This is a genomic window from Streptomyces sp. JL2001 (genome assembly GCF_050917515.1).
Taxonomy (GTDB): Bacteria; Actinomycetota; Actinomycetes; order Streptomycetales; family Streptomycetaceae; genus Streptomyces.
Genome location: NZ_CP169421.1, coordinates 2,898,183 through 2,954,160 on the forward strand (window position 1 = coordinate 2,898,183; position 55,978 = coordinate 2,954,160).

The 55,978-nt window shown below is 71.7% G+C and carries 52 protein-coding genes and 1 pseudogene (2 of these 53 only partly in view); 26 read left to right on the forward strand and 27 right to left on the reverse strand.

Features of this window, described 5'->3' with window-relative positions; all coding sequences use genetic code 11:
* Positions 1-858, reverse strand: the 5' portion of a protein-coding gene (locus tag ACE1OA_RS12605) for a DUF4190 domain-containing protein (protein WP_432752784.1). The gene continues 366 nt to the left of window position 1, outside the view; the window shows 858 of its 1,224 coding nt (coding positions 1-858); it begins with the start codon at positions 856-858; its stop codon lies beyond the left edge, outside the window.
* 150 nt (positions 859-1,008) lie between these two features.
* Entirely contained in the window at positions 1,009-2,583 is a 1,575-nt protein-coding gene (locus ACE1OA_RS12610; RefSeq protein ID WP_356606825.1) for a S8 family peptidase, read from the reverse strand.
* 192 nt (positions 2,584-2,775) lie between these two features.
* On the opposite strand from ACE1OA_RS12610, the gene ACE1OA_RS12615 reads away from it, so the two are divergent.
* Positions 2,776-3,972 (forward strand): threonine synthase, encoded by a 1,197-nt coding sequence (locus ACE1OA_RS12615; protein WP_432752785.1) that lies wholly within the window; start codon positions 2,776-2,778, stop codon positions 3,970-3,972.
* A gap of 44 nt (positions 3,973-4,016) precedes the next feature.
* Here ACE1OA_RS12615 and ACE1OA_RS12620 read toward each other — a convergent pair whose 3' ends face one another.
* Positions 4,017-4,499: a cupin domain-containing protein gene (locus ACE1OA_RS12620; RefSeq protein WP_356779035.1), complete on the reverse strand. Its 483-nt coding sequence runs from the start codon at positions 4,497-4,499 to the stop codon at positions 4,017-4,019.
* A 143-nt stretch (positions 4,500-4,642) separates the two neighbouring features.
* Here ACE1OA_RS12620 and ACE1OA_RS12625 point away from each other — a divergent pair, with 143 nt between their 5' ends.
* Positions 4,643-5,077, forward strand: coding sequence for an ester cyclase (locus ACE1OA_RS12625; protein WP_356606819.1), 435 nt, complete (start codon positions 4,643-4,645; stop codon positions 5,075-5,077).
* A gap of 148 nt (positions 5,078-5,225) precedes the next feature.
* Here ACE1OA_RS12625 and ACE1OA_RS12630 read toward each other — a convergent pair.
* A pseudogene (locus ACE1OA_RS12630) lies at positions 5,226-5,599 on the reverse strand (helicase-related protein); the annotation flags it as partial.
* Positions 5,600-5,688: 89 nt separating this feature from the next.
* Here ACE1OA_RS12630 and ACE1OA_RS12635 point away from each other — a divergent pair.
* Positions 5,689-6,270, forward strand: a complete 582-nt coding sequence (locus ACE1OA_RS12635; protein ID WP_432752786.1) for a Uma2 family endonuclease — start codon at positions 5,689-5,691, stop codon at positions 6,268-6,270.
* A gap of 112 nt (positions 6,271-6,382) precedes the next feature.
* Here ACE1OA_RS12635 and ACE1OA_RS12640 read toward each other — a convergent pair whose 3' ends face one another.
* Positions 6,383-6,586, reverse strand: coding sequence for a hypothetical protein (locus ACE1OA_RS12640; RefSeq protein ID WP_386541168.1), 204 nt, complete (start codon positions 6,584-6,586; stop codon positions 6,383-6,385).
* 253 nt (positions 6,587-6,839) lie between these two features.
* Positions 6,840-9,020 carry a DEAD/DEAH box helicase gene (locus tag ACE1OA_RS12645; protein ID WP_432752787.1) on the reverse strand — a complete coding sequence of 727 codons (2,181 nt, stop codon included), beginning with the start codon at positions 9,018-9,020 and terminating at the stop codon, positions 6,840-6,842.
* A gap of 146 nt (positions 9,021-9,166) precedes the next feature.
* Between ACE1OA_RS12645 and ACE1OA_RS12650 the strand changes: the two genes are divergently transcribed.
* Both ACE1OA_RS12650 and ACE1OA_RS12655 read left to right on the forward strand, forming a co-directional pair.
* Entirely contained in the window at positions 9,167-9,418 is a 252-nt protein-coding gene (locus ACE1OA_RS12650; RefSeq protein WP_018845686.1) for a hypothetical protein, read from the forward strand.
* Positions 9,418-9,810, forward strand: coding sequence for a DNA-binding protein (locus ACE1OA_RS12655; protein ID WP_386541172.1), 393 nt, complete (start codon positions 9,418-9,420; stop codon positions 9,808-9,810). Before ACE1OA_RS12650 ends, ACE1OA_RS12655 begins: the two co-directional genes overlap by 1 nt.
* Positions 9,811-9,937: 127 nt before the next feature.
* Here ACE1OA_RS12655 and ychF read toward each other — a convergent pair whose 3' ends face one another.
* Positions 9,938-11,026, reverse strand: coding sequence for a redox-regulated ATPase YchF (gene ychF / locus ACE1OA_RS12660; RefSeq protein WP_147981009.1), 1,089 nt, complete (start codon positions 11,024-11,026; stop codon positions 9,938-9,940).
* A 330-nt stretch (positions 11,027-11,356) separates the two neighbouring features.
* On the opposite strand from ychF, the gene ACE1OA_RS12665 reads away from it, so the two are divergent.
* The gene (locus ACE1OA_RS12665) at positions 11,357-11,923 is read left to right on the forward strand and encodes a DUF6542 domain-containing protein (RefSeq protein ID WP_432754059.1); all 567 of its coding nucleotides are present in this window, start codon (positions 11,357-11,359) and stop codon (positions 11,921-11,923) included.
* A gap of 72 nt (positions 11,924-11,995) precedes the next feature.
* On the opposite strand, the gene ppgK is transcribed toward ACE1OA_RS12665, so the two are convergent.
* Entirely contained in the window at positions 11,996-12,736 is a 741-nt protein-coding gene (gene ppgK, locus ACE1OA_RS12670; RefSeq protein WP_356606812.1) for a polyphosphate--glucose phosphotransferase, read from the reverse strand.
* Positions 12,737-12,934: 198 nt separating this feature from the next.
* A complete protein-coding gene (locus tag ACE1OA_RS12675; RefSeq protein ID WP_356606810.1) occupies positions 12,935-13,954 on the reverse strand; it encodes a 4-hydroxy-3-methylbut-2-enyl diphosphate reductase in 1,020 nt (339 codons plus the stop codon).
* Between the two features lie 140 nt (positions 13,955-14,094).
* Here ACE1OA_RS12675 and ACE1OA_RS12680 point away from each other — a divergent pair, with 140 nt between their 5' ends.
* From ACE1OA_RS12680 to ACE1OA_RS12695, 4 genes are all read left to right on the forward strand, one after another.
* Complete coding sequence (locus ACE1OA_RS12680) at positions 14,095-15,438, forward strand: APC family permease (RefSeq protein WP_432752788.1); 1,344 nt, start codon at positions 14,095-14,097, stop codon at positions 15,436-15,438.
* A gap of 152 nt (positions 15,439-15,590) precedes the next feature.
* Positions 15,591-16,805 carry an exodeoxyribonuclease VII large subunit gene (gene xseA / locus ACE1OA_RS12685; protein WP_356606807.1) on the forward strand — a complete coding sequence of 405 codons (1,215 nt, stop codon included), beginning with the start codon at positions 15,591-15,593 and terminating at the stop codon, positions 16,803-16,805.
* A 219-nt stretch (positions 16,806-17,024) separates the two neighbouring features.
* The gene (locus ACE1OA_RS12690) at positions 17,025-17,258 is read left to right on the forward strand and encodes an exodeoxyribonuclease VII small subunit (protein ID WP_356606805.1); all 234 of its coding nucleotides are present in this window, start codon (positions 17,025-17,027) and stop codon (positions 17,256-17,258) included.
* 168 nt (positions 17,259-17,426) lie between these two features.
* Positions 17,427-18,017 (forward strand): malonic semialdehyde reductase, encoded by a 591-nt coding sequence (locus ACE1OA_RS12695; RefSeq protein WP_147981003.1) that lies wholly within the window; start codon positions 17,427-17,429, stop codon positions 18,015-18,017.
* 157 nt (positions 18,018-18,174) lie between these two features.
* Here the strand turns inward: ACE1OA_RS12695 and ACE1OA_RS12700 are convergent, their stop codons facing one another.
* Positions 18,175-18,708: a DUF4245 domain-containing protein gene (locus tag ACE1OA_RS12700; protein ID WP_356606802.1), complete on the reverse strand. Its 534-nt coding sequence runs from the start codon at positions 18,706-18,708 to the stop codon at positions 18,175-18,177.
* 118 nt (positions 18,709-18,826) lie between these two features.
* Between ACE1OA_RS12700 and glpX the strand changes: the two genes are divergently transcribed.
* Positions 18,827-19,858, forward strand: a complete 1,032-nt coding sequence (gene glpX / locus ACE1OA_RS12705) for a class II fructose-bisphosphatase (RefSeq protein ID WP_147981001.1) — start codon at positions 18,827-18,829, stop codon at positions 19,856-19,858.
* A 107-nt stretch (positions 19,859-19,965) separates the two neighbouring features.
* Here the strand turns inward: glpX and ACE1OA_RS12710 are convergent, their stop codons facing one another.
* Entirely contained in the window at positions 19,966-20,334 is a 369-nt protein-coding gene (locus tag ACE1OA_RS12710) for a WhiB family transcriptional regulator (RefSeq protein ID WP_356606800.1), read from the reverse strand.
* Between the two features lie 246 nt (positions 20,335-20,580).
* Positions 20,581-21,276 carry a DUF1707 SHOCT-like domain-containing protein gene (locus ACE1OA_RS12715; RefSeq protein WP_432752789.1) on the reverse strand — a complete coding sequence of 232 codons (696 nt, stop codon included), beginning with the start codon at positions 21,274-21,276 and terminating at the stop codon, positions 20,581-20,583.
* 129 nt (positions 21,277-21,405) lie between these two features.
* Here ACE1OA_RS12715 and ACE1OA_RS12720 point away from each other — a divergent pair, with 129 nt between their 5' ends.
* The 4 genes from ACE1OA_RS12720 to ACE1OA_RS12735 all read left to right on the forward strand — a co-directional run bounded on the left by ACE1OA_RS12720 (position 21,406) and on the right by ACE1OA_RS12735 (position 24,764).
* Complete coding sequence (locus tag ACE1OA_RS12720; protein ID WP_356779043.1) at positions 21,406-21,768, forward strand: DUF1304 domain-containing protein; 363 nt, start codon at positions 21,406-21,408, stop codon at positions 21,766-21,768.
* Positions 21,765-22,331 carry a TetR/AcrR family transcriptional regulator gene (locus tag ACE1OA_RS12725; RefSeq protein ID WP_356606794.1) on the forward strand — a complete coding sequence of 189 codons (567 nt, stop codon included), beginning with the start codon at positions 21,765-21,767 and terminating at the stop codon, positions 22,329-22,331. Before ACE1OA_RS12720 ends, ACE1OA_RS12725 begins: the two co-directional genes overlap by 4 nt.
* A gap of 136 nt (positions 22,332-22,467) precedes the next feature.
* On the forward strand, positions 22,468-24,135 hold the full coding sequence (locus ACE1OA_RS12730; protein ID WP_356606792.1) for a fumarate hydratase: 1,668 nt from the start codon (positions 22,468-22,470) through the stop codon (positions 24,133-24,135).
* 5 nt (positions 24,136-24,140) lie between these two features.
* Positions 24,141-24,764 (forward strand): lipoprotein, encoded by a 624-nt coding sequence (locus tag ACE1OA_RS12735; protein ID WP_384870690.1) that lies wholly within the window; start codon positions 24,141-24,143, stop codon positions 24,762-24,764.
* An 86-nt stretch (positions 24,765-24,850) separates the two neighbouring features.
* On the opposite strand, the gene ACE1OA_RS12740 is transcribed toward ACE1OA_RS12735, so the two are convergent.
* The gene (locus tag ACE1OA_RS12740) at positions 24,851-26,383 is read right to left on the reverse strand and encodes a ricin-type beta-trefoil lectin domain protein (protein ID WP_432752790.1); all 1,533 of its coding nucleotides are present in this window, start codon (positions 26,381-26,383) and stop codon (positions 24,851-24,853) included.
* 105 nt (positions 26,384-26,488) lie between these two features.
* Here ACE1OA_RS12740 and ACE1OA_RS12745 point away from each other — a divergent pair, with 105 nt between their 5' ends.
* The 3 genes from ACE1OA_RS12745 (at position 26,489) to ACE1OA_RS12755 (ending at position 30,962) form a co-directional block, all read left to right on the forward strand.
* Positions 26,489-27,889: a class II fumarate hydratase gene (locus tag ACE1OA_RS12745; protein ID WP_432752791.1), complete on the forward strand. Its 1,401-nt coding sequence runs from the start codon at positions 26,489-26,491 to the stop codon at positions 27,887-27,889.
* 108 nt (positions 27,890-27,997) lie between these two features.
* Positions 27,998-28,663 (forward strand): cytidylyl-2-hydroxypropylphosphonate hydrolase, encoded by a 666-nt coding sequence (gene fomD / locus ACE1OA_RS12750; RefSeq protein ID WP_356606784.1) that lies wholly within the window; start codon positions 27,998-28,000, stop codon positions 28,661-28,663.
* Positions 28,664-28,952: 289 nt separating this feature from the next.
* Positions 28,953-30,962 (forward strand): SpoIIE family protein phosphatase, encoded by a 2,010-nt coding sequence (locus ACE1OA_RS12755; protein WP_432752792.1) that lies wholly within the window; start codon positions 28,953-28,955, stop codon positions 30,960-30,962.
* A 117-nt stretch (positions 30,963-31,079) separates the two neighbouring features.
* On the opposite strand, the gene ACE1OA_RS12760 is transcribed toward ACE1OA_RS12755, so the two are convergent.
* Entirely contained in the window at positions 31,080-33,269 is a 2,190-nt protein-coding gene (locus ACE1OA_RS12760) for a transglycosylase domain-containing protein (RefSeq protein WP_384870699.1), read from the reverse strand.
* 250 nt (positions 33,270-33,519) lie between these two features.
* Here ACE1OA_RS12760 and ACE1OA_RS12765 point away from each other — a divergent pair, with 250 nt between their 5' ends.
* From ACE1OA_RS12765 to ACE1OA_RS12775, 3 genes are read left to right on the forward strand one after another with little or no spacing between them, the layout of a single operon-like run.
* Positions 33,520-34,044, forward strand: a complete 525-nt coding sequence (locus ACE1OA_RS12765; protein WP_147980990.1) for a PadR family transcriptional regulator — start codon at positions 33,520-33,522, stop codon at positions 34,042-34,044.
* A complete protein-coding gene (locus tag ACE1OA_RS12770; RefSeq protein ID WP_432752793.1) occupies positions 34,041-34,724 on the forward strand; it encodes an ABC transporter ATP-binding protein in 684 nt (227 codons plus the stop codon). Before ACE1OA_RS12765 ends, ACE1OA_RS12770 begins: the two co-directional genes overlap by 4 nt.
* On the forward strand, positions 34,721-37,072 hold the full coding sequence (locus tag ACE1OA_RS12775; RefSeq protein WP_432752794.1) for an FtsX-like permease family protein: 2,352 nt from the start codon (positions 34,721-34,723) through the stop codon (positions 37,070-37,072). The genes ACE1OA_RS12770 and ACE1OA_RS12775 overlap by 4 nt, the downstream gene beginning before the upstream one ends.
* Positions 37,073-37,314: 242 nt before the next feature.
* Here the strand turns inward: ACE1OA_RS12775 and ACE1OA_RS12780 are convergent, their stop codons facing one another.
* Entirely contained in the window at positions 37,315-38,277 is a 963-nt protein-coding gene (locus tag ACE1OA_RS12780) for a LysR substrate-binding domain-containing protein (RefSeq protein ID WP_384870707.1), read from the reverse strand.
* Positions 38,278-38,410: 133 nt separating this feature from the next.
* Between ACE1OA_RS12780 and ACE1OA_RS12785 the strand changes: the two genes are divergently transcribed.
* Positions 38,411-38,965, forward strand: coding sequence for a peroxiredoxin (locus ACE1OA_RS12785; RefSeq protein WP_147980986.1), 555 nt, complete (start codon positions 38,411-38,413; stop codon positions 38,963-38,965).
* Positions 38,966-38,971: 6 nt separating this feature from the next.
* On the forward strand, positions 38,972-39,505 hold the full coding sequence (locus tag ACE1OA_RS12790) for an alkyl hydroperoxide reductase (protein WP_147980985.1): 534 nt from the start codon (positions 38,972-38,974) through the stop codon (positions 39,503-39,505).
* A gap of 86 nt (positions 39,506-39,591) precedes the next feature.
* On the opposite strand, the gene ACE1OA_RS12795 is transcribed toward ACE1OA_RS12790, so the two are convergent.
* The 5 genes from ACE1OA_RS12795 to ACE1OA_RS12815 all read right to left on the reverse strand — a co-directional run bounded on the left by ACE1OA_RS12795 (position 39,592) and on the right by ACE1OA_RS12815 (position 45,519).
* Entirely contained in the window at positions 39,592-40,290 is a 699-nt protein-coding gene (locus ACE1OA_RS12795) for a hypothetical protein (protein WP_356606771.1), read from the reverse strand.
* Positions 40,287-41,939 (reverse strand): AI-2E family transporter, encoded by a 1,653-nt coding sequence (locus tag ACE1OA_RS12800; RefSeq protein WP_386544834.1) that lies wholly within the window; start codon positions 41,937-41,939, stop codon positions 40,287-40,289. The genes ACE1OA_RS12795 and ACE1OA_RS12800 overlap by 4 nt, the downstream gene beginning before the upstream one ends.
* 115 nt (positions 41,940-42,054) lie before the next feature.
* Positions 42,055-42,744, reverse strand: a complete 690-nt coding sequence (locus ACE1OA_RS12805; protein ID WP_384870714.1) for a transglycosylase SLT domain-containing protein — start codon at positions 42,742-42,744, stop codon at positions 42,055-42,057.
* A gap of 384 nt (positions 42,745-43,128) precedes the next feature.
* Entirely contained in the window at positions 43,129-44,451 is a 1,323-nt protein-coding gene (locus ACE1OA_RS12810) for a PhoH family protein (protein WP_356606765.1), read from the reverse strand.
* 306 nt (positions 44,452-44,757) lie between these two features.
* The gene (locus ACE1OA_RS12815; RefSeq protein ID WP_356606763.1) at positions 44,758-45,519 is read right to left on the reverse strand and encodes an isoprenyl transferase; all 762 of its coding nucleotides are present in this window, start codon (positions 45,517-45,519) and stop codon (positions 44,758-44,760) included.
* Positions 45,520-45,629: 110 nt separating this feature from the next.
* Here ACE1OA_RS12815 and mgrA point away from each other — a divergent pair, with 110 nt between their 5' ends.
* Complete coding sequence (gene mgrA / locus ACE1OA_RS12820) at positions 45,630-46,667, forward strand: L-glyceraldehyde 3-phosphate reductase (protein WP_384870718.1); 1,038 nt, start codon at positions 45,630-45,632, stop codon at positions 46,665-46,667.
* A 365-nt stretch (positions 46,668-47,032) separates the two neighbouring features.
* On the opposite strand, the gene ACE1OA_RS12825 is transcribed toward mgrA, so the two are convergent.
* Together ACE1OA_RS12825 and ACE1OA_RS12830 are read right to left on the reverse strand one after the other, a co-directional pair.
* Positions 47,033-48,610 carry a DUF2079 domain-containing protein gene (locus ACE1OA_RS12825; protein WP_432752795.1) on the reverse strand — a complete coding sequence of 526 codons (1,578 nt, stop codon included), beginning with the start codon at positions 48,608-48,610 and terminating at the stop codon, positions 47,033-47,035.
* Positions 48,611-48,689: 79 nt separating this feature from the next.
* Positions 48,690-49,529, reverse strand: coding sequence for a prepilin peptidase (locus ACE1OA_RS12830; RefSeq protein ID WP_432752796.1), 840 nt, complete (start codon positions 49,527-49,529; stop codon positions 48,690-48,692).
* Positions 49,530-49,569: 40 nt separating this feature from the next.
* On the opposite strand from ACE1OA_RS12830, the gene ACE1OA_RS12835 reads away from it, so the two are divergent.
* Positions 49,570-49,938: a DUF192 domain-containing protein gene (locus tag ACE1OA_RS12835; RefSeq protein WP_356779054.1), complete on the forward strand. Its 369-nt coding sequence runs from the start codon at positions 49,570-49,572 to the stop codon at positions 49,936-49,938.
* Here ACE1OA_RS12835 and ACE1OA_RS12840 read toward each other — a convergent pair.
* Together ACE1OA_RS12840 and ACE1OA_RS12845 are read right to left on the reverse strand one after the other, a co-directional pair.
* A complete protein-coding gene (locus ACE1OA_RS12840; protein WP_384870724.1) occupies positions 49,910-51,034 on the reverse strand; it encodes a mannosyltransferase family protein in 1,125 nt (374 codons plus the stop codon). The genes ACE1OA_RS12835 and ACE1OA_RS12840 overlap by 29 nt on opposite strands.
* Before the next feature lie 157 nt (positions 51,035-51,191).
* Entirely contained in the window at positions 51,192-51,557 is a 366-nt protein-coding gene (locus ACE1OA_RS12845; RefSeq protein ID WP_356606751.1) for a hypothetical protein, read from the reverse strand.
* A 119-nt stretch (positions 51,558-51,676) separates the two neighbouring features.
* Here ACE1OA_RS12845 and ACE1OA_RS12850 point away from each other — a divergent pair, with 119 nt between their 5' ends.
* Positions 51,677-52,672, forward strand: a complete 996-nt coding sequence (locus ACE1OA_RS12850) for an endonuclease domain-containing protein (protein ID WP_432752797.1) — start codon at positions 51,677-51,679, stop codon at positions 52,670-52,672.
* 726 nt (positions 52,673-53,398) lie between these two features.
* On the opposite strand, the gene ACE1OA_RS12855 is transcribed toward ACE1OA_RS12850, so the two are convergent.
* The 3 genes from ACE1OA_RS12855 to ACE1OA_RS12865 all read right to left on the reverse strand — a co-directional run.
* Positions 53,399-53,746, reverse strand: coding sequence for a DoxX family protein (locus tag ACE1OA_RS12855; RefSeq protein WP_432752798.1), 348 nt, complete (start codon positions 53,744-53,746; stop codon positions 53,399-53,401).
* A gap of 501 nt (positions 53,747-54,247) precedes the next feature.
* Positions 54,248-55,489, reverse strand: a complete 1,242-nt coding sequence (locus tag ACE1OA_RS12860) for a hypothetical protein (RefSeq protein ID WP_386545913.1) — start codon at positions 55,487-55,489, stop codon at positions 54,248-54,250.
* A protein-coding gene (locus ACE1OA_RS12865) for an OmpA family protein (RefSeq protein ID WP_384870733.1) crosses the window boundary here: on the reverse strand, positions 55,490-55,978 show its 3' portion. The gene runs 129 nt beyond the window's last position; 489 of the gene's 618 nt are visible here — the last part of the coding sequence; its start codon lies off the right edge, out of view — the gene reads right to left on this strand; it ends in the stop codon at positions 55,490-55,492.

Below are 55,978 nucleotides of genomic sequence, written 5' to 3' on the forward strand. Positions count from 1 at the left end.
CACCTGGTCGGCGCCGAGCGTGGTCTCGTCCCGGCGCACCGACCCCTTCATCGGCTCGCCCCCGTCGACGATGAACGAGCAGGTCACCACGCGGTCGCCGGTACGCCAACTCGCCTTGCTCGGGTAGTAGTAGAAGGTCCACACGTCGTCCGGGATCGCCTGGTAGTCCAGCGCGTAGGAGTAGCTGATGTCCTCGCAGCGGTCCTCGGCGATCCCGTCGATCTTCGCCTCGCCCGGCCAGGTGGTGCCGGTGAGCTCGAAGCTGCCGGTGACCTCGCCCTCGTGCTCGCGCGCGCAGTCGACGATCCGGACGTCCGACGTGAGTGCCTCCACCTCGCCGTCGACGTCGTAGCACTGGCCCTTGCGCAGCTCGAAGGTGGACTGGGAGCGGGCGGCCTCGTCCATGCCCTTGCGGAAGCCGTCCCACGCCTCGCGGAAGCCGCCGCTGACGAGGCCGGAGACGATCAGCAGGCAGCTGACCGCGGAGAGGACGATGCCGGTGACGGCGAGGCCCTTGCCCGCCTGGTCCTTCCTCCTGATCTGGGGCAGCGCGACCAGACCGAGGATCAGGCCGAGGGGCGGGAGGCAGCACACGATGCCCGCGACGAGCGAGGCGACGGCCATGCCGTTCGTGGAGCGCGCCGGAGCGCCGTAGGGTCCTGGACCGCCCGGCCCCCCGGGGCCGTACGGGCCGAAGGGGGCGTACGGGCCGGGGGCGTAGGGGCCGGGGCCGTACGGGCCGGGGGCGGTGTGCGGTGTCCCAGCGCCGGGTGCGGCCCCCATCGGGTTCGACGGCTCCGGGGCAGGCCAGCCCTGCTGGGGCGGCTGGGAATCCTGCGGCGGCTGGGAGGGCTCCACGACGACGGTGCTCCTGTGAGGGCGAGGGTACGAACAGGCGATCGGGCGCGCATCGTACGTGGTGGGGGCACGGAGCCGGTACGCCGGGGCGGTGCACGACGAAGGGGCGGCCGCCCATCGGCGACCGCCCCTCGATTCGACCGCTACCGGTCAGAACTGCAGACCCCAGGAGTCGATCTTCCCGGTGTCGTAGTTCGCGTTGTCGCTGACCCGCAGCTTCCACGTCCCGTTCGCGACCTCCGAGGAGGCGTTCACGGTGTACGTGGTGTTGATGTTGTCGGCGCTGCCGCCGGTGCCGTAGGCCTTCAGCGTGTACACCGTGCCGTCGGGCGCGACCAGCTGGACACGGAGGTCACCGATGTAGGTGTGGACGATGTTCACGGGCACCTGGAGCGCGGCCGGGGCGTTGCCGGCGACGCCGCTCACGGTCACCGGGGAGTCGACGCTCGCGTTGTCGTTGATCGCGTAGTCCGTCGTGTTCTCGAACTTCGGACCGGGCGGCGGGGTGGTGCCGCCACCGCCGACGAAGAGCAGCTTGTTCGGGGAGCCGGTGCCGGGGCTGCCGACGACGTTCGGCGTCGCGGCCGTCGTCAGCGCCGTCGAGACCTGGGCCGGGGTCGCCGTCGGGTTGTCGCCGAGGTAGACGGCGGCGGCGCCGGCCACGTGCGGGGTCGCCATCGACGTGCCGGAGATGGTGTTCGTGGCGCTGTCGCTGGAGTTCCAGGACGAGGTGATGGACGAGCCGGGGGCGAAGATGTCCAGCACGCTGCCGTAGTTGGAGAAGCTGGAGCGGGCGTCGGAGCTGGTCGTGGAGCCGACCGTGATCGCCTCGGAGACGCGCGCCGGCGAGTAGTTGGAGGCGTTGGAGCTGTCGTTGCCCGCGGCCACCGCGTAGGTGACGCCCGAGGCGATCGAGTTGCGCACGGCCGTGTCCAGGGCCGTGTCGATGCCGCCGCCGAGGCTCATGTTGGCGACGGCCGGCTTCACGGCGTTCCGCGTCACCCAGTCGATGCCGGCGACGACCTGCTCGGTCGTGCCGGAGCCGGAGTTGTCGAGGACCCGGACGCCGACGATCTTGGCCTTCTTGGCGACGCCGTACGAGGACCCCGCGACCGTGCCGGCGACGTGCGTGCCGTGACCGTGGCCGTCCTGGGCCGTGTTGTCGTTGTCGATCGCGTCGTAGCCGTAGGTGGCCCGCCCGCCGAAGTCGCTGTGGGTGATGCGGACACCGGTGTCGATGATGTACGCCGTCACGCCCTGGCCGGCGCTGTCCGGGTAGGTGTAGCTCTGGTTCAGCGGCAGGGCCTTCTGGTCGATCCGGTCCAGGCCCCACGACGGCGGGGAGGGCTGCGTGCCACTGATCCGGAAGACGCGGTTCTGCACGACGGAGGCGACCGCCGGGTCGGCGGCGAGCTTCTTCGCCTGCGCCTCGGAGAGCTCGACGGAGTAGCCGTTGAGGGCCGAGGTGTACGTCTTCCTGATCTTCGCGCCGTACTCGGCCGCGACGGCCCGGCCCCGTGCCGTCTCGGCCTGGGCGGACTCGTCGAGGGTGACGATGTAGCTGCCCGCGACCGTGCCGGGGGCGCCGGCGTTCTGGATCACGCCTTCGGGCGCGGTGGGGGCGGCGACGGCCGGCAGGGCCGAGACGGCACCGAGGGTCAGGGCGGCGACGGCCATGGCACCGGCGGCGGCGAGTCTGCGCCGCGTATCACGCATCACTGACATGTGAGGGGTCCTCCTCATAGGTGGTGCGTTGCTGTGGGGGTACGACAGGGACATGTCAAAGTTTCAACCGGGGAACACCGCGAGATGCCCCGCCGGCCGCGCACATCCGGCTGCCGAGCGAAAGATTGACGGATCCATAGGAATCTCACAAGGGTTCCGAGCGCCACGAAACGACGGCGTCACACGGCTGCCATGCTGATCACCATGACGGCCTACGTGTGTCCCCGCTGCCAGGTCCACGCCCCCGCTGACGCTCTCACCTGGTGTTGTCCGAAGTGCCGGGGACCGTGGGACCTGGAATTCAACAGCGCACCCCTGTCACTCAAGTCCCTTACGTCACGCGTGAATTCATTGTGGCGTTACGAGGAGGCGCTGCCCCTGGCGACCGAGATCCCCCACGTGACCCTCGGGGAGGGCCGGACCCCTCTCGTCCCCCTGACCGCGCCGGGCACCGCGGCCCTCGCCTCCGCGGAGACCGCCGCGGGGGCGGGGGCCGGTGCGGGCGCCGTGATGGCCAAACTCGACTTCCTCATGCCGACGTTGTCCTTCAAGGACCGCGGCGCGGTGATGCTCGTCGAACTCGCCCGCCGCCTCACCCGCGGCGGCGGCGTACGGCGCGTCCTCGCCGACAGCAGCGGCAACGCCGGGACGGCCGTCGCCGCCTACTGCGCGCGCGCCGGTCTCGACTGCGTCGTCTACGTCCCCGACGGCACCTCCCCCAAGAAACTGGAGCAGATCAGGGCCCACGGAGCACGCCTGACGGTCGTCCCCGGCGACCGCGAGGACACCGCCCGCGCGGCGCGCGCGGCGGCCGACGAGCCCGGCACCTTCTACGCCTCGCACGTGTACAACCCGCACTTCCTGCACGGCACGAAGACGTACGTCTACGAACTGTGGGAGGAGCTCGGCGGCCGGCTCCCCGACTCCCTCGTGGTGCCCGTCGGCAACGGCACCCTGCTGCTGGGCGCCGCACTGGCGGTGGCGGAACTCCACCGGCACGGCCTCGTCGACACCCGCCCGGCACTGGTCGCCGTCCAGGCCGAGGCCGTGTCCCCGCTGGCCACGGCCTTCCACGCGGGCGCGGAGGACCTTTCGGCCCCCGCCGCGCCGCGCCCCACCCTGGCCGAGGGCATCGCCATCCCGAACCCGCCCCGCGCCCACCAGATCCTGCGGGCGGTGCGCGAGACGGGCGGGACGTTCCTGACCGTGACGGAGGACCAGATCCGCGCCGCCCAGCTGGACCTGGCCCGCCGGGGCCTCTTCGTCGAGTCGACGGGCGTCGCCTGCTGGGCGGCCGTACGCGCCGCGCCCCGGCCGGGCCTGTCCGTCGTCCCCCTGTGCGGCGCGGGCGCCAAGACGGGCCTGGCGGCGGGGGCGACCGCCCCGTAGCCGGCGCCGGGCGGGCTCGGTCGGTCCCGTGGCCGGCGGCGGACTCAGTCGGTCCAGTAGGTGTCGTGCTCGAGGAAGAACTCCGCCCGCTCCTCCTCCGACATCGCCGCGACGGTCGACACCTTCTCGAAGTACTCCTCCCGGGGCGCGCCCGGCGCGAAGAGCAGCAGCATCGAGGCGGGGTCGTCGGAGTCGTTGCGGAAGGCGTGCAGTCCGCCGGTCGGCACGTAGAGGAAGTCACCCTTCCGCGCGTCCACCCACTGCGCGCCGTCGTAGAGCCGGACCGTCCCGTCGAGGATGAAGAAGCTCTCGGAGATCGTCCTGTGGAAGTGCGTGCTCGGGCCGCCGGCCTTGGGCGCCATGTCGACGCGGTACAGCCCGAACTCCCCCTGCGTGGAGGCCGTCGTGGCGAGGTAGTGCGTCTGCGACCCGTTGGCGGCGGTGAGTTCGGCGGGCGCTCCCGCGGGCCGGTACGACGCGCTGACCTCGCCCTTCTCACCGTGATACCTGGGCTCGGGGTACGACATGGGAACTCCGTTCGCATCCGTGGATCAGGCGGGGGGCGAAACCCCCGAGAGCGCCAACGCCGACTCCCGCCCCGGGCTTCCCGGTGGGAAGATGGAAGGACGAGCGGATGCCAACCACCCGGATCCCTACCAGGAGGTGGATCATGGGAGAGGCACGCGCGGTCATGGACCGCCTCACCGAGTCGCTCACCTCGAACCAGGACCTCAAGGTCGTCGCCGACCTCTTCGCCGTCGACGCGGTCGCCGTCACGCCGGACGGCGGCGAGCTCCACGGCCGGGAGGCGATCGTCGCGTACTGGCGCACGATGACGGAGTCCGTCCCGGACGCGACGTTCACGCCCTCGGCGTCCTTCGAGTTCGGCGACACGGCCATCGACGAGGGCTTCTACGACGGCCGGAACACGGGCCCGATCCAGCTCCCGACCGGCGAGACGCTCCCGGCCACCGGCAAGGAGCTGCACCTGCGCGGGGTCGACCTCGCCCAGGTCAAGGACGGTCGGATCGTCAGCTACCGGCTCTACTTCGACCAGATGGAGTTCCTGGGGCAGGTGGGGCTGCTCCCGGAGGAACTGGCCTAGGAACCGGCGACGACGGCGGTACGCAGGCGGTACGCGGGGCCCCGGCGTGACGCGGACTGATTACGTGGGTCGCGGGCACGCGGTGTCGGCGTGACGCGGGCTGGTACGTAGAGCGCGGAGCGGCTCCTGCCGGCCGGCGCCCGCGCGCGAGCCCGTCCGGGGTCGCCTCCGCGACCGCGCTGCGGCGGGCGTACGCGTCGAACGGCCGGTCCTTGCCCTCCGGCATCCGCACCATCCGCTCGTCCACCCCGCCGGTGGCGAGCAGGCGGTGCACCCGGGCACCGCCTGGTGCTCCAGGGTCGGCCTGATCCGGGGTTCGCAGAGGACGACGACCGACGCGGCCCGCATGTTCCGGCTCACGCCCGCCGCCTGGATCTGCGCGACCAGCACCGCCGGCCCCGTGACCTGCGTGAACTCGTCGACGAGCTTCCGCCGCCGCCCGGGCGGGACGCTTCCGGTGAGCGGCCCGAACACCGGGCCGTCGTCCGCGGAGCCGGTGTCCAGGGCTTCCCGCACCACGCCCGCTCCCACCCACGAGAACACCGGATCCGAGCCGGTACGGCGCCGTCCACCGGCCCCCTGCGAACCCGCGGAATCGCTAGAGTTGCCCCATGACCGCACTGCCCGACTGGATGCGCCCGCCGCGCGCGGAGGGCTGGTTCGCGGAGGACCTCGACCGCCTCCCCGAGGCACCCCGCCACACCGAGCTCATCGACGGGGCCCTCGTCTTCATGGTGTCCCCGCAGCGGTCGTGGCACGGCCGCCTTGTCACCGCGCTGACCACCACTCTCATGGCGCAGGCGCCGACGGGCCTCGAGGTCGAGCGCGAGATGACGATTCGCCTCGACGCTCGCAACCGCCCCGAGCCGGACCTTCTGCTGACGGGCCTCTCCTACGCGCCCGACCGCACCTGGTACGCACCCGAGGACGTGCGCCTCGTCATCGAGGTCGTCTCCCCCGAGTCCGCCCACCGGGACCGCACGGTCAAGCTCCGGAAGTACGCCGAGGCCGGCATCCCGCACTACTGGTGCATCGAGGACGAGGACGGCGCGCCCGTCGTCCACGTCTACGAGCTCGACGAACCCACCGGCGCCTACGCGCCCGCCGGCATCTTCCGGGGCACCCTCAAGCGCCCGGTCCCCTTCGAGATCAGCCTGGACCTCGACAAGCTCACACCGCCCCGAAGCGGCTGAGGGGTCGGCGCCACGTCGGCAGGGAACGGCTGGTCAGTGTGCGAGGGCCGGGCGCGTCACCGACCGGGCCCCCGCGCCGGCCCGGGACACCTGACCTCCAGGACACCTGACGTCAGCCGGAATGGTCCGCCCCGGACGGGGTCTGCACCTCCAGGACCTTCCCGCCGGCTACCGAGGTCTCGTACATCGTGATCAGGTCCCCCGGAGCAAGGTGCCTCCACCGCTCCGGGGCCAGGGGCAGGAGGCGTACCGGAGCGCGATCCCCGGGCGAGAGGGCGCCGGCGGTCTCGACCCACACCAGGGCGATGTCCAGCACCCATCCAGCACGGTGACGACGAAGGGGTCGGACTCGACCGAGTCCGGCCCCTTCTGACCTGCGTGTTCACCACGTCAGCGACGTGGTGTCATGCCCTCGCTCAGACGTTGAAGCGGAATGCCTGCGGGCTGATCCTGACCTGCGGCGGAGCCTCGCACAGGACCCTGATCTGGGATTTCCTCGTTGGCACGCGTTGACTCCCGACGGTCGATTACGGGTGCCCTGCGGACTGGCTGCGGACCGGAGGGCACCCTCACTCGGATGACGTGGGCCTCTCGTCCGCCATACCCAGACGTGCCTGTTCCTCCTCGACGATGCGACGTGCCAGCTCGGTGTCCGACACGTCGACCGCGTCCGGGGTGGCTTCGGCCACGGCGCTGCGGCGGGCGTAGGCATCGAACAGGCGCGTCTTGGCTTCCAGCATCTTCACCATGCGTTCGTCCACGCCTCCGGTGGCGAGGAGACGGTGCACGCGAACCGGCCTGACCTGGCCGATACGGTGGGCCCGGGCCACCGCCTGATGTTCGATGGTCGGCTTGATCTGGGGTTCGCAGATGACGACGACGGAGGCGGCCTGCATGTTGAGGCCGACGCCCGCTGCCTGGATCTGCCCTAGGAGCACCGCCGGGCCCTGGACACCGGCGAAGTCGTCGACGATCTCCTGGCGACGCTGGGCCGGGACGCCGCCGGTCAGCGGACCGAACACCGGCGTGGCCCTGGCGGTTCCGGCCGCGAGGGCCTCCTTCACCACGCCCAGTACGTCCTTGAAGTTGGAGAAGACCACCGTCTTCTGCCCGTTCTCGCCGGCCTCCTGAACGATCTCCCGGAGCCGATCCAGCTTGGCCGACTTCTCAGGGCACATGTACGCGGCCCTGCGCATGGCCATGAAGTTGCCCGCGCGCACGGCTTCGCGGTACGCCTCCTCGTCCGAAGCGCTCAGCTCCTCCCACTCGTCGGTCTGCTGAAGGCTCGGGAGTTCCGTCAGCACGTCCTCCTGGTTGCGCCGCAGGTAAACAGGGGCCACAGCCTTGCGGAAAGCGACCGATCCGGCCAACGCGTCCCGTTCACCGAGGGAGTCCGCGACGTCGCCATCGAGCATCTGGACCAAGTTGCGGAACTCCACGACCCGGTTCTCCATCGGGGTCCCGGTCATGAAGAGGCTGCGCTCACAACGCTCCGTCCACAGGGCGACCGACTGAGACCGCTTGGTCTTCGGGTTCTTCACGGAGTGCGCTTCGTCGACGACGAGGAGTCCGATCTCCCCGCCGCCCGGCGCCGGAAATCCGCGCAGTGCGTCGAACGTGGTCACCCCCACCCCGCCGCGCCCCTTCCAGTCGGCGAACGCGTAGTGCCGGTCGGGGCCGTGGAGCACCATGACGCGAAGGGCGCTTCGGGCCTCGATCTCCCGAGTCCAGTTCACGAGAACGCTCGCCGGGCAGACGACCATGAAGTGACTCTGCCCCTCGGCTGCCAGGTGGGCGAGGACGGCGATCGCCTGGATGGTCTTCCCGAGGCCCATCTCGTCGCCGAGTATCACCTTGCGCTGCGCAAGCGCGAAACGCGCGCCGAATGCCTGGTAACCGCGCAGGGAGACCCGTCGGTGCGTGTCGTCGAGGTGCTGGGTCCGTACCCGCTCCGCGATCTCGTCCGGCAGAAAGCCCTCGGCGGCATCCGCGTCCGGCAGCCGCCCGGAGATCTCGGCGAGCAGGCTGTAGTACTCCGCGGAGCGGAGTTCGAAGTCCACCCAGGCCGCGATGTCGGACGAGAGCCCCCGGAGCAGGTCCACCGACGCCTGGGCGAGCAGCTCGGGCAGGCCGGCCCGCTCCGCCTCGTCCACCAGCGACCGGGTCTCGGCGACCGCCGCCCACGCGCGAGCCTTCTTCTCCCGGCCGGCCAGCAGCATCCGGACCCTTCCGGCGGCGGGCCTAGCGTCGGCCAGCAGCGGACCGAGCCGTTCCGCCAGGACGGTGGCCTTGTCGACCGCACGCCGGGCGTCCGGGCCGGCCTCCACCAGGACGTGCAGGGCCATGACGAGCGCGGTGGTGCGCGGTTCCGGCCGGTCCACGTCGATGTGGACGGCCACGGTCTCGTGCACAGCCTCGGAGAGCCTGCGGGCGGCGGCGAGCATCTGGTCGACGGTGCGCTGCCCGACACCGGGAATCTGCCGCAGCCGGTAGGGGCCCGCTTCGAGAACACTGCCCAGGGTACGCAGTCCGCTCTTCTCGACGCTGCCCAGCCGCAGCCGCCCTTCGGTGACGTCCTGCAGCCGGGCGACGGGAATGGCGTCGAGCTCCTGCTTCACCGCCGCATCGTGGATCGGCTTCAGTGCCGCCCTTACCCCCTCCACTGCCCTTCCGTGGTCACCGACCACTGCCTGCGCCGCCTCATACAGTCGCGCTCCCCTCGCGACTGTGTCCCGCTCGCCACGCCCCACGCTTCCCGCCCCTCTCTGGCCCTCCCCGCATCTTCCCACCGCCCACACCCGGCCTCGATGAGCGTTCGCAGCTCCCTGCGGACCGACCGAACCTCGGGTCAGTCATTCGCACCCCCAGGCTTACGACCGCCGGTAGGATCAGCACCATGAGCGGTAGTAGGAAGTATTCGATCAGCCTGCCCGAGGATCTCGCAGAGGCCGTACGCGCCCATGTCGGGCCCGGCGGTTTCTCCGCCTACGTCGCCGAGGCTCTCGAACAGAGGGTCGCCATGGACAAGCTGCGGGAGATCGTCGCCGACTTCGAGACCGACAACGAGGCCCTCACCCGCGAGGAGGTCGAGGCCGCCCGGGCGCTGCTGCGCCACGACCACCGGCAGGCCGGCGGGGCCGCCGCCTGATGCCCGGCACCCTCCTGCTCGACAGCGAAGGACTCTCGAAGCTCTATCGCAAGGACCGCACCGTCGTGGCCCTGGTCCAGGCGGCGTCGGAGGAGGGCGTCCGAGTCGCCACCAGCGCCATGACCACGCTTGAGGCCGACTACGAGCGCATTCACCCGGCCCGCATCAAGTGGGTCCTCTCCCGCGTCGACGTCCACGACGTCACCAAGGAGATCACCGACCGGGCCGCCGAACTCCTTCGCACCCATCACCTTCACGGCCACAAGTACGCCATCGATGCCGTTCTCGCCGCCATCGCCCGCAACGCGCCCCAACCGGTCACCGTCCTCACCTCCGACCCCGAGGATCTGACACTCCTGTGCGGCCCTTCCGTGGAGGTCGTCAAGGTCTGAGACCGCGTCGCCGCCATGCCGCCCGGCCAAACACTGTCACCGCATCGCGGGATCGAGGACTCACTGTGGACACACAACTGTGCCCGACCCAGCAACAGGCGGGTCGGGCACAGATATTGACATAGCGTCAGACGTTGAAGCGGAACTCCACCACGTCGCCGTCCTGCATCACGTACTCCTTGCCCTCCATGCGGGCCTTGCCGGCCGCGCGGGCCTCGGCGACCGAGCCCGTCTCGATCAGGTCGGCGTAGGAGATGACCTCGGCCTTGATGAAGCCCTTCTGGAAGTCGGTGTGGATCACACCGGCCGCCTCGGGGGCCGTCGCGCCCTTCTTGATCGTCCAGGCGCGGGCCTCCTTCGGGCCTGCCGTGAGGTAGGTCTGGAGGCCCAGGGTGTCGAAGCCGACGCGGGCCAGGGTCGCGAGGCCCGGCTCCTCGGCGCCGACGGACTGGAGGAGCTCCATGGCGTCCTCCTCGTCGAGCTCGGCGAGGTCCTGCTCCAGCTTGGCGTTGAGGAAGATCGCCTCGGCCGGGGCGACCAGCGCGCGCTGCTCGTCCTTGAAGGTGTCGTCCGTCAGCTCGTCCTCGTCCACGTTGAAGACGTAGAGGAACGGCTTCGTGGTCAGCAGGTGCAGGTCGTGCAGCAGCTCGGCCTTGTCCGAGCCCTGGAGGATGCCCTGCGAGAAGAGGGTGTCGCCGCGCTCCAGGATCTCCTTCGCCGCCTCGACCGCCGCGACCTTCGGGGCCACGTCCTTCTTGATCCGCGCTTCCTTCGCCAGGCGCGGCAGGACCTTCTCGATCGTCTGGAGGTCGGCGAGGATCAGCTCGGTGTTGATCGTCTCGATGTCGTCCTTGGGCGAGACCTTGCCGTCGACGTGCACGACGTTCTCGTCCTTGAAGGCACGGATGACCTGGCAGATCGCGTCGGACTCACGGATGTTCGCGAGGAACTTGTTGCCCAGGCCCTCGCCCTCGCTCGCGCCGCGGACGATGCCCGCGATGTCGACGAAGTCGACCGTGGCGGGCAGCTGCCGCTGGGAGGCGAAGACCTCGGCGAGCTTGCCGAGGCGGGGGTCGGGCACGCCGACCACGCCGACGTTGGGCTCGATCGTGGCGAACGGGTAGTTGGCCGCCAGCACGTCGTTCTTGGTCAGGGCGTTGAACAGGGTCGACTTGCCGACATTCGGCAGACCGACGATTCCGATCGTGAGCGACACGTTGGCGACTTCCCTAGCGGTGTGGAGGCGGGGTGGGGCGTACGGATGATGGGCCGATCCCCCAGTTTACGGGCGTGCGGAACCGGCCTGCGACGGCGACCTTCGGTCGAACTCGGCGGCAACGTCACCCAAAGGGCGTGTCCCGTGACGGTGACCCGGCCCCTCCCGACCTACGTTGGTGGAGTGGAGCAGCACAGGACAAGTCAGCCGCAAGGCCGCCGACGGCCGCAAACGCCCCTCACGCCGCCGGGCGCGCTCGTCGAGGGTGCCGCCGTCTACCGTGTCGACCCCGGCGCCGGGCAGCGTCCGGGCCGGGTCCGGGTCGAGCCGGTGGGGGCGCCGGTGCGCCGGCCCGCGCCGCCGGTCGTCGTGGCCCTGAGACGGCTGCCCAACCCCCGGCTGACCGGCCTCGGCGCCGGGCTGTTCGCGTCGGCCACCATGCTGGTGATCGGCTTCCTCGACTGGCTCCTGTTCGACGGGTCGCCGGTCGTCTTCGGCCTGCTGTTCCTGCCGGTCAGCGCGCTGACCGCGCTGTGGGTCCGCACCGCCGACCTGGTCACCGCCCCGATCAGCGTGCCCATCGCCTTCGCGGTCGGCGTGGTCCCCATCTCCGGGGGATCCGGCGGCATCGGCGGACAGGCCATGGCCCTGGTCACCGCGCTCGCGGTGCACGCCGGGTGGCTGTACGGCGGCACCCTCGTCGCCGGACTGATCACCTGCGTCCGGAAGGTACGGGACATGGGCCGCCGGCAGCGGGCCGCCGGGGTCGCACGCGCGGGCGCGCCCGCCGGGGCGAGGCCGAAACCCGGGTCCGGAGCCAAGTCCGGAGCCAAGTCCGGCGCGAAGTCCGGCGCGAAGTCCGGCGCGGGTGCCGGACCCCGGCGCCCCGCCCCGTAGTCGCGGGCGTACGGGGCCGGCCCGGGGGCCGCACGCAGGCCGCCCGGGGCCGGCGGGCGCGGCCTCCCCGGCTCAGCGCTCCGCGGCCGCCATCGCCGCGCCGACGATTCCCGCGTTGTTCTCCAGCTCCGCCGGGACGATCTCCGCCGTGATGTCGAGCAGCGGAAGGAACTTGTCCGCCTTCCTGCTCACGCCGCCGCCGATGATGAACAGCTCCGGCGAGAACAGCATCTCCACGTGGTCGAGGTACTTCTGCAGGCGCTTCGTCGCCCAGTGCTCCCAGCTGAGGTCCTCGTCCTCCTTGGCCTTCGTCGAGGCGCGCTTCTCCGCGTCGTGCCCCTTCAGCTCCAGGTGGCCCAGCTCCGTGTTCGGGACGAGCCGGCCGTCGACGAAGAGCGCCGAGCCGATGCCCGTGCCCAGGGTCAGCAGGATGACGGTGCCCTTGCGGCCCCGGCCCGCGCCGAAGGTCATCTCGGCGACGCCGGCCGCGTCCGCGTCGTTCAGGACGGTCACGGGCAGGCCCCCGAGACGGTCGGAGAGCAGCTTGCCCGCGTCGACGCCGACCCAGGACTTGTCGACGTTGGCGGCCGTGCGGATCGTGGAGCCGGTGACGACGCCGGGGAAGGTCACCCCGACGGGACCCGACCAGCCGAAGTTCGCCACCACCTCCGCGACGCACCCCGCCACGTCGTCGGGTGTGGCGGGGTGCGGGGTCAGTACCTTGTGGCGGGGCTCGGCCAGATCTCCGCGCTCCAGATCCACGGGAGCGCCCTTGATGCCCGAGCCGCCGATGTCCACTCCGAAGACGTTCATGGACCCCACGTTAGGGGCAGACGGCGGGAGTTACCGCACCGACGTCCCACTTGCGGGTGTGCCCCGTTCACGGGCCCGGCGGATCCGGTCGGCCCGCCGCCGGCGGCTGCGGAACGGCCGGCGGCCGCGGGGCGGTCCGCCGGTACGGGGCCGCTCCCGCCCGGCGGCGCGGGACTACTCCTGGCCGGCGGCGCGGGACTACTCCTGGCCGGCGCGGTCCCGCAGGAGCGCCTCGGCCTCGGCCCGCAGGTCCTTGTTGCGGAGCTCCTTGGGCAGCGAGAAGGTCAGCGACTCGTCGGCCGTCTTGACGATCTCCACGTCGGCGTAGCCGCGCTCGGAGAGCCAGGCCAGGACCTCCTCGACGAGGACGTCCGGCACGGAGGCGCCCGAGGACAGGCCGACGGTGGAGACGCCCTCCAGCCAGGTCTCGTCGATCTCGCTGGCGAAGTCGACCAGGTACGCGGCCGGCACGCCGGCCTGCTTGGCGACCTCGACCATCCGGATGGAGTTCGAGGAGTTCTTCGAGCCGACGACGATCACCAGGTCGGCCTGGCCGGCGAGCTCCTTGATGGCGGTCTGCCGGTTCTGGGTGGCGTAGCAGATGTCGCTCGACGGCGGGGAGATGAGCTGCGGGAACTTCGCCTGCAGCGCGTCCACCGTCTCCATGGTCTCGTCGACCGAGAGCGTGGTCTGGGAGAGCCAGACGACCTTGGACGGGTCGCGGACCTCGACCTTGGCCACGTCCTCGGGGCCGTCGACGAGCTGGATGTGGTCGGGGGCCTCGCCGGAGGTGCCGATGACCTCCTCGTGGCCCTCGTGGCCGATCAGCAGGATGTCGAAGTCCGCGTCGGCGTACCGGACGGCCTCCTTGTGCACCTTGGTGACCAGCGGGCAGGTGGCGTCGATCGTGGCGAGCCGGCCCTGGCGGGCCTCCTCGTGGACGGTCGGTGCCACGCCGTGCGCGGAGAACATCACGATGTTGCCCGGCGGCACCTCGGTCGCCTGGTCGACGAAGATGGCGCCCTTCCGCTCCAGGGTCTGCACGACGTACTTGTTGTGCACGATCTCGTGACGGACGTAGATCGGCGAGCCGTACTGCTCCAGGGCCTTCTCGACGGCGATCACGGCACGGTCGACGCCCGCGCAGTAACCACGGGGAGCGGCGAGCAGGACACGCTTGGGGCGGTTGGGCGCGGGCGTAGCAGTCATGCGTCCCATCGTAAGGCCGCGCGGAAAGGCGGCCGCATCGTCCGCCCCGCCCCCGGCCGCATCGTCCGCCCCGCCCCCGGCCGCATCGTCCGCCCCGCCCCCGGCCGCGTCGCCGGGGCGTGATCGACACCGTGGCCGAGACTGGGCGCATGGCCGAGGAAGCACGGGTGTCAGAGCACACCGGACTGCGTCGGAACCTGGGGTTCCGCGACCTTGTCGTCTACGGGCTGCTCTTCATCGCGCCCATGGCCCCGGTCGGCGTCTTCGGCACCCTGGACGCGAAGTCGCACGGCGCGGTGGCGCTGGTGTACCTGGTGGCGACGGTCGCCATGGGCTTCACCGCCTTCAGCTACGCGCAGATGGTGCGCGTCGCCCCGCAGGCCGGTTCCGTGTTCACGTACGCCCGCAAGGGGCTGGGCGAGGGCCCGGGGTTCATCGCCGGCTGGATGGTGATGCTCGACTACCTGCTGATCCCGGCCGTGGCCTACCTCTTCGCGGGCATCGCGATGGAGGCGCTGGTCCCGGAGGTGGACCGGTGGGTGTGGACCGGGATCGCCGTGGTGGTCACGACCCTGCTGAACCTGTGGGGCGTGCGGGCGGCGGCCCGGGTGGGCTTCGTGGTGCTCGCCCTGGAGATCGTGGTGCTGCTGGTCTTCGTGGCGTCGGCGGTGACGGCGCTGGTCGAGGACGGGGCCCGGCGCGACTGGTGGTCGCCGCTGACCGGCGACGCGATGTTCTCCTTCTCGTCGGTGCTGGCCGCGGTGTCGGTGGCGGTCCTGTCGTACCTGGGCTTCGACGCGATCGCCTCCTTCGCGGAGGAGGTGACGGGGGGCTCGGAGAAGGTGGCCCGCGCCGTGCTGTTCTGCCTGGCGCTCGCGGGCGTGCTGTTCGTGATCCAGACCTACCTGGTGGCGCTCATCGGACCGGTGTCGTCGGCCGAGCTGGCGGCCGCGCCGGCGAAGCAGGGCTCGGCGTTCTACGACGCGGTGGACGCGTCCGTCGGGACCTGGCTGCACGACCTGGTGGCGGCGAGCAAGGCGATCGGCGCGGCCTTCGCGGCGCTGGCGGGGCAGGCGGCGGCCGGCCGGCTGCTCTTCGCGATGGCACGGGACCGGCGGCTGCCGCATGTGCTGGCCCGGACCGACTCCGGGGTGCCGCGGGTGGCGCTGCTCCTGGCGGCCGCGGTGACGATGGTGGCGGCGGTGTGGGCGGCGCGGCGGGACGACGGACTCGACCACCTGGTGTCGGTGGTCGACGTCGGGGCGCTGACGGCCTTCGTGCTGCTGCACGCGAGCGTGGTGGGCTGGTTCGCGGTGCGGCGGATGGAGGGGCCGCCGCGGTGGTGGCGGCACGTGGTGGCGCCGGTGGTGGGGGCGGGGATCCTGGTGGCGGTCATCGTGGAGGCGTCGGTGTCGGCGCAGCTGGTGGGCGTGATCTGGCTGGGCGTGGGGATGGTGGTCCTCGCGGTGCAGGGCGCGGCGCACCGGGGGTGAACGGCTGACGGGCCGCGTGAGGCGCCGGGGAAACAGCGGGCGGGCCACGGGCGTCACGAGGCGGGCCGCGCCACGCACCGGGGGTGAACGGCGGACGGGCCGCGCGTCCGCGGGCGCCGTGACATGTCCGTGGTCGCCGCTAGTCTCGGCGCATGGGTCTCAACACGTCCGCAGAAGCGCCGCTGCCCGTAGGTGAGGTCTCCCGGCTCATCGGGGGGTGGATCGACCGGCTCGGGGCCGTGTGGGTCGAGGGGCAGATCACGCAGCTCTCCCGGCGGCCGGGGGCCGGAGTGGTGTTCCTGACCCTGCGCGACCCCTCGTACGACATCTCCATCGGCGTCACCTGCTACCGCCAGGTCTTCGACGCCGTGGCCGACGTCGTCTCCGAGGGCGCGAGGGTCGTCGTGCACGCGAAGCCCGAGTGGTACGCGCCGCGCGGGCAGCTCTCCCTGCGGGCCGTGGAGATCAAGCCGGTCGGCATCGGCGAGCTCCTCGCCCGGCTCGAACAGCTGAAGCGGAGCCTGGGCGCGGAGGGCCTGTTCGCCCTCGACCGCAAGAAGCCGCTGCCCTTCCTCCCCCAGCTCGTCGGCCTCGTCTGCGGACGCGCGTCCGCCGCCGAGCGGGACGTCCTGGAGAACGCCCGGCGCCGTTGGCCCGCCGTGCGCTTCGAGGTGCGCAACGTGGCCGTGCAGGGGGTGAAGGCCGTCCCTCAGGTCGTGCAGGCCGTGCAGGAGCTGGACGCCCACGACGAGGTCGACGTGATCATCGTGGCCCGGGGTGGCGGCAGCGTGGAGGATCTGCTGCCGTTCTCGGACGAGCAGCTCGTCCGGGCCGTCGCCGAGTGCCGCACTCCGCTCGTCTCCGCGATCGGCCACGAACCCGACTCGCCCCTCCTCGACCTGGTCGCCGACCTGCGGGCCTCCACCCCGACCGACGCGGCCAAGAAGGTGGTCCCGGACGTCGGCGAGGAGCTGGACCGGGTGCAGGGGCTGCGCGACCGGGCGCTGCGGAGCGTGCGGGGGCTGCTGGAGCGCGAGGAGCGCGGTCTCGCGCACGCGCTGGCCCGCCCGGTCATGGAGCATCCCCAGCGGATGGTCGAGGTGCGCGAGGAGGAGCTCGACGCGGTGCTCGCGCGGAGCCGCCGGACCCTGCGGCACCTGCTCGACCGGGCCGACTCGGAACTGTCCCACACGCGGGCGCGGGTCCGGGCGCTCTCACCGGCGGCGACCATGGAACGCGGGTACGCCGTGCTCCAGCGCGCCGACGGCACGGTCGTCCGGGACCCGGAGGAGGTCGCGGCGGGCGAGGAGCTGAGGGCCCGCGTCGCGGCGGGCGAGTTCCCGGTGCGCCGCGTCGACGGTTCGTGATCCGCGCGCTTCGTGACCGGCGCCGGTTCGCGGACAGCCCCGCTGCGTGATCGACGGTCCGGTCCCGCACAGAGTCCGCCCGCGCAGAGTCCGGCCCGGACCCGGTCCGGCCCGGCACAGTCCGGGCCACACACAGTCCGACCCAGACAGTCCGACCCACACAGTCCGACCCACACAGTCCGATCCCGGACATCGGATCCCACACGGAGGGTGACAGGCATGGCAGGCACGACGGAACAGGCCGCGCTCGGGTACGAGCAGGCGCGGGACGAGCTGATCGAGGTCGTACGGCGCCTCGAGGCGGGTGGGACCTCCCTGGAGGAGTCCCTGGCGCTCTGGGAGCGCGGGGAGGAGCTGGCGAAGGTGTGCCGGCGCTGGCTGGAGGGGGCCAGGGCCCGCCTGGACGCCTCGCTCGCGGCGGAGGAGGAGGCCGGGACGGACGGGGAGGCGTAGGTCGCGGCGGCGGAGGTGGCCGGGACGCCCGGCTCCGGACGGCCGGGGTACGCTGGAGCCTGTGAACCGGATCACTATCCGTATTGGTTAGTTGAAAATTAACCTATCCGGGGCGTACCGTCGGGGACGTCGCTCGAACACCCCCTGCTTGTCCGGAAGGTACGCAGCATGTCTCTCGTTCTTGACCCCGCCGCCCAGGACCTCCTCTTCCGCGAGGCCCGCACCGCCAACACGTTCTCCGACGAGCCGGTGACCGACGAGCAGGTCCAGGCGATCTACGACCTCGTGAAGTTCGGCCCGACCGCCTTCAACCAGACGCCGCTGCGCATCACCCTGGTCCGCTCCCCCGAGGCCCGTGAGCGCCTGGTCAAGCACATGGCCGAGGGCAACCAGCCCAAGACCGCCGCCGCCCCGCTGGTCGCGATCCTGTCCGCCGACAACGAGTTCCACGAGGAGCTCCCGGCCCTGCTCCCGCACTTCCCGCAGGCCAAGGACATGTTCTTCGCCGAGCGCCCGGTCCGCGAGGGCTCGGCCCTGCTGAACGCCGCCCTCCAGGCCGCGTACTTCATCATCGGCGTCCGCGCCGCCGGCCTGGCCGCCGGCCCGATGACCGGTCTCGACTTCGCCGGCCTCCAGAAGGAGTTCCTGGACGCCGACCACACCCCGCTGATGGTCGTCAACATCGGCAAGCCCGGCGAGGACGCCTGGTTCCCGCGCTCCCCGCGCCTGGACTACGACGACGTCGTCACCACCGTCTGAGCCGTCGCGGCCCGACGCCTCGCGCGCCACGACACGACGGAGCCCCCGAGCGCATCGCGCCCGGGGGCTCCGTCGTGTCTCACCCACCGTGCCGTTCGTCCACCCGCACCGCCCACGCGACCGGCGTGCGGTCACGCCGTCCCGTGCGGCGGCGGGCTCACGCCTTCTTCGACTGGAGCGCGGCGGCCATCTCCGCCAGACGGTCGAACGAGGCCGTGCCCGTGACGACGGTCGTCGCCTTGCCGTCCGTGCGCACGAGGGCGTCGTACTTCGGGCCCTCCCAGCGCTGCCAGACCTGGCCGGCCACCGTCTGCGTCCGGCCGGAGTTCTCGGCCTGCTGCGTCACCTCGGGGACGAACTCCTTGGGCGCCGCCGTCGACTGGTGCAGCGAGACGTACTGGGTGTCCGGGTCCAGGAAGCCCAGCTGCCAGGCGTTGTCCTGGTCGCGCTTGTACGAGACGACCGTGGCCTTCCAGTCCTCGCCCAGGCCCTCCGGGGCGAGCACCGGATACGGCGCCGCCCGCTGGGCCGTCAGGAGCTCGACCCGGTAGTCCTTGGCCTTGACCGGAGCCGCCGTCTCGTCGTGCGGGATGAAGAGATACATCACGCCCGCGGCGATCATGATCACCGCCAGGGACTGGAACATCCCGCGTACCGTCTGCCTGCCTCGCATACCTGCCACGCCCCCCATGGTCGCATCATGGTGTTGTGCTCATACGTGGGCCCCTCTGCTCAAATTGTCGACGTACCGATAGAGTCGCAGCACCCTCTTTACTTCCGGCCGTCGCCGTACAGAAAGGTGCGCTCCGATGACCGAGCATCATCTGCCGTCCGAGCTCGAGGTCTCCCCCGAGGCCCCCGACCGCAACCTCGCCCTGGAGCTGGTCCGGGTGACCGAGGCGGCCGCCATGGCCGCCGGCCGCTGGGTCGGCCGAGGCGACAAGATCGGTGCCGACGGCGCGGCGGTCAACGCCATGCGGACCCTCGTCTCCACCGTCTCGATGAACGGCGTCGTCGTCATCGGCGAGGGCGAGAAGGACGAAGCCCCCATGCTGTACAACGGGGAGCGCATCGGCGACGGCACCGGCGCCGAGGTGGACATCGCGGTCGACCCGATCGACGGCACCACGCTCAACGCCAAGGGCATGCCGAACGCCATCGCCGTCCTGGCCGCCGCGGACCGGGGCACGATGTTCGACCCGTCCGCGGTCTTCTACATGGACAAGCTGGTCACGGGCCCCGAGGCCGCCGACTTCGTCGACATCAACGCCCCGGTGTCGGTCAACATCCGCCGGGTCGCCAAGGCCAAGGGCATGGCCCCCGAGGACGTCACGGTCGTCATCCTGGACCGCCCCCGCCACGAGGGCATCGTCAAGGAGATCCGCGAGACCGGCGCCCGGATCAAGTTCATCTCCGACGGCGACGTCGCCGGCTCGATCATGGCCGTCCGCGAGGGCACCGGCGTCGACATGCTGCTCGGCATCGGCGGCACGCCGGAGGGCATCATCTCGGCCTGCGCGATCAAGTGCCTGGGCGGTGTCATCCAGGGCAAGCTGTGGCCGAAGGACGAGGCCGAGCGCCAGAAGGCGATCGACGCGGGCCACGACCTGGACCGCGTCCTCTCCACGAACGACCTGGTCAGCGGCGACAACGTGTTCTTCGTCGCGACCGGCATCACGGACGGCGAGCTGCTGCGCGGCGTCCGCTACCGCTCCGAGACCGCGACCACGTCCTCGCTGGTGATGCGCTCGAAGTCCGGCACGATCCGCCAGATCGACTCCACGCACCGGCTGTCGAAGCTGCGCGCGTACAGCAAGATCGACTTCGACCGCGCGAAGTAACCACGCGGCGGTCCTGCGGCGCGGACGCGCCGACGGCCCGACGGAAAGGGGCGCCCCCATGTGCGGTGGGGGCGCCCCTTTCCGTACGGGGCGGGAGACCCGGCGGCTCAGCCGGCCGCGGCGATCCGCTCCGTCGTCGCCTTCTTGAGCTCCACGTCGCGCCGCCGGCGCCGGGCGAGCACCACACGGCGCTCGGCCGCGGTCAGTCCGCCCCACACGCCGTACGGCTCCGGCTGGAGCAGGGCGTGCTCCCGGCATTCGACCATCACGGGACAGCGGGCACAGACGCGCTTGGCGGCCTCCTCACGCGCCAGGCGGGAGGCGGTCGGCTCCTTGGACGGGGCGAAGAACAGTCCGGCCTCGTCCCGGCGGCACACCGCCTCCGTGTGCCAGGGGCCCGCCTCGTCCTCCCGCGCGGGGGCACGCTGAGGAGGAACGGCGGCGACCTGGAGGGGCTGATGCGGCGGATGCAGCACGGGTCTACTCCTGACGACGGCTTCGCGAGCGAGAGACGATGCAGCAAGCCCTACCCGCTGTGCGCGCGCCTATGCACTGCGTGCCGCCGAGTTCCGGAGTGCGGAACCCTGGCGACGGATTCCGGTCACTCCCGCCCCTCGCGTCCGGCCGGTGACGGTGACACCCGCAGCGGGACGGACGGGACGCCCACGCCGTACGGCCGGTGACCGGCACCGCGCCCGCCGACCCGACGCCTCCCCCGGCCGTCAGTGGCCGAGGTGCTTGCGCAGCTGCTTCTGGACGTGGTTCTGGAGGTCCGTGATCCACTTGCCGCGCTTGGGCTTGGCCTCGACGTTGCCGAACACCGAGTAGCCGTTGATCACGACGACGGGGGCCTGCGGGTCCGCGCCCTCCAGGGTCACGACGTCGAAGTTGCCGAAGATCCCGGTGCCGCTGCCGCGCAGGCTGATGTTCTCCGGCACCCGCACCTCCACGTTCCCGAAGATCGAGGTGGCGTTGATCGTGGTCAGGCGCTGCGCGAAGAGCGCCTCGGTCAGGTCGATCTCGATGTTGCCGAAGAGCGCGAACGCGTTGGTCCGGCGGCCGACCCGCCAACGGCCCTTGCGGGTGGTGCTGGAGAAGATCGCGACGAGGTTGTCGGAGGGGCCCGGGTCCTCGTCGGAACCGTACGCGTACGCCGACTCGGGCTCCCGGCGCGGCCGGGCCCCGGCCGGGAGGTCCCGGACGATCGGCTCCAGCTCCCCCAGGGTCTTGGCGCGGTAGACGGCGTCGATCCGGTCCGAGTGCTCCTCGGCGTCGAGCCGCCCCTCGGCGAGGGCGTCCCGGAGGATGTCCGCGATCCGGTCCCGGTCCGCGTCCGAGGCCCTCAGGGCGTCGCCGGGCGGGACGGGGGCGGGTTCGGCGGGGGCGACCGGCTTCTGGGGCTGCTTTTCGAGGTCCACGAACCCAGGTTAGCGAAACGCGATAGATCGCGACTAGGCCCTGTCCGGGCGATCTCCTCGAGCCCGCGACGTCCGCCCGTCACCCTTCACCCGGAGGTTCCCGGACACCTGTCCATGTATTCTGGACATGTGTCCATTACCGCGCATGTCCTCGTCGGCCTCGTCGCCGCCCTGCACGCCTACATCCTCGTTCTGGAGATGTTCCTCTGGGAGCGCCGGCCCGGGCGCGAACTCTCCGGCTTCGACGCGGAGACCGCCCGCAGGACGGCCCCCCTCGCCGCCAACCAGGGCCTCTACAACGGCTTCCTCGCCGCCGGCCTGGTCTGGGGCCTGATCGCCGCCGACCCCACCGGCCACCAGGTGCAGGTCTTCTTCCTGTCCTGCGTGGTGATCGCCGGGATCTACGGCGGCCTGACCGCCAACCGCCGCATCCTGCTCGCCCAGGCCCTGCCCGGGGCCCTCGCCCTGGCCGCCGTACTGTGGGCCGGGTGACCAGCCCGACCGAGGATCCCCGCACCGCCCGCACCCGCGCCAAGCTGCGCGCCGCCCTCCTGGAGGAGTGCGCCACGCGCCCCCTCGACGAGGTCGGCGTCGCCGCGCTGGTGCGCCGGGCCGGGGTCGGCCGCGCCACCTTCTACCTGCACTACCCCGACCTCCAGGCGCTCGCCGTCGACGCCTGCGCCGACGTCGTGCGCGAGGCGGTCGACGCCCTGCACGCCTGGCGCGGCACACCCGACCCGGCCGTCCCGCCGCCCGCCCTGCCCGCCTTCTTCACCGGACTCGCCCCGCACGCGCCGCTCTACCGGGGCCTGTTGCGCCCGGGCGGCGGCGGCCCCCTCGGCGACCTGCTCCACCGCGAACTGCGCGCCTACAGCCGGCGCGAGCGGGAACTGGCCGGCGCCCCGGAGCCGGACCTGGTCGCGTCGGCGGTCTCGGCGGCCTTCGCGGGTCTGCTCGCCGACTGGCTGCACGGCCTGATCGACGCCTCCCCCGACCGGATCGCGGGCCGGACCTGGCGCCTCCTCATCGCCCTGCACCGCACCCCGCTGCCCTGACCCCCGCGGCCCTGGCGGCCCGCACCCCGCAAGTGAGCCTTACCTCACAGGATCGGGGCCCCCGCCGCGTTCTACGCTGGAGGGCGCACCGCCAACGGAGGCGGTGCGCCGTCTTGCCGAGTGAGGAATGGCCCCCATGCCAGAGTTTGCGTACTCCGATCTGCTCCCCCTGGGAGAGGACACCACGCCGTACCGCCTGGTGACCTCCGAAGGTGTCTCCACCTTCGAGGCCGACGGCCGTACGTTCCTCAAGGTCGAGCCGGAGGCGCTGCGGCAGCTCGCCGCCGAGGCCGTCCACGACATCCAGCACTACCTGCGCCCGGCCCACCTGGCCCAGCTGCGCCGCATCATCGACGACCCGGAGGCGTCGGGCAACGACAAGTTCGTCGCGCTCGACCTGCTGAAGAACGCGAACATCGCCGCCGCCGGCGTCCTGCCCATGTGCCAGGACACCGGCACCGCGATCGTCATGGGCAAGCGCGGACAGAACGTGCTCACCCGGGGCGGTGACGAGGAGGCGCTGAGCCGCGGCATCTACGACGCCTATACCAAGCTCAACCTGCGCTACTCGCAGATGGCCCCGCTGACCATGTGGGAGGAGAAGAACACCGGCTCGAACCTGCCCGCGCAGATCGAGCTGTACGCGACCGACGGCGGCGCGTACAAGTTCCTCTTCATGGCCAAGGGCGGCGGCTCGGCCAACAAGTCCTTCCTCTACCAGGAGACGAAGGCCGTCCTCAACGAGGGCAGCATGATGAAGTTCCTGGAGGAGAAGATCCGCTCGCTCGGCACGGCCGCCTGCCCGCCGTACCACCTGGCGATCGTCGTCGGCGGCACCTCCGCCGAGTTCGCGCTCAAGACCGCGAAGTACGCCTCCGCGCACTACCTGGACGAGCTGCCCGCCGAGGGCTCGGAGCTCGGCCACGGCTTCCGCGACAAGGAGCTGGAGGAGAAGGTCTTCGAGCTCACGCAGAAGATCGGCATCGGCGCCCAGTTCGGCGGCAAGTACTTCTGCCACGACGTCCGCGTGGTCCGGCTGCCCCGCCACGGCGCCTCCCTGCCCGTCGCGATCGCCGTCTCCTGCTCGGCAGACCGCCAGGCCGTCGCGAAGATCACCGCCGAGGGCGTCTTCCTGGAGCAGCTGGAGACCGACCCGGCCCGCTTCCTGCCGGACACCACCGACGAGCACCTCGCCGCCGACGGCGACGTCGTGAAGATCGACCTGAACCAGCCGATGGACGCGATCCTCGCCGAGCTGACGAAGCACCCGGTGAAGACCCGGCTCTCGCTGACCGGTCCGCTGGTGGTGGCCCGCGACATCGCGCACGCCAAGATCAAGGAGCGGCTGGACGCGGGCGAGGAGATGCCGCAGTACCTGAAGGACCACCCGGTGTACTACGCCGGTCCGGCCAAGACCCCCGAGGGCTACGCCTCCGGTTCCTTCGGCCCGACGACGGCCGGCCGGATGGACTCCTACGTCGAGCAGTTCCAGGCGGCGGGCGGCTCCAAGGTCATGCTGGCCAAGGGCAACCGCAGCAAGCAGGTCACCGACGCGTGCGGCAGCCACGGCGGCTTCTACCTGGGCTCGATCGGCGGCCCGGCGGCGCGCCTCGCGCAGGACTGCATCAAGAAGGTCGAGGTCGTCGAGTACGAGGAGCTCGGCATGGAGGCGGTCTGGAAGATCGAGGTGGAGGACTTCCCGGCGTTCGTCGTGGTGGACGACAAGGGCAACGACTTCTTCCAGAACCCGGCCCCCGAGCCGACGTTCACGCACATCCCGGTCCGCGGTCCGGGTCTCGGCTGATCCCGGTGGGACGCCCGAGACACGCCGTCGTCCCGGCCGCCCTGCTGGCGGCCGGGCTGTTGCTGACCGGCTGCGGCACGGAGCAGGAGCCGCTGCGGGTCAGCGAGCCGAACGCCCCGCGGCCGACCGGGTCCGCCGAGCCGGCCCGGGGTTCGCTCGGCGGACCCGGCACCGCCTGCCCGCTCCCGGTGTCGTTCGGCCTCGCCGCGGACTGGAAGCCGAAGGCCGTGCGGGTCGGCGACGACGAGCTCTCCGCCGCGCTCGGCAGGCAGGGCCCGGCGACCATGGTCTGCGAGATCGACGCGAAGCCGGCCGGGAACATCGGCTACCTGCGGGTCTGGACCGCGGACGGCTCCGCGGCCCGGCCCACGCTCGAAGGTTTCGTGAAGGCCGAGAAGAACGCCTCCGAGGTGGTCTACAAGGAGACCCGGGCGGGGGCGCTGTCCGCCGTCGAGGTGACCTACACGGTCCACAACGAGCTGATGGACGAGTCCAAGGAGGAGCGCGCCTTCGCGGTCTCCACGCCGAAGGGGACCGTGATCGTCCACCTCGGCGGCCTGGACACCGAGGAGCACCGCGAGATGCTCCCGGCGTACGAGCTCGCCCGCTCCAGCCTCAAGGCGCTCTGAGCGCCTCCGGCCGTCGTGCACGGTGACGTGGCCCCCGCCCCGCCCGGGGCGGGGGCCACGCCGTGTGCCCGCGGAGCGCTGCCCTGTCAGGCGAACCGCTGGTTCGCCGAGCCGTTGCAGGTCTGGAGCCGCAGCGGCTCCTTCGCCGTGGCCTGGGTGAGGCACAGTCCGGTGGCCGCGGCCGGGCGGACGGTGGCGCCGTCGCGGACGAACTTCTGGTTGCCCGCGCCGGAGCAGTTCCACAGGATCAGCGCCGTACCGGCCTGGTAGCGGGCACCGGGCACGTCGACGCACCGGTCCTGGGTGAGCTGGGTGTGGAGGGTCCGGCGGGCGGAGTCGTACCACCAGCCCTGGTTGCGGCCGCCGTGACAGTCCCAGCCGAGGACGGCGGTCCCGTTGGCGCTGCCGGCGCCGCTGACGTCGACGCAGTTGCCGGTCGCCTCGTTCCGCCACGGGCGGTAGGCGTCGTCCCAGGCGAGCGGGAAGAGCGTCGGGGTGCCGGCGGAGTCGACGTCGGCGCAGCCGGCCTCGCGCAGGCCCGAGGCGTAGAGCTGGGTGAGGCAGGAGGCGAAGGCGGCGTGGCCGCGGGCGTTGGGGTGGAAGGACTGGCGGACCGAGTTCTCGTCCGGGGTGCCGGGCTTGGAGAGGTCGATGTACAGGCCCCTGGCCCAGGGGTCCTCCATGCAGACCTCGTGTCCGTGGAAGAGGCGCGAGTTGTCGAGGTAGGTGGCCCCGGTGTTCGCCGCGGCCCGGCGCATGCCGCGCTCGAAGGCGGGGACGGCGGTGTTGCGGCCCCAGACGGTGTCGGAGTCGTAGCCGAGGCCGCCGCAGCTGAGCTTGCCGGGGAAGTTCGGGTTGTCGCGGAAGTCGGGGCCGATGGGGCTCGGGTAGCCCATGACGACGAGCTTGTAGTCGCCGTCGGCGTAGCCGGCGTCGCGCATCACGGTCCGCAGGTCCCGCACGGTCTGCTCGACCTTCGGGACGAGACCGTCGACGCGGGCCTGCCAGCCGGGGGCGTACTTGGGCTCGCAGGCCCCCTGCAGGGTGAGGTAGCGGGTGACGCAGTCGGTCATGACCGGGCCGAACTGCAGGTCGTCGTTGGCGCCGGCGACGAGCAGCACCATCTTGATGCGGGTGTTGCGGGCCTTGACGGCGAGGTTGTCGCTCTGGACGAGTTCGTCGGCGTACTGCTTCGAGCCGCCGATCCTGATGTTTCCGCTGTAGGCACCGGAGCAGGACACGTTGAAGGTGAGGTCCGCGGGGATTCCGGTGCGGTGGATCGCGGCGTCGGGCGAGCGGTGACACCAGTTGTCGGGACCGTTGGTGGGCGGCTCGTAGGTGCCCACGCCCTCGCCGGAGATCTCGCTGTCGCCGAGCGAGATCAGTCCGGTCCTGCGTGCGGCGAGCGGGCGTTCGGCGGGGTCGCCGTAGATCCGGGTGGCCTCGGCCGCGCGGACCGCCTCCAGTTCGGGCGGGAGGGGGACGGAGGCGACGCGGACGGCGCCACCGCTCGTGTCGGCCGCTCCGGCGGGGCTCGCGGCTGCCATGGTGCCGAAGGCCGCCGCCGCGGCGGCCGTGGCGGCGATCGTCCAGCGGAATCTGCGCCTGGTGCGCGTCATTGCGCCTCCTGGAGGTGGGGTTACCCACGGTTCTACTGGCCGGTACGCGCCGGGGGAATAGGCAGAACAAGACAACTGCTCAACTTTTACAGGAGGTTGAGGAACATGACCGAGTACGAAGACCACCGGATCGAGCACGACTCCATGGGCGAGGTGCGGGTCCCCGCGCACGCCAAGTGGCGGGCTCAGACGCAACGCGCGGTGGAGAACTTCCCCGTCTCGGGCCAGCGCCTGGAACGGACCCACATCGAGGCCCTCGCCCGGATCAAGGCCGCCGCGGCCAAGGTCAACGCCGAGCTGGGCGTGATCGACGAGGACCTGGCGCGGGCCATCGAGGAGGCCGCCGGAGAGGTCGCCGAGGGCCGCTGGGACGAGCACTTCCCCGTCGACGTCTTCCAGACCGGATCGGGCACCTCGTCCAACATGAACACCAACGAGGTCGTCGCCACCCTGGCCGGCGAGCGGCTCTCCGAGGGCCGCGACGTCCACCCCAACGACCACGTCAACGCGTCCCAGTCGTCCAACGACGTGTTCCCGTCCTCCATCCACATCGCCGCCACCGCCGCCGTCACCCGCGACCTGATCCCCGCACTCGAACACCTGGCCGACTCCCTGGGGCGGAAATCAGCCGAATTCGCGGACGTCGTGAAGTCCGGGCGCACGCACCTCATGGACGCCACCCCGGTCACCCTCGGACAGGAGTTCGGCGGCTACGCGGCCCAGGTCCGCTACGGCGTCGAACGCCTGCGCTCCGCCCTCCCCCGGCTCGCCGAACTCCCCCTCGGCGGCACGGCCGTGGGCACCGGCATCAACACGCCACCCGGCTTCTCCGCCGCCGTCATCGCCGAGGTCGCCCGGGCCACCGGCCTGCCGCTCACCGAGGCCCGCGACCACTTCGAGGCCCAGGGCGCCCGGGACGCGCTGGTGGAGACGTCCGGCCAGCTCAGGACCATCGCCGTCTCCCTCACGAAGATCTCCAACGACCTGCGCTGGATGGCCTCCGGCCCCCGCACCGGTCTCGCCGAGATCAACCTGCCCGACCTCCAGCCCGGCTCGTCGATCATGCCCGGCAAGGTGAATCCGGTCATCCCCGAAGCCGTCCTCATGGTCGCCGCCCAGGTGACCGGAAACGACACCACCGTGGCCGTCGCCGGCGCGGCCGGCAACTTCGAACTCAACGTGATGCTCCCGGTGATCGCCAGGAACCTCCTCGAATCGATCCGGCTGCTCGCCAACGCCTCCCGGCTGCTCGCCGACCGCACCGTCGACGGGATCACCGCCAACGCCGAACGCGCCCGCGAGTACGCCGAGTCCTCCCCCTCCGTCGTCACCCCGCTGAACAAGTACATCGGATACGAGGAGGCCGCGAAGGTCGCCAAGAAGTCCCTGGCCGAACGGAAGACGATCCGCGAGGTGGTCCTGGAGGGCGGCTACGTCGAACGCGGCGCGCTCACCGTCGAACAACTCGACGAGGCCCTGGACGTCCTGCGGATGACACGTCCCTGAGACCGGGACCCGGGCCCTCCCGGGCCCGGCCCGGCCCGGCCGACGGCGGCTGACTCATCCGTGACCTGTGCCGCAGCGGTGACGGGGCCACGGTCCTAAGATCTGCGCATGACAGGATCGGGCGGCCCCCAGCACTGGGCGCCTGGGGAGCACATCCTCTGGCGCTACCGCGGCAACGGCTCCGACGCCGTGCACATCTGCCGGCCGGTGACCGTCGTCCGCGACACCCCCGACCTGCTCGCCGTCTGGCTGGCCCCCGGCACCGAGTGCATCCGGCCGGTGCTCACCGACGGCACGGCCGTGCACGAGGAGCCCCTCGCCACCCGCTACACCGCTCCGCGCACCACCGCCCGCGGGCACTGGTTCGGCACCGGCGTCCTCAAGCTGGCCCGGCCCGGGGACCCCTGGTCGGTCTGGCTGTTCTGGGAGCGCGGCTGGCAGTTCCGCAGCTGGTACGTCAACCTCGAGGAGCCCCGCACCCGCTGGTCGGGCGGCGTCGACTCGGAGGACCACTTCCTCGACATCTCCGTCTACCCGGACCACAGCTGGCTGTGGCGGGACGAGGACGAGTTCGACCAGGCCCAGCGCTCCGGCCTGATGGACCCGGCCCAGGCCGCGCGGGTCCGCGGCGCGGGCCGCGCCGCGGTCGAGGTGATCCGTTCCTGGGGCGCGCCGTTCCGCGACGGCTGGGAGGACTGGCGCCCCGATCCGGCGTGGACCGTGCCCCAGCTGCCGAGAGACTGGGATCGCACTCCGGCGCACACGGCACCGTGAGACCCTTGATGCGCCCCCGGGGTGCAAACGTAGGATCGTCCTCCGCAAGCCCGTGACCAACGAACGATGCATCAACCACTCAGAACCGCGCAGGACCTGACCACAAGTCATCCATGAGGGGGAGAGCAGTGCCGGACGTGCGCCCGGGTGTACCGACCCCCGTCACAGCCGCTGCTCGCGGGGCGTCCAGATCCAGCGCCCGCCAGGGGTTTATCCCCGGCGAAGGCGCGGCATCGGCGAGAAGAGCGAGTGCATCGCACCACCGGCCCGGACGGACGGAACCCCACGCGTGACGGAGCATCCCACCTCCCACGAAGGCCGGCAGCCGCTGGCTGCCCGGCCGCAGGAACGCGCCCGCCCCCGCCCCGAAGCGGCCCCGGCGAGCCCGTCCGCCGCGGCCGTCCCGGGCCCGACGCCGGACGGCGGCCTGCCCCCGCAGCAGAGCGGCCCGGCCGCCGCCGCGGGCGACGCCCGCCGCAGGCCGGCACCCGACGGAGAGCACACCGCCGCCGTGCCCGCCGGCCTTCCCGTGCCCGCCCAGGCAACCCCGCCCGCGGCCGCGGTCGCCGTGACCCCGTCCGGCGGCGCGGCCCAGGACGTCGCCGAGGCGCGCCGCGAAGGCGACCGGCTGCGCTTCGTCGGGGCCGCGACCCGGCGCATCGCGCGCGGCATCGACCTCGACGAGATCGTGCTCGGCCTGTGCCGGGCCACCGTGCCGACCTTCTCCGACGCCATCCTGGTCTACCTGCGCGATCCGCTGCCGGTCGGCGACGAACGGCCGGTCTCCCCGTTCGTCCTGCGCCTGCGCCGCACGGACCGGCTCCGCTTAACGGACCAGGAGGGCGAGGAGCTGGTCCTCGTACCCGACCCCGACCCGACCCCCGCCGCCGAGCTGTGCGAGGTCCGCTCCGGCGGGGCGCTCGCCGAGGTGCTGCGCGGGGTGCGGCCGGTCTTCGGCGACTCCGCCGCCGCCCGCGCCGCGCTGCCCGAGCTGCTCGGCCCCGACCATCCGGTGCCCGGCGGCCACCGGGCGATACTCGCCCCGCTGCGCGGCCGCCGGCGGGTCATCGGGGCCGCGGTCTTCCTCCGCCGCCCCGAGCGGTCCGGCTTCGAACCCGACGACCTCCTCGTCGCCGCCCAGCTCGCGACCCACACCGCCCTCGGCATCGACAAGGCCGTGCTCTACGGCCGCGAGGCGTACATCGCCGACGAACTGCAGCGCACCATGCTGCCGGACTCGCTGCCCCAGCCGACCGGCGTCCGGCTCGCCTCGCGCTACCTGCCGGCCGCCGAGACGGCCCGGGTCGGCGGCGACTGGTACGACGCGATCCCGCTGCCCGGCAGCCGGGTGGCACTGGTCGTCGGCGACGTCATGGGCCACTCCATGACCTCCGCCGCGATCATGGGCCAGCTGCGCACGACCGCGCAGACCCTTGCCGGGCTCGACCTGCCCCCGCAGGAGGTCCTGCACCACCTCGACGAGCAGGCCCAGCGGCTCGGCCAGGACCGGATGGCGACCTGCATGTACGCCGTCTACGACCCGGTCTCGCACCGGATCACCATCGCCAACGCCGGCCACCCGCCGCCCATACTGCTCCACCTGGGCGGCCGGGCCGAGGTCCTGCGGGTCCCGCCGGGCGCCCCGATCGGCGTCGGCGGAGTCGACTTCGAGGCCGTCGAACTGGACGCGCCGGCCGGGGCCACGCTGCTGCTGTACACGGACGGCCTGGTCGAGTCCCGGATGCGGGACGTGTGGACCGGGATCGAGCAGCTGCGCGAGCGGCTCGCCGCGACGGCCCAGCTGACCGGACCCGACCACTCGCCTCCGCTGGAGGCGCTGTGCGACGACGTCCTCGACATGCTCGGCCCGGGCGACCGGGACGACGACATCGCGCTGCTCGCGGCCCGCTTCGACGGGATCGCGCCCAGTGACGTCGCCTACTGGTTCCTGGAGCCGGAGGACGCGGCCCCGGGGCGGGCCCGGCGGCTCGCCCGCCGGGCGCTGGCCCGCTGGGACCTGGAGGAGCTCTCGGACTCGGTCGAGCTGCTGATCAGCGAGGTCGTGACCAACGCCGTGCGGTACGCGGAGCGGCCGGTCACCCTGCGGCTGCTGAAGACCGACGTACTGCGCTGCGAGGTCGGCGACGACTCCCCGCAGCTGCCCCGGCAGCGGCGGGCCCGGGACACCGACGAGGGCGGGCGCGGCCTGTTCCTGGTGAACCGGCTGGCCAGACGCTGGGGCGCGACGCGCCTGTCGGGCGGCAAGGTGGTCTGGTTCGAGCTGTCGACGCGGGTGTAGCGGGGCGGTACGGGACCGGACGGGTCGACGGCGGCCGAGCACCCGCCCGCCGCATACGCGAGGACGGCCGGACCCCTCCCGGGTCCGGCCGTCCTCGCGTGCGGTGCGCCGCCCCCGTCAGCCCAGGGGTCGGCTGTTGCCGTTGCTGTTGCTGCCGTTGCCGTCGGCGGGCGGCTCGATCGTCGGATCCGTCGTCCGGGTCGGCGTCGGCGGCGTCGGGAACGTGGCGGTGTCCGTCGGCTGCGGCGGCGTCGTCGCGGTCGAGGTCGGCGGCGGCGTCGACTCGGGGGTTCCGCTCGGGGTCGGCGCGGTCGGGTCCGGGGACTCGCTGGTCTGCGACGGCGTCGGGTCGGGCTCGACGATCGCCGTGTCGTCGGTCTCCAGGTCGAACTGCTTGTCGGAGCCGCCGCCCAGCGCCCGGGTGGTGTACGCGCCCCAGATCTGGGCGGGGGTGCGGCCGCCGTTGGCGCGGCCGGGGTTGATGGTGTCGGTCAGGGTGACCTGGTTGCCCTTGGCGTCCTCGCCGAAGAGGGCGACGGCGGTGACCAGTTCGGGGGTGTAGCCGACGAACCAGGCGGAGCGGTTGTTCTCCGAGGTGCCGGTCTTGCCGGCCGCGGCGTAGTCGCCGGCGGCCCGGATGCCGGAGCCGCTCCGCACGACGCCCGTCATCGCCTTGGTGACCGTGTCGGCGGCCTCGCGGGTGATGACCTGCTCGCCGATCGACTTCACCGGGTCGGCCTTGCGCGCCTTGTGCTCGGCGGACTTCACGATGGTCGGGGTGACCTTCCTGCCGTGGTTGTCCAGCGTCGCGTAGGCGCCTGCCATGTCCCAGGTGGAGGCGCCCATGGTGCCGAGCGACATCGCGGGCCGCTCGCCGAAGTCCGCGCCGTCCTTCATGCCGAGGTCGAGGGCGGTCTTCTTCACCTTGTCCGGGCCGACGTCGACGATCATCTGGGCGTAGACCGAGTTGATCGAGCTGTTGGTGGCCTTCTGGACGGTGACGGGGCCGTAGCTCCGGTTGTCCTCGTTCTCCGGGCTGAAGGGGACGTCGCTGCCGACCACGGGCCGCTTGCTGGTGCCGTCGTAGATCGTGCCGAGGCCGATCTCCCGGCCGTCCTGGGTCTTCGCGCCGTTCTCCAGCGCCGAGGCCAGCACGATCGGCTTGAAGGTCGAGGCGGGCTGGTAGTCGCGGCGCGTGGCGTTCGACAGCCAGTGCTCGGTGGCGCCGACGCCGCCGTACATCGCGAGGACGCGGCCGGTCTTCGGGTCGACCGAGGTGGCGCCCGCCTGGACGGTGGCGTCCTTCTTGTCCTTCTCCCGGTCGAGCTTGGCCTCCAGCTGCTCCTCGACCGACTTGACGAGGGCCTTCTGCTTCTTCTCGTCGATGTTGAGGGTGATCGTCCAGCCGCCGGCCTTGATGTCCTCCTCCCTTATGCCCTGGCGCATCAGCTCCTGGTTGGCGGCCTCGACCAGGTAGCCGGTCTGGCCTCCCATGCCGGGGGCGGCCTTGGGCTTCTGCGGGACGGGGAACGTGAGGCCGGCGCGCTTGCCCGCGTCCAGCCAGCCCTCCTCGACCATGTTGTCCAGGGTGTAGTTCCAGCGCTCCTCGACCAGCTTGCGGCCGGTCGGGGTGGCCGAGGTCCAGTCGTACTGGTTCGGTGCCTGGAGCAGCGAGGCGAGGTAGGCGCCCTGGGCGACGTTCAGCTTGGCGGCGTCGACACCGTAGTAGGCCTGCGCGGCGGCCTGGATGCCGTAGGCGCTGCGGCCGTAGTAGCTGGTGTTGATGTAGCCGGCGAGGATCTCGCTCTTGGGGCTGTTCTGGTCGACCTTGAGCGCGATCACCATTTCCTTGAGCTTCCGGGTGACCGTCTGGTCCTGGTCCAGGTAGTAGTTCTTCACGTACTGCTGGGTGATGGTCGAGCCACCCTGCTTGCCCTTGCCGGTGATCGTGTTCAGCGCGGCGCGGACGGTGCCCTTGATGTCGACGCCGTGGTCCTTGTAGAAGGTCTTGTTCTCGGCGGCGACGAAGGCGTTCTGGACGTCCCTGGGGATCTTCTCCAGGCCGACGATCTCACGGTTGATCTCGCCGGTACGGGCGAGGATCCGGCCGTTGGAGTACTTGTAGATGTTGCTCTGCATGGTCGCCTGGGCGTTGGCGCTGGGCACCGGGACCATGAGGTACACGACGTAGAAGGCGCCCATGAGGAGCAGGCAGCCGGCGAGGAACGTGCCCAGGAGTTTCTTCCAGGTGAAGAGGCGGCGTATGCGCCCGCCGCCCTTCGTCCGGCGCGTGTCCGCTCGACCCATCGTTCCGTCGCTCCGCTCGTCGTGTCGTGGCCAGGTGTCGGCCGGATGTCTGCGCCGAATCAGCTCAGCAAGCTAACACCGACGATGCAGACAAAGGGCAACCGATCCGGTCTTTTCCGGACGTGACAATCAGCACCTGCCTCCTTGGGAACCGACGCGTCACGAGCCGGGATGGTTGTGCGACGTCCGTCACATTCCGTCCCTCTTCGGCTATACACTGTGCGTATACACAGGGTGTAGAGTGAGCGGCATGTCAATCGGTCACACCCTTCTCGGGCTCCTGGAGTCCGGACCGCGCCACGGCTACGACCTCAAGCGCGCCTTCGACGAGAAGTTCGGCCACGACCGGCCGCTGCACTACGGGCAGGTCTACTCGACCATGTCCCGCCTGCTGAAGAACGGCCTGGTCGAGGTGGACGGCGTCGAGGCCGGCGGAGGCCCCGAACGCAAGCGGTACGCGATCACCGAGGCCGGCGTCACCGACGTCGCCCAGTGGCTCGCCCGGCCCGAGAAGCCGGAGCCGTACCTCCAGTCCACGCTCTACACCAAGGTCGTCCTCGCCCTGCTCACCGGCCGCCCGGCGGCCGAGCTGCTCGACGTCCAGCGCGCGGAACACCTGCGGCTGATGCGCGAGCTGACCCGCCGCAAGAAGGACGGCGACCTCGCCGACCAGCTGATCTGCGACCACGCCCTCTTCCACCTCGAAGCCGATCTTCGGTGGCTGGAACTGACCGCCGCCCGCCTGGACCGGCTCGCCGAGGAGATCCGCCGATGACCACCACCGCCCTGCTCCGGGCCGCCGCCGTGGACAAGGCGTACGGCCCGACCCCCGCCCTCTCGGGCGCGGACTTCGCCATCCGGGCCGGCGAGGTCGTCGCCGTCATGGGACCCTCCGGCTCCGGCAAGTCCACCCTGCTGCACTGCCTCGCCGGGATCGTCCGCCCCGACGCCGGCACCATCACCTACGACGGACGCGAGCTCGCCGCCCTTTCGGACGGTGAGCGCAGCGCCCTGCGCCGCTCCGAGTTCGGCTTCGTCTTCCAGTTCGGCCAGCTCGTCCCCGAGCTGACCTGCGTCGAGAACGTCGCCCTGCCGCTGCGGCTGAACGGCGAGCGGCGCAGGAGCGCCGAGGCCACGGCCCGCGCATGGCTCGCCCGCCTGGAGGTCGACGGCATCGCCGCCCACCGGCCCGGCGAGATATCCGGCGGACAGGGCCAGCGGGTCGCGGTCGCCCGCGCGCTCGCCACCACCCCCCGGGTGATCTTCGCCGACGAACCCACCGGCGCCCTCGACTCCCTCAACGGCGAACGGGTCATGGAACTCCTCACCGCCGCGGCCCGGGACACCGGCGCCGCCGTCGTCCTCGTCACCCACGAGGCCCGCGTCGCCGCCTACTCCGACCGCGAGATCATCGTCCGCGACGGCTCCGTGCGCGACGCGGAGTGGGCCGCATGAGCCTGCGACTCCGGGCGCGCGACCTCGCCCTCGGCGCGCGCTTCGCGTTCGGCGGCGGCCGGCGCGGCGCGATCCGCACCGTCCTGACCGCCACCGGCATCGGCCTCGGCGTCGCCCTGCTGCTGGTCGCCGCGTCCTTCCCGAACATGATGTTCTCCCGCGAGGTACGGGAGGCCCAGCGCAGCCCCGACGCCGGCCAGGAGATCACCGAGCCGAGCGCCGACTCCTTTCTCTTCTACCGCCACACCACCGTCTTCCACGACGACACCGTCACCGGCCTCGTCCTGCGCCCCGAAGGCCCGGACGCGCCCGCTCCCCCGGGCACGGCGAAGCCGCCCGGCCCCGGCGAGATGCTCGTCTCCCCCGCGCTGCGCACCCTGCTGGACTCCCCCGGCGGCACGCTGCTCCGCGAACGACTGCCCTACAAGGTCACCGGAACCCTCGGCAGGGCCGGCCTCATCGGACCGTCCGAACTGCGGTACGTCGCCGGCAGCGCCACCCTCACCACCGACAACTACGACGGACGCGGCATCCGCTACGGCTGGTCGGTGCCGGAGGAGCCGCTGAACCCCTTCCTCCTGCTGCTCGTCGTCATCGCCTGCGTCGTCCTGCTGCTGCCGGTCCTCGTCCTCATCGCGACCGCCGTCCGCTTCGGCGGCGAACAACGCGACCGCCGGCTCGCCGCACTGCGCCTGGTCGGCGCCGACCGCGCCATGACCCGGCGGATCGCGGCCGGCGAATCCCTCGCGAGCGCACTGGTCGGACTCGCCTTCGGCGTCGCGTTCTTCGCCCTGGGACGGCAGCTCTCCGGCACCGTGACCGTCTGGGACGTCAACGCCTTCCCCTCCGACGTGGTCCCGCTGGCCCCGCTCGCCGTCCTCGTCCTCCTGACGGTGCCGGTCGCGGCCGTCGCCGTGTCCCTGGGCGCGCTGCGCGGAGTGGCGATCGAACCGCTCGGCGTCGTCCGCGACTCCACCCCGCGCCCCCGCCGCCTGTGGTGGCGCCTGGTCCTCGTCGGCGCCGGGACCGCCCTCCTCCTCCCGATGGCCGGACAGATCGAGATCGTCGGCGCCGGCATCGACATGTTCGGGATCACGGCCGGCTCCCTGCTCATGCTCGTCGGGCTCACCACCCTGCTGCCCTGGCTCGTGGAGGCCGTCGTGCACCGGCTGCACGGCGGTCCGGTGCCCTGGCAACTGGCCGTCCGCCGGCTCCAGCTGAGCAGCGGCACGGCCGCCCGGGCCGTCAGCGGGATCGTCGTCGCCGCCGCCGGGGCCATCGCCCTCCAGATGCTCTTCCAGGCGATGCAGAACGACTTCATGAGCCGAACCGGCATGGAGAGCGCCCGGGCACAGCTCCAGACGAGCATCGACGCCGAGGGCGGCGACGAGGCCCGCGAGATGATCGACAGGTTCTCGAGGACGCCCGGCGTCACCGGCGTGATCGGCACCATCGACGGATACGTGTGGCGCCCCGGACCGATCCGTTCCGGCGAGGAGTTCGCCCCCACCACCTCACTCACCGTCGCCGACTGCCCCTCACTGCGGGAACTCGCGAAGCTGCCCTCCTGCAAGGACGGCGACGTGTTCGTCGCCCTCGCCCACGGGGCCCAGGGCGGACCGCCCGACGAACGGGTCCTGCAGGTCGCCCGGCCCGGCACCGAGGTCGCCCTCCGGGACGTCGAGAAACTCCACGACGGGCCGATCCCGACCTGGCGGATCCCGAGGACGGCACGCACCGTCGACTCCCGCACCGACCCCACCGGCCGGTACCAGGACGGGATCCTCGCCACCCCCGCCGCGTTCGACGCCCGCCGGCTGGACGCCCCAGAGGCCGGCGCGCTGATCCGGATCGACCCCGCCGACCCCGACGCCGCCGACCGGGTACGGAACACGGCCGCCGCGATCGACCCGCTGGCCTGGGTCCGCACCCTCCAGGACGTCGAAGGCGACCGGCAGTACAGCAGCGTCCGCACCGGCATCCTCGTCGGCGCGACCCTGACCATGCTCCTGGTGGCGGCCTCGCTCCTGGTCACCACCCTGGAACAACTCCGGGACCGCAGAAGGCTGCTGTCCTCCCTCGTCGCCTTCGGCACCCGGCGGTCCACCCTGAGCTGGTCCGTCCTGTGGCAGACCGCCATCCCCATCACCCTCGGCCTCGCCCTCGCCATGGCCGGCGGACTCGGACTCGGCGTGGTGCTGCTCCGCATGATCGACAGGACGGTCGAGGACTGGTGGGTCTTCCTGCCGATCGTCGGCGTGGGCGCCGGACTCATCGCGACGGTGACCCTGCTCAGCCTGCCGCCGCTGTGGCGCCTGATGCGGGCCGACGGCCTGCGCACCGAATGACGGCCCGCGACCGCGCCCACGGGGGAGGGGGTGTCTTGTCGATCAGGCCGGATCAGTGAGCGGTCTCCTGGGGCTTCGGATCCAAGGCGGAGGAAGGAGGCATGGCGGAGCCATGCCGACTGACGACAACGCGGGAGACGGAGTCGCAGGACACCGCGAACCCGGTCTGGTCGACAAGACACCCCCTGGACGCGGTCGCGGACCGCGGCGCAGCAGATCCGCGCCGGTGGGCGCCGGGAGCGTCAGGCCCCGGCGCCCACCACACGTACCGGCAGACGCCTCATCGCATCCCGCAACGCCACGGCCAGCTCCTCGAACTCACCCTGCCGCGCCGCCCCCGCCCGCATCGCGAGCGCGACCCGCCGGGACGGGGCCGGATCCGTGAAACAGCCCGTGAACAGGGCCGTGTTGCGCGCCGTCTCGACCTTGACCGCCGTACGCGGCAGCAGGGTCACCCCGAGACCACCCGCCACCAGCTGCACCAGCGTGGACAGGCCCGCCGCGGTCGTCGTGACCGGTGCCCCCTCCGTACGGCCCGCCTCGCGGCAGATGTCCAGGGCCTGGTCCCGCAGGCAGTGCCCCTCGTCAAGGAGCAGCAGCTTCAGCTCCCGCAGCGCATCGCGCGGAATGTCGTCCCGGCCTGCCAGCGGATGCCCCTCCGGGGTGACGAGCACGAAGTCCTCGTCGAAGAGCGGAAGTTCCACGACGCCGGGCACCCCGAGCGGCACCGCCAGCAGCAGCAGGTCGAGCCGGCCGGCCGCCAGCCCCTCCAGCAGTGACGAGGTCTGCTCCTCGTGCACCTGGAGATCGAGCTCCGGATAGCGCTGGTGGACCAGCCGCAGCACCGTCGGCAGCAGATACGGGGCCACCGTCGGGATCACCCCCAGGCGCAGCACGCCGGTGAACGGCGCCTGCGCCGCCTCCGCCTCCTCCATCAGCTCCGCGACCGCGTCCAGCACCGCCCGCGCGCGGGCCGCCAGCCGCTCCCCCGCGGGCGAGAGCAGGACCTTGCGCGTCGTACGCTCGAGGAGCTGGACACCGAGTGCCTCTTCGAGAGCCGAAACCGCGCCCGAGAGCGCCGGCTGACTCATGCCGATCGACGCGGCCGCGTCCCGGAAGTGCAGATGCTCGGCGACCGCGGCGAACGCTCTGAGCTGCGAAAGACTCGGCTGCTTGCCACGGGGCGGGCCGTACGGGGATGCCACTGATAACCACCTTCGATCAACACGACCCAGTCTAGCTATTTCACTGATCAATGCACTCCGTGCCATGCTGAGCACACGTCCAACCCCTCACGGAAGCCCCCAAAAAGGGCTTCCGCCATTGCAAGGAGAGCGCGTGCTCACTGTCGGTGACCAGTTCCCCACCTACGACCTGACCGCCTGCGTGTCGCTGGAGAGCGGCAAGGAGTTCGAGCAGATCGACCACAAGTCCTACGAGGGCAAGTGGCGCGTGGTGTTCTTCTGGCCGAAGGACTTCACCTTCGTCTGCCCCACCGAGATCGCCGCGTTCGGCAAGCTGAACGACGAGTTCGCGGACCGCGACGCCCAGATCCTCGGCGTCTCCGGCGACTCCGAGTTCGTGCACCACGCCTGGCGCAAGGACCACGCCGACCTGCGTGACCTGCCCTTCCCGATGCTCGCCGACTCCAAGCACGAGCTCATGCGCGACTGCGGCGTCGAGGGCGAGGACGGCTTCGCCCAGCGCGCCGTCTTCATCGTGGACCCGAACAACGAGATCCAGTTCACCATGGTGACCGCCGGCTCCGTCGGCCGTAACCCCAAGGAGGTCCTGCGGGTCCTGGACGCCCTGCAGACCGACGAGCTGTGCCCGTGCAACTGGAACAAGGGCGAGACCACCCTCGACGCGGCCGCCCTCCTGTCGGGCGAGTGATCTGACGTGGCTCTCGACGAACTCAAGTCCGCCATCCCGGACTTCGCCAAGGACCTCAAGCTGAACCTCGGTTCGGTGATCGGCAACAGCGAGCTGCCGCAGCAGCAGCTCTGGGGCACCGTCCTGGCCTGCGCGATCGCCTCGCGCTCGCCGAAGGTCCTCGCCGAGCTGGAGCCGGAGGCCAAGGCCAACCTCAAGCCCGAGGCGTACACGGCGGCCAAGTCCGCCGCCGCGATCATGGCGATGAACAACGTCTTCTACCGGACCCGGCACCTGCTGTCGGACCCCGAGTACGGGACGATGCGCGCCGGACTGCGGATGAACGTCATCGGCAACCCGGGCGTCGAGAAGGTCGACTTCGAGCTGTGGTCGCTGGCCGTGTCCGCGATCAACGGCTGCGGCCAGTGCCTGGACTCGCACGAGCAGGTCCTGCGCAAGGCCGGTGTGGACCGCGAGACGATCCAGGAAGCCGTCAAGATCGCCTCGGTGATCCAGGCGGTCGGCGTGACCCTGGACGCGGAAGCGCTCCTCGCCGAGTAGACGGCACCGCACCACGGAAGGGCCCCGGAGTCATTCGCTCCGGGGCCCTTCCGCATACCTGTCGCCGATGGGCCGGCCGCCCCGCCTCAGCCCTGCCGGAGCGCCGCCATCAGCGCCTTCATGTCCTGCGCGAGCAGCGCGTCGACACCCGACAGGTCGATCGCCTTCGGCTGCGGGATCGGCTCGTTCTTCTCGGCGTCCCAGCTCTGCAGCCGCTGCAGACTGATCTCGATCTCCACCTGCCCGTCGAGAACCCGCATCCAGGCGCCCGAGTCACCCTCGTCACGGCGGAAGAACGCGACCTCCCCGAGCCCGTCGACCCTCTCGGCATCCGGCCGGAGGTCACCGAGCCGCGCCTCGAACTCGGGACCGGGATCGGTCACCTTGTGCACCTCGTAGAAGACGGCGACGCTGAAACCGGTGTCCGGCGAACCGAGGACCGCCGAGCAGGTGGCCCGCTCCAGCGCCGGATCCTCCTGCCGCGACCCGTTCCCGTCCCGCGACACCTCGCCCAGCTCTCCGGACAGCGCCTTCAGCTCGGCCTTCGGACACACGTCCCCGACCGAGCGGTACCCGCCGAGGTCGACGCCGCGGCCCGCCTCGTACCGCTCGTGGGCGTACAGGCCACCGCCCCACAGTGCCGACGCGACGACCGCGCCGCCCACCGCCCACCGCCACGGGCGCCGGGGCCGCGGCGGCTTCGGCGGCACCGGGTGGACGAAGGCCGACGGCGTCCGGGCCTCGGCGAAGCCACCCCCGTCGACGAGTTCCGGATCCGAGATCACAGCCGGTCCCGGTCCTTGGAGCCGGGCGCCGGCATCGGCGCCACCGCGAACGCCGTCGCGCCACGGGGCTCGGGGGAGGTCCGCAGCGCCTGCTCGTGGCTGTACGCGCGGAGGTAGCCGACGGCCGTGTTGGTGACGGCGACCAGCGGCACCGCCACGACCGCGCCGCCGATGCCGGCGGTCAGACCGCCGGCCGCGACCGCGAGCACGACCGCCAGCGGGTGGACCCGCACCGCCCGGCCCAGAATGAAGGGCTGCAGGACGTGGCCCTCGATCTGCTGCACCGCCAGCACCACGACGAGCACCATCAGCGCGGTGAACACGCCGTTGGTGACCAGCGCGACCACCACCGCGAGGGCACCGGAGATCACGGCGCCGACCAGCGGGATGAACGCGAAGAGGAAGATGAACACGGCCAGCGGCACGGCCATCGGCACATCGAGGAAGTACAGGCCGAGGCCGATGAACACCGCGTCGATCAGGGCGACGAGCACCGTGCCGCGCACGTACGCGGTCAGCGTCCGCCAAGCCCGCGGACCCGCGCCCGCGACTCCCGGCCTGGCCTGCGCGGGCACCAGCTTCAGCGTCCAGTTCCAGACCTTCTTCCCGTCGTAGAGGAGGAAGAGCGTCGAGAACATCGCGAGCAGTATCCCGGTCATCGCCTCCACGACCACGGTCACACCCTGGAGCCCGGCGGACGTGATCTGCTCGGTGTTGGCGCCGATGGTGTCGCTGAGGTTCTTCGCGATGTCGTTGATCTGCTGCTCGGTCACGTGGAACGGGCTGTCCAGCAGCCACCGCTTCAGCTCTTCGATGCCGTCCCGGACCCGGTCGGAGAGGTTGTCGATGTTGTCCATGACCTGCCAGACCACGAACCAGCCGACCAGGCCCATCACCACGAACCCGGAGACGGCCGTGACGGCCGTGGCCAGCCCACGGGGCAGACCCGCCTTCCGCAGCCGCGCCACCGTCGGCTGCAACAGCGCCGTGATGAGCAGCGCGGCGACGAACGCGAGGACGACCAGCTGCACGGAGCTGATCACCTTCATCAGCACCCAGACCGTGCCGGCGAGCACCAGCAGGCGCCAGCCCGCCTCGGCCGCGACCCTCATGCCCCACGGGATGGCGTCGATCGGTTCGGGCCTGGCGGCGACGGCGGGGGCGTAGTCGGGCGGTGCGGGCACGGCGCGGTCGACGGCGGATGGGGCACGCCGGCCCGGCCACCGTGCCGTCGCGGCCGCCCCCGCCTTCGCCGCACCCGCCCTGACGGCGGCGGCGGCTCCGCCCGCGACCGGGGTGCCCGGCGCGTGGTCCACCCCCACCCCGTCAGCGGTCCCACCGTTCCCGGCGGAGGCGTCGGTCCGGCCGGGGTCGTCGGTCCCGGCGGGGGACGTGTCCACGCCGGCGTCGTCACCGGGCACACCGGCGGAGTCGTCGCCGCGCGCGTCGGCGGGCTCTCCGGCCGGGTCACCCGCACCGGGCACGCCGGCCGCGGTGCCGGACCCGGCGTCCGGCTCGTCGCCCGGGGCACCGGGGGTCGGGCCGAGCGCGTCCCGCGCCTCCGCCTCCGCCCGGCGCTCCTCCAGGCGTTCGCCCATGTGACTCAGCCCGGCACCGATCCGGTTCAGCCATCCTGGCAGTCTCGACATCTTGTTCCCTCTCCCCCGCTGTCACCCCCCGGGTGCCCGTGACTTCCCGAACCTACACGCACGGAGCCCCCCACCGTAGGACGGTGGGGGGCTCCGCGAAGTTGAGCGGGCCGGTCTAGTACCAGCGGTTGGCCTGCCAGAACGACCACGCGCCACAGGGGCTGTCGTAGCGGCTGTTCATGTAGTTCAGGCCCCACTTGATCTGGGTGGCCGGGTTCGTCTGCCAGTCGGCGCCGGCCGACGCCATCTTCGTACCCGGGAGGGCCTGGACGAGACCGTAGGCACCCGAGGAGGGGTTGGTCGCGCGGTAGTTCCAGCCGGACTCGTGGTCCACGATGTTGCTGAAGCACTGGAACTGCGAGGCGGGGATCATCTGCCGGGCGATCGCCTTGACCTCGGCGATGCTGTAGGACCCCTGGGCGGAGAAGCTGGACGCGTCGCGCAGCGAGGAGCGGTCGGCACGCTCGGCGGCCTCCTTGCGCTCCTGCTCCGCCTTGTCGGCGGCCTTCTTCTTCGCTTCGGCGTCCTTGGCGGCCTGCAGGCGGGCGGCTTCCTCGGCGGACTTCTTCGCGGCCGTGTCGGCGGCAGCGGCCTGCACGTCCGCCTGCTCCGCGAGCGAGGAGACCTGTACCTGGGCCTGCTGACCGGCGGGGATGTCCGCGAGCAGAGTGGTGTCGGCTGCGGTGGCCTCGAAGTTGTCGTCCGCGGGCTGGGTGTTGCCCGAGGCAACACCGACGACGGCGCCGACAGTGGTGACCGCAGTGGCCGAAGCCACCGCGAATCCCCGGACCGAGATCCGGCTCACACGGTTTCCTTCCAGCATCACCCGCGCTGGTGACCAAGCGGGCGAAATCGTGCCCCTGGCGCTGGTCTCCGAACTGCTGGGTCACAGAAGACACGGGCCCGTGGTGCTGTGGGCGGCATACGGCGAACGGTGTTGAGTTGTGTGGTGCCGCACCCCTGAGGGTGCACGTGTGCCGTATGCGGGGCCTGACGGAAGCAAGACTTTGCCGGACGGCGACGCCGCAAGGCAATTCCACGTTGCGTGTGAAAGCTCACACCCCGCCAGTCACAGGAGATTTGGCCGATACGGCGGACAGCGCGACGCCGCCCGGCTAAGCTCCTGCGCTCTGCCGGGCGGCGTCAACTCCCGTACGGGTACGGGAACGTACTCATCCTGCCAATCCACTCAGATCTGGCCGTCCTCCAGCATTTCGGTCACAAGCGCCGCAATCTGCGAACGCTCGGAGCGGGTGAGCGTGACATGGGCGAAGAGCGGATGGCCCTTCAACTTCTCCACCACGGCGACGACTCCGTCGTACCGGCCGACCCGGAGGTTGTCCCGCTGCGCGACGTCGTGCGTCAGCACCACCCGGGAATTCGTACCGATCCGGGACAGAACGGTCAACAGGACGTTCCGCTCCAGCGACTGGGCCTCGTCGACGATCACGAACGCGTCGTGCAGCGACCGACCCCGGATGTGCGTCAGCGGCAGGACCTCCAGCATCCCGCGCCTCAGCACCTCCTCGATGACCTCACGCCCCGCCACCGCCGACAGCGTGTCGAAGACCGCCTGAGCCCACGGGCTCATCTTCTCGGCCTCGCTGCCCGGCAGGTAACCGAGCTCCTGCCCGCCGACCGCGTACAGCGGACGGAACACCATCACCTTCTGGTGCTGCCGGCGCTCCAGGACCGCCTCCAGGCCCGCGCAGAGCGCCAGCGCGGACTTGCCCGTACCGGCCCGCCCGCCCATCGAGATGATGCCGACGTCCGGATCGAGGAGCAGGTCCAGCGCGATCCGCTGCTCGGCACTGCGCCCGCGGATGCCGAACACCTCCCGGTCGCCCCGCACCAGCCGGACGTTCCCGTCCGCGGTCACCCGGCCGAGCGCCTTGCCCCGCTCGGACTGCAGGACCAGCCCGGTGTGCACCGGAAGCTCCGCGGCCTCCGGCACGTAGAGCCTCTCCTGGTCGTAGAGGATGTCCACCTGTTCGGCCGACAGGGCCAGCTCGGACATACCGGTCCAGCCGGAGTCCGTGATGGCGAGCTCGGCACGGTACTCCTCGGCGAGAAGCCCGACCGACGACGCCTTGATCCGCAGCGGCAGGTCCTTGGAGACGACGGTGACGTCGAACCCCTCGGCCTGCAGGTTGCGCGCGACCGCCAGAATCCGTGAGTCGTTGTCCCCCAGCCGATAGCCGGCCGGAAGGACGCCCGGGTCCGAATGGTTCAGCTCGACCCTCAGCGTGCCGCCCAGCTCCCCGATCGGGAGCGGCGCGTCCAGCCGCCCGTACCGGACCCTGAAGTCGTCCAGGAGGCGCAGGGCCGCCCGGGCGAAATAGCCCAGTTCGGGATGGTGTCGCTTGGCCTCCAACTCGGTGACCACGACGATCGGAAGCACGACCTCGTGCTCCTCGAACCGGGACACGGCGTTGGGGTCGGCCAGCAGGACGCTGGTGTCGAGAACATAGGTGCGCCTGTCGGACAAGCGGCGCTTCGTACTGGTCACCACGGAAGGACAGACCCCCTTTGACGACCCTTGTGAGGTCGGGGCGCGACGGAAGCGGTGTCGCTGCGGGATGGGACCGGGCTCTGGCCACGATGCGCGGGCCGAGCTCCGGCCCTCCGCTTCGTCCGTACATGTCCTGCACGGTCGTCCTGGTGCAACGGGCCTCCCGGGTGGCGGTCTCCGTGCCGCTCACTCTGCAAGGGGTATGCCCTCGAACACCCGCCGCCATGCCAGGGCATATGACGACGCGTTCGTGAACGCCCGGTGACCCGCCCCGGTCCGCCGCCGGGTGCCGTGGTGACGCGGCCGTCAGGTGCCGTAGCGGCGGTGCCGGGCCGCGTAGTCGCGCAGCGCGCGCAGGAAGTCGACCTTGCGGAACGCAGGCCAGTGCACTTCACAGAAGTAGTACTCGGAATGGGCGCTCTGCCACAGCATGAAACCGGACAGACGCTGCTCGCCACTCGTACGGATCACCAGATCCGGGTCGGGCTGACCCCGCGTGTACAGGTGCTCGGAGATGTGCTCGACATCGACGATCTCGGCGAGCTCCTCGAAGCTCGTCCCCTTCTCCGCGTGCTCCAGGAGCAGCGAACGGACCGCGTCGGCGATCTCCTGCCGGCCGCCGTAGCCCACCGCCACGTTCACGAGTATCCCCGTGTTGTCGTGCGTGGACTGCTCGGCCTCCTTCAGCACCGACTGCGTACGCGCCGGCAGCAGGTCCAGCGTGCCCACGTGGTGCACCCGCCAACGGCCGTCGGCGGCCAGCGCGCGCACGGCGTTCTCGATGATGCCCAGCAGCGGGACGAGCTGCTCCTCCGGCCGGCTCAGGTTGTCCGTGGACAGCATCCAGAGCGTGACGACCTCGACGTCGGTCTCGGCACACCAGCCGAGCAGCTCCTGGATCTTGTCCGCACCGGCCTTGTGGCCCTGCTCGGGGGTCCCGCCGGACGCCTTGGCCCAGCGCCTGTTGCCGTCGAGGATGACGCCGATGTGCTTGGGCACCTGGGCATGGTCGAGGCGGCCTTCCACCCGGCGTGCGTAGAGCCCGTACACCAGGTCGCGCAGGTTCACTGTTCTTAACCCCTCCATGCTGCGGCGGTCCCCGAAGCCGACACACTACTGCGCACGGGTCAACGGCTCCCAGCCCGGGACTGTCACAAGTCCGTGATAAGCAGAGATACGTGACTGATTCCCCCCTGTACCGCGCCTCCACGGACCGCTACGACACCATGGAGTACCGCCGCACCGGCCGCAGCGGGCTCAAGCTCCCCGCCGTCTCGCTCGGCCTGTGGCACAACTTCGGCGACGACCGCAGCCTCGACTCGCAGCGCGCCATCCTGCACCGCGCCTTCGACCTGGGCGTGACCCACTTCGACCTGGCGAACAACTACGGACCGCCGCCCGGCTCGGCCGAGCTGAACTTCGGCAAGATCTTCGCCCAGGACTTCGCGCCCTACCGCGACGAGCTGATCGTCTCCACCAAGGCCGGCTACCTCATGCACCCCGGCCCGTACGGCGAGTGGGGCTCCCGCAAGTACCTGATGTCCTCGCTCGACGCCTCCCTGAAGCGGATGGGCCTCGACTACGTCGACATCTTCTACTCGCACCGCTTCGACCCCCACACCCCCCTCGAAGAGACGATGGGCGCCCTCGCCTCCGCCGTCCAGCAGGGCAAGGCGCTGTACGTCGGCGTCTCCTCCTACACCAGCGAGCAGACCGCCGAGGCCGCCCGCATCCTCAAGGAGATGGGCGTCCCCGCCCTCATCCACCAGCCCTCGTACTCGATGATCAACCGCTGGACGGAGGAGGACGGCCTCCTCGACACCCTGGAGGCGGCCGGCATGGGCTGCATCTCCTTCGTGCCGCTCGCCCAGGGCCTGCTCACCAACAAGTACCTGAAGGGCATCCCGGAGGGTTCCCGGGCCACGCAGGGCAAGTCCCTCGACCCGGACCTGCTCTCCGACGAGGTCCTGCGCCGGCTCCGCGGCCTCGCGGACATCGCCGAGCGCCGCGGGCAGTCGCTGGCGCAGCTGGCGCTGTCGTGGGTGCTGCGCGACGAGCGGATGACCTCCGCGCTGATCGGCGCGTCCAGCGTCGCCCAGCTGGAGGAGAACGTGGCCGCGCTGGCCGCGCCGCCGCTGACCGAGGAGGAGCTGAAGGAGATCGACTCCTTCGCCGTCGACACCGCGGGCACCAACATCTGGGCCGGACGGAACTGATCCGCCGGGTCACGGCGCGCTGTCGCACGGGGGCGCCGCGGGGGCGCGGAGACAAAAAACGGGCCGGTCCGTGGGGGGGGATACGGACCGGCCCGAGGGGGGGTTTCCACCATAACCCTTCATTAGTGCCGGCGCGTGCCACGTGCGGCCACTGGTCCGATGCGGAATACGCGGATCCCAGTCAGGACAAGGGTCGTGGGGCCCCATGGCGGGTTTGCGCCCCGGCGTGGCGGCGGGTTTCGTCCCTCCCAGGGGGGACCCCCACCGACGGGCCTCCGGTTGACGCCCGAGCCGTGCCGGGCGCCGACCGGCACGGCCGGCGGGGGCGTACCCGACCGGTGGGGCGTACCGGCCGGGCGGCCTCGTCAGCCGACCCGTCCCGCGGTGCGGGCCGGAGCCGCCCCGCCCACCGCGCCCCCACGGCCCGCCACCCGGTGCAGCAGCGTGATCCCGTCGCGGCGGGCGACCAGCTCGTACCCGTACCGCTGCCGGGCCGCCGCCAGCTCCGCCTCCTGCTGCTCGATCGGGTAGGGCCAGTGGCCGGGCTCGTACGGCCAGGCCTCGGGCGTCTCCCGGTCATGGACGATCCACTCCGCGGTGGGCGGCGGCAGCTGCCCGCGCTCGTACCGGTAGAGCCGCCCGTCCACCGGGAACGTCGGGAAGAGGACGACGACGCACCGCGAGGTCAGCTGCGGAGCCAGCCGGTTGGAGGCGGCCACGGTGGCGCCGTCCGGGATCCGCGCCAGCAGCGCCCGGCCCGCCTCGACGTGCCCGGGGGTGCGCCAGGTGGCCCGCTGGGCGAGCTGGGCCAGTGGAAAGGACGGCAGCATGACCGCGGTCACGGCGAGCACCGTGGCGAGCGAGGCCCGGACATGGCGGGCGGCGAGCGGGTGGTCGGTGCGGCGCCAGCCGGCGAGGGCGTCGATCAGACCGGCGAAGACGACCGGCATGAGGATCGCGCTGTAGTGGAAGGCGGTGCCCCAGTGGAAGCCGTTCTCCGAGACCATCCGCCATCCGAGTGTGGGAAGGGCGACGATCGCGAGCGGGGAACGCAGGGCCAGCAGCGCCGACGGGGCGAAGACCAGGATCAGGGTCATCGCCTTGATGTCGGGGCGCAGGGCGTCCAGCGGGGCGTGCGCCAGTGTCGCGAGCAGCGAGCCGTGGCCCGCGGTGAGGTTGGCGCCGTGGGCGTACTCCCCGCCCTGGCTGAACGCGGGCAGCACGAGCCTGATCTCGATCAGGGACCCGAGCAGCCCGGCGCCGGCCGTCGCCAGACCCAGCCGCCGCGCGCGCCCCGGGCCGCCCTTCAGCGCGATGTACCCGCCGACCGCGGCGAGGGTGAGCCCCAGGTCCTCCTTCACCAGCAGGAGCGGCGCGGCCCAGGCGACGGCGTGGCCCCAGCGGCGGCGGCCCAGCGCTTCCAGGCTGAACGCGAGCAGTGGCACGCCGAGGCACACCTCGTGGAAGTCGAAGGCGGCGGCCGAGGCGATGCCCCAGCTGAGGCCGTACCCGACGGCGACGACATGGGCCGCCCGGCGACCGAGCGCGCGGGCCGCCCAACGGGCGAGCGGCACGACGGCGAGGGCCAGCAGCGCGGACTGGGCGATCAGCAGACAGAGCGGCGACGGCCAGATCCGGTAGAGCGGGGCCAGCGCGGCGAGCAGCGGATGGAAGTGGTCGCCGAGCAGATGGAACCCCTCCCCCCGCAAGGGGACGATCGGCGCGCGGAGTTCGGCGTAGGCGCGGACGGCCTGCTCGAAGATGCCCAGGTCGTAGCCCGTGGTCCGCATGAGGAGATGGCGGCGGACGGCGACGGTCGAGTAGAGGACGCACAGGGCGCCGGCCCAGGCCCAGGGCAGAAGGGCGGACCTGCTCCGGGGCGACCCGGCGGCCGCCGGCACCACACGCGGGCCGCGCAGGCTTTTGTCATCGATTGTCCGCATACGGCTGGATGCTAGGGGGTGTCCCGCCCATCAGGCCGGATCGGCGAGCGGTGTCCCGGGGCTTCGGATCCAGGGAACCTCACGGGGTGGCGGAGAGCGCGCCGAGAAGCAGACCGAGCAGAGCGCCACCGATCATGAACGGGCCGAACGGAATCGCGGACTTACGACTCCCCCGCCGCACGACGACCAGACCGAGCCCGTACACCGCACCCGACAGGAACCCCGCGAACGTCCCCGCGAACAGCACACCCCAGCCGTACCAGCCGAGCGCGGCACCCAGCGAGAGCGCCAGCTTCACGTCACCGAAGCCCATGCCGCCGGGATTGACACGGAACAGCACGTAGTACGCGCCACCCGCCCCGACCCCGCCCAGCAGCGCGTGCACCCACGAACCGGCCTCGTACGGCAGCAGCGCGGCACCCCCCAGCAGCAGCGGCACCGCGCCGGCGAGCGGGAGCGTCAACAGGTCGGGCAGCCGGCGGACACGGACGTCGACACACGCCAGCAGCACGCCGAACGGCGCGTACAGCAGCCACACCGCCAACTCCGGACGGGGCCCGGTGGCGACCGCGAGCGCCGCACAGGCGAGAGCGGTGACCACGGGAGCCACCGCCCGGTACCGCACCAGGGACACCGAGGCCCGAACGGAAGCACGCCCGGCAGCGGCGGCGACGGAAGGCTCGGCGGTCACCGGCGCGCCGGCCGCCCCCGGCCCCGGAACGGACGCCTCCACGACGCAGCCACGGCAGCCCGGACCACCGAGCCACCCACCCGCGGGACCGGTGAAGCCGTGCCCCGCCGGACAACTGTCCCGCCAGCGCTCCTCCGGCTCGACCGACAACCGGTACGCGGCGCGTGGCACGAGCAGCCCGGTGGCCGCGCCCCACAAGGCGGCGACGACGATCAGCATCACGTCCACGCGCGGCACCCTACCCATCCGCACCACTACCGTCTCCCCCATGCGGAGACAGGGGACATGGCGGGACGGCACCGGAACACTCACCGCCCCCGAGGCGACGGTCGCACTCGAGATCGCGGCCTCGTACCGGGCACGGCGGCGCGGACTCCTCGGCCGCGACGGCATCAGAGGCGCCCTGCTCATCACGCCGACCAACAGCATCCACACCTTCGGCATGCGGTTCGCCATCGACGTCGCCTACCTCGACCGCACCCTCCGCGTCCTCGACGTCGTCACCATGAAACCGGGACGCCTCGGCCTCGTCCGACTGCGCGGCCGGCACGTCCTCGAAGCGGAGGCAGGCACGATGGCGGACTGGGGACTGCGGCCGGGCGTCCGGGTCACGGCGGTCCCGAACCCAGCAGCGTGAACGCGCCGTAACCGGCGGAGGCCAGCGCCGCCACGGCCAGGACGAGGACCCGGTGACGCACCCGGAGCCGCACCAGCGCCACCGCCGCCGGCAGCAGCAGCCCGAACGCCGGCATCATCAGCCGCGGCCGGGACCCGAAGTACGCGGCGCCGACCAGCGAGACCACGACGACCCCGATCGTGTACACGAGCAGCGGCAACGGCTGCCGCTGCCGCACACACAGCACCACCAGCCAGCCGAGCAGCACCAGCACCGCACACAGACCGAACGCGGCCGGCAGCGGAAGACCGGCGATGAAACGGGCCAGGGCGACCCCGCCGTCGATGGAGTTGCCCCAGGCCGCCTGGACGTCGAAGTAGGCGGTGGCAGCCCCCTGCCGCACACCGACATAGACGATGTACGCCAGCCAGCCCAGCGGCGCGAGAAGCACCCCGACCGCCATGCGCAGCGGCAGCCGGCGCTCCCGGACCACCGCCACCAGCGCCGTGATCCCGATCGCGGCGACGAGCGCCACGGCGGTCGGCCGCGTCAGCCCGGCAGCCGCGCACAACGCGCCGGCCAGGACCCAGCGCCCGCGCAGCACGGCGAACAGCGACCAGGCGGCGAAGGCGGTGAACAGCGTCTCCGTGTACGCCATCGACTGCACGAACGCCGTCGGATACACGCCCCACAGGACGGCGAGGGCGACCCCGGTCGGATGCCCGGCGACATGCGCGCCGCACCGGTAGATGCCCCAGGCGGCGGCGAGCGACGCGATCCAGGCGACGACCAGCCCGGCCGTCGCCGCGTCGACGGGCAGGACGGCCGACAGGGCTCGTTCGAGGGCCGGGAAGAGAGGGAAGAAGGCCAGGTCGGAGTGGACGCTGCCGTCGGGCAGCGTGACCTCGTATCCGTACCCGTGCTCGGCGACCCTGACGTACCAGACGGCGTCCCAGCGGCCGCTCAGCCGGTGCAGCCCGTCCTTGCCGGTGACGGCCGAGGCGACGGCGAGGACCACCAGACCGAGGAGGCGGGTCGCGGCGTACCCGCCGAGCGCGGACCAGGGCACGGCCGCGAGGACGGACCGCCGGGCGGCGGCAGGCTGAGCTGGGGACATGCGCTCGATTATGTCCGCGGGCCGGGGTGGCGGCGGAGGGGGGTGGGGCGGGGTGGGGCGGGGCGGGCGGCCCTGGTCCGCACCGGCTCAGCGGGACCGGGGCCGGGGCCGCCGCCGGTCCGCACCGACTCGACGGGCTTCCGCCGGCCCGCCCCCGTCAACCCCCCGGACGGATCCTGACGAACTTCGCCGCCATGACCGGCCCGAGCTGCTCGACGATGCCGTGACCCGGCTCGTGGGGATACGGCAGATCGTTGAGGAACGAGGTGACGATGACCTCGTCGATGCCGAGGACGCCGCGCATGCTCTGCTCCTCCAGGAACGCGAGCGTGCGACGCCAGTCGGCGGCCCCCGGATCCTCACCGAGGAAGGACCTGACGGTGTCCTGCACCACGTCCCAGAAGAAGACGTGCGGCAGGACATCGCCCTGGTTGAAGAGATGGGACTCGTAGGCGTCCCGGAACTCGGGAATTCGGGTGACGAGGTCACTGACCAGTTGCACGCTCGGCGTTGTCGTCGTCATCAGCAGTCCACTTCGGGGCTTGGGGCAGCCCTGGCACCGTTTTCCACCAGGATGCGGCATCAGCCCGGCAGTTATCCACAGGGGATGCGAACCTCGCCCCAGATAGGGATCGTTGGGGCATGCGGGACTTGCTGAGACTCACCCGGGGCGGACTGCTCCTGACGGTGTGGGCGTATGCGGCGGGCTGGCCACCGGGACGGCTCCGGGGGCTGCTGCGCCGCGAGAAATGGCAGTGGATCTGCCGCGGGGCGTGGGCCGTCCCGGGAAAGGAGGTGGACTGGGCGGTCAGGGCGAGAGTCGTCCAACTGCTCCGCCCTCCGCTGGTGTGCAGCCACGGGACGGCGGCACTGCTGCATCGCATCGAACTGCTGAACAGGGACTTCCCGGGAGTACTGGAGTTCACCACCCTCCAGCCGGGCGGAGGCACGAGAGGAGGGGACGGCCACACGGAGCGGGCGTGCGCCGACGGGACCGGAAGAGGCGCCAACGGGACCGGAAGAGGCGGCATCGACATACGTCTGCACCGAACCGTCCGACTCGAAGCCCGGGAGGTGTGCCTGCGCTCCGGGCTGCGGGTGACGTCACCGGCGCGCACGGTCGGCGACCTGATACGGCAGTGCGGCACCCGCGAGGAGGCCGTGGTCGTCGCGGACTCGGCACTGTCCCGGCGGACCGTCAGGGGCGTGCGGCGCGAACCCCTCGTCCACCACGAGGAACTGGCGGCCGAACTCTCCGCCCGCCGCCCGGGCGCACCCCTGGCGCGCCGCCGGCTCGCCCTGGCCGAAGCGGCCTCGGGTTCACCGGCGGAGACGATCGCCCGCCTGCACCTGCGGGACGCGGGGCTGCACCCGGAGTGCCAGCCGCTGCTCCACACGTCGTCGGGCCGCGCGCTCCGTCCCGACTTCTTCTTCCGTCGCGCGGGGCTGGCGGTGGAGATCGAGGGCTACGCGTTCCACGGCACCCGTGAGGCCCACGCACGCGACGTCGCCCGCTTCAACGCCCTGGCGGACTGCCCGGACATCGACCGGGTGCTGCGCTTCACGGCCCTGGACGTCTTCCACCACCCGGACCGCGTGGTGTCGACGATCAAGGGAGCCCTGGGCCAACTCGGCTGAGGGGAGGGAGGGGGACGGGGAGGGGGCGGGGGGGAGGCCCCCGGGTAGGTGAGGAAGCGGGGGAGGCGGGGGGCAGGGCAGGGCAAGGCAGGGTCTTCGCGCTGGGGGTCCGGGAGGGGGCAGGGACTTGGCGGGAGCGCTTGGGGTGCTGGGTCCTCGGTGGCTTCTGGTGGTTGGCCGCCCTCTCTCCGAGTGTGGCGGGTTACGGCGCCGCATCAAGGGCGCTCCTCGTTCCTCGTCGCGTCGCTGCGCGATGGCCTTCGGCCACCCTTGACCCGTCACCTCCACCCGCCTTTTCACACTCGGAGGGCGGCCCGGGGGATGGGCCCAGGCGGGGGGCCGACGGCGCGCGCAGCGCCGTCGGCCCCCGTCGGCTCCGGGGGTGGCTTCCCGCACCCATTGAATGGGGCAGCTGGGCATGGCTTAGCGGGTGCCGCTCGATTCCCGCTGGGATTCATGCCCCGCTGGTCACTCTCCGGTGGGGGTGAAGCCGAATCCGGAGCCGTCATCGCCAGTTCGGGCCAGGGGGCGGGTCGCGCAGGGCGGCGGGCCGTACGGATCCCATCCACCCCACCAGCCCCATCACCGGTCTGGGATCGGCTGCTCAATGACGCTACGGCGTACATTAAGCCCCCCAAGAGTCCGATATGACCGTGAAGTCCATTATCCCGTCTGGGTTACCGCAAGTAATGTACGCGCTAGCGTCATTCAGTCGGGCTGCGGGGTTCAGGCGGCGGCGCCGAGGGCGAGGGCGCCGATGACTGGGGCCGCGTAGACCAGGGGGAACGGGACGTGCGCGTACACACGGGCGCGGATCACGGTGATGGCAGCCCCGGCGAAGTACAGCACCAGACCGATCCCGGCGAGGACGCCGATGATCGGCACGGCAAGTCCGACCAACAGGCCGATTGCCCCGGCGGCCTTGGCCACGCCGAGCCAGACCCACCACGACTCGGGAACGCCGTACTCGGCCAGGGGTTCCACCACCCATGCGGCCCGAAAGAAGACGGAGCCGGCCGAGAATCCTGCCATCAGGGCGGCCAGAACAGTGACGATGACGTAGGTGATGAACATCGGAAGGGCTCCTCAGCAAGGGTGTCTTGAGTCCGTCACCCCTCTGACACCCCTCACGAAGAAAACGTGACAGCCGTCCCGAGTTCTTTTTTCGGCGCCCGATTCACGCCCCTCGGGCGTCGGCTCACACCCACCGCAGAGTGACCAGCGGGGCATGAATCCCGACCAATGGGCGAGGGATTGCCGCTAAGCCGTGCTCAGCCGCCCCATTCAATGGCCGCGGTGAACCACCCCCGGGCCCGACGGACGCCGACGGCGCCCCGGCCCACCGGGCCCCGGAGCGGATGCCCCCTCCCGGGCCGCCCTCCGAGTGTGAAAAGGCGGGTGGAGGCGACGGGTCAAGGGTGGAGCGAAGCGAAATCGGCGAAGCCGACGCGACGAAGGAGCGCCCTTGAAGCGGCGCCGTAACCCGCCACACTCGGAGAGAGGGCGGCCAACCACCAGAACCCACCCAAGACCGGCCCACCCCAAGCCCCCAAAGGACCCGCACCTCAAGCCCCCTCAGCGAAGTAGCCGTGTTCCCGAAGAGCCTCTCCCCCGGCGGCCCAGGGCGGTCCAGGTGGCGAGGGCGAGGACAAGTGCGGTGCCCAGGCCGATTCCGCTGAGGCCCACGGTGCGCATCGTGTCCTGGTGGTCTCGTTCGTGGCCGGCCAGGCCAAAGACGGAGGTGTCGGTGTCGCCCGCGTAGGCCGGGCCGGTCTGCGGCGTCCCTCGGAGGGAGACGTTCAGCGCCAGGGGAACGGGGGCCGGGACGCGGCGGTCGAGGGTGAGCTGGAGGTAGTACGACCCCTGGAAGCGCATCGCGTTCACGGCGTCCGGGCCGGTCCGGGTGCGGTTGGCGTACGCGGCCGGGGCCGTGACGAGGGGAATGGTGGCGGGCCGGCCGGAGTAGAGGGCGGTGTGCTCCTCGACCGCGCCGCGGGCCGGGTTGTAGAGGGTGACACGCAGTCCGTCGGGAGTGACGGTGCTTTCCGCTTGCGCCGAGTTGGCGAACTGCGCATTGACGCAGAGCTGCTGCCCCCAGGCGACGGGCACCCGGTAGAAGCGGCTCTCCCCGGGGCGGAGGGTGTCGCGCCAGACTCCGTCGCCGACGGGGGCGGCGTCGTTGAACCCGGTTCCGCCGCTGGTCTGCTGCGGGGGCTGGGTGGGCGGCGGGGGTGCGGCGGTGCTCCACGCGGTGGGGGCGGGCGGTGGTGTGGAGCCTGCTTGGAGGCCGGGCTCGACGACGTACTTCAGCTCGATCGGCCGGCGTGCCGTGGCCGCGTCCTGGTCGCGGCCGACTCCCTCGACGACGAGCACGTACTCGCCGGGTTGCTGACAGTCGCGGCCGGGTTCGATGCGGCGGCTGACGTAGTCGGCGATCGGGCGGGCGGATCCGCCGTAGAAGCGGATGTCGTTCAGCTGCCCGCAGGCCAGGCCCGAGGGCGAGGTGAGGGAGAGGGTGATGCCGTCGACGACGCCGACGGCGCTGCCGGGCGTCGGGGCGAGGACGGCGGAGAGGAAGGCGTTCGAGGTGCCGTCGAGCTGCACCCTGTACTGCTTCCGCTCTCCCTTCGCGATCGTGTCGGTGTACGTACCGGGCCCGGGGAGCGTCGACGCCTTGCCGCCGGAGGTGGCGCCGCTGACGGGTCGGGCGTCCTTTGCGGTCCGGTACGCGGGTATGGGGTCGGCGGGGGCCGACCCCAGGGGGACGAGGGCGAGCGCGAGGGCGGGTACGGCGGCCGCGGCGGCGCCTGTGAACATCTAGCCGCCCGTCGTCCGCGGGAAGGAGACCTCGACGCGCCGGTTCTTCTTGCGGCCTTCCTCGGTGCGGTTGTCGGCGATGGGGTAGTCCTCGCTGTAGCCGCGGATGTCGAAGGTCTTGCCGGGGTCGAGGTTCTTGGCGAGTTCCTGCTGTACGGCGTCGGCGCGCTGTTTGGAGAGCGTGAGGCCGTGTTCGTACGAGCCGAGGTTGTCGGTGAAGCCGAAGACGCGGACCTTGCCGGAGTTCTGCTTGTTGATCTCGACGGCGATGGCGGCGATGCGGGCGGTGGCGGCGCTGCTGAGTTTGGCGCTGTCCTTGGGGAACAGCACTTCGGCCTGGAGCGCGAAGGTCACGTCGACGTTGGTGTCCTCGCGTCGCTGTTCTCCGCCTTCCTCCTCGACGACCTGTTTGATGTCGAGGATCTTGGCGGGGGCGAGGGTGGCGCCGTCGGGGAGCATGAGTTCGGGCGAGTTGGCGTCGATCTCGGG

Coding starts and splice junctions, on each gene's coding strand:
- ACE1OA_RS12610 (WP_356606825.1), bottom strand. CDS start 2,583: ATGTCAGTGATGCGTGATACGCGGCGCAGACTCGCCGCCGCCGGTGCC.
- ACE1OA_RS12615 (WP_432752785.1), top strand. CDS start 2,776: ATGCTGATCACCATGACGGCCTACGTGTGTCCCCGCTGCCAGGTCCAC.
- ACE1OA_RS12620 (WP_356779035.1), bottom strand. CDS start 4,499: ATGTCGTACCCCGAGCCCAGGTATCACGGTGAGAAGGGCGAGGTCAGC.
- ACE1OA_RS12625 (WP_356606819.1), top strand. CDS start 4,643: ATGGGAGAGGCACGCGCGGTCATGGACCGCCTCACCGAGTCGCTCACC.
- ACE1OA_RS12635 (WP_432752786.1), top strand. CDS start 5,689: ATGACCGCACTGCCCGACTGGATGCGCCCGCCGCGCGCGGAGGGCTGG.
- ACE1OA_RS12650 (WP_018845686.1), top strand. CDS start 9,167: ATGAGCGGTAGTAGGAAGTATTCGATCAGCCTGCCCGAGGATCTCGCA.
- ACE1OA_RS12655 (WP_386541172.1), top strand. CDS start 9,418: ATGCCCGGCACCCTCCTGCTCGACAGCGAAGGACTCTCGAAGCTCTAT.
- ppgK (WP_356606812.1), bottom strand. CDS start 12,736: ATGAACGTCTTCGGAGTGGACATCGGCGGCTCGGGCATCAAGGGCGCT.
- ACE1OA_RS12675 (WP_356606810.1), bottom strand. CDS start 13,954: ATGGGACGCATGACTGCTACGCCCGCGCCCAACCGCCCCAAGCGTGTC.
- ACE1OA_RS12680 (WP_432752788.1), top strand. CDS start 14,095: ATGGCCGAGGAAGCACGGGTGTCAGAGCACACCGGACTGCGTCGGAAC.
- xseA (WP_356606807.1), top strand. CDS start 15,591: ATGGGTCTCAACACGTCCGCAGAAGCGCCGCTGCCCGTAGGTGAGGTC.
- ACE1OA_RS12690 (WP_356606805.1), top strand. CDS start 17,025: ATGGCAGGCACGACGGAACAGGCCGCGCTCGGGTACGAGCAGGCGCGG.
- ACE1OA_RS12695 (WP_147981003.1), top strand. CDS start 17,427: ATGTCTCTCGTTCTTGACCCCGCCGCCCAGGACCTCCTCTTCCGCGAG.
- ACE1OA_RS12700 (WP_356606802.1), bottom strand. CDS start 18,708: ATGGGGGGCGTGGCAGGTATGCGAGGCAGGCAGACGGTACGCGGGATG.
- glpX (WP_147981001.1), top strand. CDS start 18,827: ATGACCGAGCATCATCTGCCGTCCGAGCTCGAGGTCTCCCCCGAGGCC.
- ACE1OA_RS12730 (WP_356606792.1), top strand. CDS start 22,468: ATGCCAGAGTTTGCGTACTCCGATCTGCTCCCCCTGGGAGAGGACACC.
- ACE1OA_RS12740 (WP_432752790.1), bottom strand. CDS start 26,383: ATGACGCGCACCAGGCGCAGATTCCGCTGGACGATCGCCGCCACGGCC.
- ACE1OA_RS12745 (WP_432752791.1), top strand. CDS start 26,489: ATGACCGAGTACGAAGACCACCGGATCGAGCACGACTCCATGGGCGAG.
- fomD (WP_356606784.1), top strand. CDS start 27,998: ATGACAGGATCGGGCGGCCCCCAGCACTGGGCGCCTGGGGAGCACATC.
- ACE1OA_RS12760 (WP_384870699.1), bottom strand. CDS start 33,269: ATGGGTCGAGCGGACACGCGCCGGACGAAGGGCGGCGGGCGCATACGC.
- ACE1OA_RS12765 (WP_147980990.1), top strand. CDS start 33,520: ATGTCAATCGGTCACACCCTTCTCGGGCTCCTGGAGTCCGGACCGCGC.
- ACE1OA_RS12770 (WP_432752793.1), top strand. CDS start 34,041: ATGACCACCACCGCCCTGCTCCGGGCCGCCGCCGTGGACAAGGCGTAC.
- ACE1OA_RS12775 (WP_432752794.1), top strand. CDS start 34,721: ATGAGCCTGCGACTCCGGGCGCGCGACCTCGCCCTCGGCGCGCGCTTC.
- ACE1OA_RS12800 (WP_386544834.1), bottom strand. CDS start 41,939: ATGTCGAGACTGCCAGGATGGCTGAACCGGATCGGTGCCGGGCTGAGT.
- ACE1OA_RS12825 (WP_432752795.1), bottom strand. CDS start 48,610: ATGCGGACAATCGATGACAAAAGCCTGCGCGGCCCGCGTGTGGTGCCG.
- ACE1OA_RS12835 (WP_356779054.1), top strand. CDS start 49,570: ATGCGGAGACAGGGGACATGGCGGGACGGCACCGGAACACTCACCGCC.
- ACE1OA_RS12840 (WP_384870724.1), bottom strand. CDS start 51,034: ATGTCCCCAGCTCAGCCTGCCGCCGCCCGGCGGTCCGTCCTCGCGGCC.
- ACE1OA_RS12845 (WP_356606751.1), bottom strand. CDS start 51,557: ATGACGACGACAACGCCGAGCGTGCAACTGGTCAGTGACCTCGTCACC.
- ACE1OA_RS12850 (WP_432752797.1), top strand. CDS start 51,677: ATGCGGGACTTGCTGAGACTCACCCGGGGCGGACTGCTCCTGACGGTG.
- ACE1OA_RS12855 (WP_432752798.1), bottom strand. CDS start 53,746: ATGTTCATCACCTACGTCATCGTCACTGTTCTGGCCGCCCTGATGGCA.
- ACE1OA_RS12860 (WP_386545913.1), bottom strand. CDS start 55,489: ATGTTCACAGGCGCCGCCGCGGCCGCCGTACCCGCCCTCGCGCTCGCC.